At 64.5% G+C, this 57,671-nt stretch carries 50 protein-coding genes and 1 tRNA gene (2 of these 51 cut by a window edge); 30 read left to right on the top strand and 21 right to left on the bottom strand.

The genetic code is table 11. The features are described 5' to 3' along the window. The 12 genes in view from C7455_RS06550 to C7455_RS06495 are tightly spaced (at most 39 nt apart) and all read left to right on the top strand, a layout consistent with a single transcriptional unit that may run on beyond the window. On the top strand, nt 1-156 hold the final stretch of the coding sequence (locus tag C7455_RS06550) for a TonB-dependent receptor plug domain-containing protein (protein WP_170119012.1). Its footprint begins 1,671 nt before the window's first position; only the last 156 of its 1,827 coding nucleotides appear in the window; the start codon falls outside the window, past its left edge; it ends in the stop codon at nt 154-156. A 1-nt stretch (nt 157) separates the two neighbouring features. After that, the gene (locus C7455_RS06545; RefSeq protein ID WP_109666680.1) at nt 158-991 is read left to right on the top strand and encodes an ABC transporter substrate-binding protein; all 834 of its coding nucleotides are present in this window, start codon (nt 158-160) and stop codon (nt 989-991) included. Then, nucleotides 988-1,971 (top strand): FecCD family ABC transporter permease, encoded by a 984-nt coding sequence (locus C7455_RS06540; protein ID WP_109666678.1) that lies wholly within the window; start codon nt 988-990, stop codon nt 1,969-1,971. Before C7455_RS06545 ends, C7455_RS06540 begins: the two co-directional genes overlap by 4 nt. Then, nucleotides 1,971-2,726, top strand: coding sequence for an ABC transporter ATP-binding protein (locus C7455_RS06535; RefSeq protein WP_425450626.1), 756 nt, complete (start codon nt 1,971-1,973; stop codon nt 2,724-2,726). The genes C7455_RS06540 and C7455_RS06535 overlap by 1 nt, the downstream gene beginning before the upstream one ends. After that, nucleotides 2,723-3,349, top strand: a complete 627-nt coding sequence (locus tag C7455_RS06530; RefSeq protein ID WP_109666675.1) for a MotA/TolQ/ExbB proton channel family protein — start codon at nt 2,723-2,725, stop codon at nt 3,347-3,349. The genes C7455_RS06535 and C7455_RS06530 overlap by 4 nt, the downstream gene beginning before the upstream one ends. Next, complete coding sequence (locus tag C7455_RS06525) at nt 3,346-3,735, top strand: ExbD/TolR family protein (RefSeq protein WP_109666674.1); 390 nt, start codon at nt 3,346-3,348, stop codon at nt 3,733-3,735. The genes C7455_RS06530 and C7455_RS06525 overlap by 4 nt, the downstream gene beginning before the upstream one ends. Continuing rightward, entirely contained in the window at nt 3,732-4,118 is a 387-nt protein-coding gene (locus tag C7455_RS06520) for an ExbD/TolR family protein (protein WP_245904243.1), read from the top strand. The genes C7455_RS06525 and C7455_RS06520 overlap by 4 nt, the downstream gene beginning before the upstream one ends. Continuing rightward, complete coding sequence (locus C7455_RS06515; RefSeq protein ID WP_109666672.1) at nt 4,115-5,116, top strand: energy transducer TonB family protein; 1,002 nt, start codon at nt 4,115-4,117, stop codon at nt 5,114-5,116. Before C7455_RS06520 ends, C7455_RS06515 begins: the two co-directional genes overlap by 4 nt. Nucleotides 5,117-5,155: 39 nt before the next feature. After that, complete coding sequence (locus C7455_RS06510) at nt 5,156-5,824, top strand: ABC transporter ATP-binding protein (RefSeq protein WP_109666671.1); 669 nt, start codon at nt 5,156-5,158, stop codon at nt 5,822-5,824. Nucleotide 5,825: 1 nt separating this feature from the next. Beyond that, entirely contained in the window at nt 5,826-8,231 is a 2,406-nt protein-coding gene (locus tag C7455_RS06505; RefSeq protein ID WP_109666669.1) for an FtsX-like permease family protein, read from the top strand. After that, nucleotides 8,221-9,282, top strand: coding sequence for a lipocalin-like domain-containing protein (locus C7455_RS06500; protein ID WP_109666668.1), 1,062 nt, complete (start codon nt 8,221-8,223; stop codon nt 9,280-9,282). The genes C7455_RS06505 and C7455_RS06500 overlap by 11 nt, the downstream gene beginning before the upstream one ends. After that, nucleotides 9,275-9,811, top strand: coding sequence for a PNPOx family protein (locus tag C7455_RS06495; protein ID WP_109666666.1), 537 nt, complete (start codon nt 9,275-9,277; stop codon nt 9,809-9,811). The genes C7455_RS06500 and C7455_RS06495 overlap by 8 nt, the downstream gene beginning before the upstream one ends. 77 nt (nt 9,812-9,888) lie before the next feature. Here C7455_RS06495 and C7455_RS06490 read toward each other — a convergent pair whose 3' ends face one another. Then, entirely contained in the window at nt 9,889-11,361 is a 1,473-nt protein-coding gene (locus tag C7455_RS06490; protein WP_109666664.1) for an alpha/beta hydrolase, read from the bottom strand. A gap of 124 nt (nt 11,362-11,485) precedes the next feature. Here C7455_RS06490 and serB point away from each other — a divergent pair, with 124 nt between their 5' ends. After that, nucleotides 11,486-12,361 (top strand): phosphoserine phosphatase SerB, encoded by an 876-nt coding sequence (gene serB, locus C7455_RS06485; RefSeq protein WP_109666663.1) that lies wholly within the window; start codon nt 11,486-11,488, stop codon nt 12,359-12,361. Between the two features lie 61 nt (nt 12,362-12,422). Here the strand turns inward: serB and gltB are convergent, their stop codons facing one another. From gltB to C7455_RS06470, 3 genes are read right to left on the bottom strand one after another with little or no spacing between them, the layout of a single operon-like run. Continuing rightward, nucleotides 12,423-16,961: a glutamate synthase large subunit gene (gltB, locus tag C7455_RS06480; RefSeq protein WP_109666661.1), complete on the bottom strand. Its 4,539-nt coding sequence runs from the start codon at nt 16,959-16,961 to the stop codon at nt 12,423-12,425. Next, entirely contained in the window at nt 16,948-17,733 is a 786-nt protein-coding gene (locus tag C7455_RS06475) for a hypothetical protein (RefSeq protein ID WP_109666660.1), read from the bottom strand. Before C7455_RS06475 ends, gltB begins: the two co-directional genes overlap by 14 nt. 29 nt (nt 17,734-17,762) lie before the next feature. Further along, nucleotides 17,763-19,196, bottom strand: a complete 1,434-nt coding sequence (locus tag C7455_RS06470; protein ID WP_109666658.1) for an NAD(P)-dependent oxidoreductase — start codon at nt 19,194-19,196, stop codon at nt 17,763-17,765. A 211-nt stretch (nt 19,197-19,407) separates the two neighbouring features. Here C7455_RS06470 and C7455_RS06465 point away from each other — a divergent pair, with 211 nt between their 5' ends. Beyond that, nucleotides 19,408-20,211, top strand: coding sequence for an undecaprenyl-diphosphate phosphatase (locus C7455_RS06465; protein WP_109666657.1), 804 nt, complete (start codon nt 19,408-19,410; stop codon nt 20,209-20,211). Here the strand turns inward: C7455_RS06465 and C7455_RS06460 are convergent. Next, nucleotides 20,202-21,191, bottom strand: coding sequence for a complex I NDUFA9 subunit family protein (locus tag C7455_RS06460; RefSeq protein ID WP_109666655.1), 990 nt, complete (start codon nt 21,189-21,191; stop codon nt 20,202-20,204). The genes C7455_RS06465 and C7455_RS06460 overlap by 10 nt on opposite strands. Before the next feature lie 147 nt (nt 21,192-21,338). Between C7455_RS06460 and C7455_RS06455 the strand changes: the two genes are divergently transcribed. The 9 genes from C7455_RS06455 (at nt 21,339) to C7455_RS06415 (ending at nt 30,866) form a co-directional block, all read left to right on the top strand. Beyond that, nucleotides 21,339-23,153, top strand: a complete 1,815-nt coding sequence (locus tag C7455_RS06455; RefSeq protein ID WP_109666654.1) for an autotransporter assembly complex protein TamA — start codon at nt 21,339-21,341, stop codon at nt 23,151-23,153. Beyond that, complete coding sequence (locus C7455_RS06450) at nt 23,153-26,794, top strand: translocation/assembly module TamB domain-containing protein (RefSeq protein WP_109666652.1); 3,642 nt, start codon at nt 23,153-23,155, stop codon at nt 26,792-26,794. Before C7455_RS06455 ends, C7455_RS06450 begins: the two co-directional genes overlap by 1 nt. Before the next feature lie 72 nt (nt 26,795-26,866). Beyond that, nucleotides 26,867-26,953, top strand: a tRNA-Leu gene (locus tag C7455_RS06445). Between the two features lie 78 nt (nt 26,954-27,031). After that, entirely contained in the window at nt 27,032-27,643 is a 612-nt protein-coding gene (locus C7455_RS06440) for a ribonuclease D (protein WP_109666651.1), read from the top strand. Between the two features lie 13 nt (nt 27,644-27,656). Next, on the top strand, nt 27,657-28,253 hold the full coding sequence (lptC, locus tag C7455_RS06435; RefSeq protein ID WP_109666649.1) for an LPS export ABC transporter periplasmic protein LptC: 597 nt from the start codon (nt 27,657-27,659) through the stop codon (nt 28,251-28,253). 15 nt (nt 28,254-28,268) lie between these two features. After that, on the top strand, nt 28,269-28,760 hold the full coding sequence (locus C7455_RS06430) for an LptA/OstA family protein (RefSeq protein WP_109666648.1): 492 nt from the start codon (nt 28,269-28,271) through the stop codon (nt 28,758-28,760). Beyond that, nucleotides 28,757-29,524 (top strand): LPS export ABC transporter ATP-binding protein, encoded by a 768-nt coding sequence (gene lptB / locus C7455_RS06425; RefSeq protein ID WP_109666646.1) that lies wholly within the window; start codon nt 28,757-28,759, stop codon nt 29,522-29,524. Before C7455_RS06430 ends, lptB begins: the two co-directional genes overlap by 4 nt. 224 nt (nt 29,525-29,748) lie before the next feature. Further along, nucleotides 29,749-30,324 carry a ribosome hibernation-promoting factor, HPF/YfiA family gene (gene hpf, locus C7455_RS06420; protein ID WP_109666645.1) on the top strand — a complete coding sequence of 192 codons (576 nt, stop codon included), beginning with the start codon at nt 29,749-29,751 and terminating at the stop codon, nt 30,322-30,324. 77 nt (nt 30,325-30,401) lie between these two features. Further along, nucleotides 30,402-30,866: a PTS sugar transporter subunit IIA gene (locus C7455_RS06415; protein ID WP_109666643.1), complete on the top strand. Its 465-nt coding sequence runs from the start codon at nt 30,402-30,404 to the stop codon at nt 30,864-30,866. Nucleotides 30,867-30,870: 4 nt separating this feature from the next. On the opposite strand, the gene C7455_RS06410 is transcribed toward C7455_RS06415, so the two are convergent. From C7455_RS06410 to cysQ, 8 genes are all read right to left on the bottom strand, one after another. After that, complete coding sequence (locus C7455_RS06410; RefSeq protein WP_109666642.1) at nt 30,871-32,307, bottom strand: nodulation protein NodH; 1,437 nt, start codon at nt 32,305-32,307, stop codon at nt 30,871-30,873. A gap of 3 nt (nt 32,308-32,310) precedes the next feature. Then, nucleotides 32,311-34,011 carry a DUF5927 domain-containing protein gene (locus tag C7455_RS06405; protein WP_109666640.1) on the bottom strand — a complete coding sequence of 567 codons (1,701 nt, stop codon included), beginning with the start codon at nt 34,009-34,011 and terminating at the stop codon, nt 32,311-32,313. After that, entirely contained in the window at nt 34,008-35,018 is a 1,011-nt protein-coding gene (locus C7455_RS06400) for a glycosyltransferase family 2 protein (RefSeq protein WP_109666638.1), read from the bottom strand. Before C7455_RS06400 ends, C7455_RS06405 begins: the two co-directional genes overlap by 4 nt. Continuing rightward, nucleotides 35,015-36,259 (bottom strand): glycosyltransferase, encoded by a 1,245-nt coding sequence (locus C7455_RS06395; protein ID WP_109666637.1) that lies wholly within the window; start codon nt 36,257-36,259, stop codon nt 35,015-35,017. The genes C7455_RS06400 and C7455_RS06395 overlap by 4 nt, the downstream gene beginning before the upstream one ends. A gap of 16 nt (nt 36,260-36,275) precedes the next feature. Then, nucleotides 36,276-37,169: a UTP--glucose-1-phosphate uridylyltransferase GalU gene (gene galU / locus C7455_RS06390; RefSeq protein ID WP_109666635.1), complete on the bottom strand. Its 894-nt coding sequence runs from the start codon at nt 37,167-37,169 to the stop codon at nt 36,276-36,278. A 121-nt stretch (nt 37,170-37,290) separates the two neighbouring features. Then, the gene (locus tag C7455_RS06385; RefSeq protein WP_211315452.1) at nt 37,291-38,484 is read right to left on the bottom strand and encodes a glycosyltransferase family 2 protein; all 1,194 of its coding nucleotides are present in this window, start codon (nt 38,482-38,484) and stop codon (nt 37,291-37,293) included. A 5-nt stretch (nt 38,485-38,489) separates the two neighbouring features. After that, the gene (locus tag C7455_RS06380) at nt 38,490-39,290 is read right to left on the bottom strand and encodes a 3-deoxy-manno-octulosonate cytidylyltransferase (protein ID WP_109666631.1); all 801 of its coding nucleotides are present in this window, start codon (nt 39,288-39,290) and stop codon (nt 38,490-38,492) included. Further along, nucleotides 39,287-40,069: a 3'(2'),5'-bisphosphate nucleotidase CysQ gene (gene cysQ, locus C7455_RS06375; protein WP_425450632.1), complete on the bottom strand. Its 783-nt coding sequence runs from the start codon at nt 40,067-40,069 to the stop codon at nt 39,287-39,289. The genes C7455_RS06380 and cysQ overlap by 4 nt, the downstream gene beginning before the upstream one ends. Before the next feature lie 161 nt (nt 40,070-40,230). Between cysQ and C7455_RS06370 the strand changes: the two genes are divergently transcribed. Then, nucleotides 40,231-41,004, top strand: coding sequence for an ABC transporter permease (locus C7455_RS06370; protein WP_342767622.1), 774 nt, complete (start codon nt 40,231-40,233; stop codon nt 41,002-41,004). 1 nt (nt 41,005) lies between these two features. On the opposite strand, the gene C7455_RS06365 is transcribed toward C7455_RS06370, so the two are convergent. Then, on the bottom strand, nt 41,006-41,611 hold the full coding sequence (locus tag C7455_RS06365; protein ID WP_109666628.1) for an alpha-ketoglutarate-dependent dioxygenase AlkB family protein: 606 nt from the start codon (nt 41,609-41,611) through the stop codon (nt 41,006-41,008). 185 nt (nt 41,612-41,796) lie between these two features. Between C7455_RS06365 and dnaK the strand changes: the two genes are divergently transcribed. Next, entirely contained in the window at nt 41,797-43,707 is a 1,911-nt protein-coding gene (gene dnaK, locus C7455_RS06360; protein WP_109666626.1) for a molecular chaperone DnaK, read from the top strand. A gap of 74 nt (nt 43,708-43,781) precedes the next feature. After that, entirely contained in the window at nt 43,782-44,942 is a 1,161-nt protein-coding gene (gene dnaJ / locus C7455_RS06355; protein ID WP_109666624.1) for a molecular chaperone DnaJ, read from the top strand. 19 nt (nt 44,943-44,961) lie between these two features. On the opposite strand, the gene C7455_RS06350 is transcribed toward dnaJ, so the two are convergent. Continuing rightward, on the bottom strand, nt 44,962-47,226 hold the full coding sequence (locus C7455_RS06350) for an NADP-dependent malic enzyme (RefSeq protein WP_109666623.1): 2,265 nt from the start codon (nt 47,224-47,226) through the stop codon (nt 44,962-44,964). Between the two features lie 129 nt (nt 47,227-47,355). On the opposite strand from C7455_RS06350, the gene mutS reads away from it, so the two are divergent. Beyond that, nucleotides 47,356-49,992 (top strand): DNA mismatch repair protein MutS, encoded by a 2,637-nt coding sequence (gene mutS, locus C7455_RS06345; protein WP_109666621.1) that lies wholly within the window; start codon nt 47,356-47,358, stop codon nt 49,990-49,992. Here the strand turns inward: mutS and C7455_RS06340 are convergent. Together C7455_RS06340 and hrcA are read right to left on the bottom strand one after the other, a co-directional pair. Then, nucleotides 49,989-50,462, bottom strand: a complete 474-nt coding sequence (locus C7455_RS06340) for a nucleotide exchange factor GrpE (RefSeq protein ID WP_425450631.1) — start codon at nt 50,460-50,462, stop codon at nt 49,989-49,991. The genes mutS and C7455_RS06340 overlap by 4 nt on opposite strands. Before the next feature lie 114 nt (nt 50,463-50,576). Continuing rightward, complete coding sequence (hrcA, locus tag C7455_RS06335; protein WP_109666842.1) at nt 50,577-51,659, bottom strand: heat-inducible transcriptional repressor HrcA; 1,083 nt, start codon at nt 51,657-51,659, stop codon at nt 50,577-50,579. Between the two features lie 77 nt (nt 51,660-51,736). Here hrcA and rph point away from each other — a divergent pair, with 77 nt between their 5' ends. The 3 genes from rph to hemW are packed head-to-tail and all read left to right on the top strand — an operon-like array spanning nt 51,737 to nt 54,211. After that, nucleotides 51,737-52,450, top strand: a complete 714-nt coding sequence (gene rph, locus C7455_RS06330) for a ribonuclease PH (protein ID WP_109666618.1) — start codon at nt 51,737-51,739, stop codon at nt 52,448-52,450. After that, nucleotides 52,450-53,058, top strand: a complete 609-nt coding sequence (rdgB, locus tag C7455_RS06325; RefSeq protein WP_109666616.1) for an RdgB/HAM1 family non-canonical purine NTP pyrophosphatase — start codon at nt 52,450-52,452, stop codon at nt 53,056-53,058. The genes rph and rdgB overlap by 1 nt, the downstream gene beginning before the upstream one ends. Then, nucleotides 53,051-54,211: a radical SAM family heme chaperone HemW gene (gene hemW, locus C7455_RS06320; RefSeq protein WP_109666614.1), complete on the top strand. Its 1,161-nt coding sequence runs from the start codon at nt 53,051-53,053 to the stop codon at nt 54,209-54,211. The genes rdgB and hemW overlap by 8 nt, the downstream gene beginning before the upstream one ends. On the opposite strand, the gene C7455_RS06315 is transcribed toward hemW, so the two are convergent. The 4 genes in view from C7455_RS06315 to mnmG are tightly spaced (each overlapping or abutting the next) and all read right to left on the bottom strand, a layout consistent with a single transcriptional unit that may run on beyond the window. Next, nucleotides 54,208-55,128 (bottom strand): ParB/RepB/Spo0J family partition protein, encoded by a 921-nt coding sequence (locus C7455_RS06315; RefSeq protein ID WP_109666612.1) that lies wholly within the window; start codon nt 55,126-55,128, stop codon nt 54,208-54,210. The two genes, hemW and C7455_RS06315, sit on opposite strands and share 4 nt — an antisense overlap. Continuing rightward, nucleotides 55,128-55,928, bottom strand: a complete 801-nt coding sequence (locus C7455_RS06310; RefSeq protein ID WP_109666610.1) for a ParA family protein — start codon at nt 55,926-55,928, stop codon at nt 55,128-55,130. Before C7455_RS06310 ends, C7455_RS06315 begins: the two co-directional genes overlap by 1 nt. Beyond that, nucleotides 55,921-56,547, bottom strand: coding sequence for a 16S rRNA (guanine(527)-N(7))-methyltransferase RsmG (gene rsmG, locus C7455_RS06305; protein ID WP_109666609.1), 627 nt, complete (start codon nt 56,545-56,547; stop codon nt 55,921-55,923). Before rsmG ends, C7455_RS06310 begins: the two co-directional genes overlap by 8 nt. Next, on the bottom strand, nt 56,544-57,671 hold the 3' portion of the coding sequence (gene mnmG, locus C7455_RS06300) for a tRNA uridine-5-carboxymethylaminomethyl(34) synthesis enzyme MnmG (protein WP_109666840.1). The gene runs 738 nt beyond the window's last position; the window shows 1,128 of its 1,866 coding nt (coding positions 739-1,866); its start codon lies beyond the right edge, outside the window; its stop codon occupies nt 56,544-56,546. The genes rsmG and mnmG overlap by 4 nt, the downstream gene beginning before the upstream one ends.

The raw sequence follows: 57,671 nt of genomic DNA, 5'->3' as shown, positions 1-57,671 counted from the left end.
TATACTATCGCGAACGCAACCTTCACCTACGCCCTGAGCGACGATGTCGATGCCTATCTGCGGATCGACAACATTCTCGACGAACAATACCAGTTGACGCGTGGCTACGGCACCTCCGACCGGGCCTTCTACCTCGGCCTTCGGGCCCGGTTCTGAGATGATCCCCCTGCGCGCCCTCGCCCTCGCCCTGACCGTCACGGCGGGGCCCGTGGGCGCGCAGTCCACCGAGGCACCTGCCCGCGTGGTGTCCATGAACCTCTGCACCGACCAGTTCGCTCTGATGCTCGCCGCACCCGGGCAGCTGGTCTCGGTCAGCTATGTCTCGGCAGATCCCGTCACCTCGCCCATGGCCGACGCGGCCGCCGCCTATCCGCTCAACTATGGCAGCGCCGAACAGATCTACCTGATGCGGCCCGATCTGGTGCTGGCCCATCCCTGGTCCGACCCCACCGCTATCGCCATGCTGCGCCGCCTCGGCGTCAGCGTGGTTCAGGTGCCGGGGGTCGAAAGCCTGGCCGATATTCCCGAGCGGCTGGCGCAGGTCGGCGCGCTTTTTGGCCGCGAAGAACAGGCACAGACCCTGATCCGCCAGTTCGAGACGGATCTTGCAGCCCTTGGCACCCTGCCGCTCGGTCCGCGCGCCGCCTTTTACGGGGCCAATGGCTATTCCATGGGCGAAGGCGGCATGGCGCATGAGATCCTGACCCGCGCCGGGTTCCGCAACATCGCCGCAGAGGTCGCGCGCAGCGACACCGGCCAGATCGCGCTGGAACTTCTGGTGATGGCCGCGCCCGATCTGATCCTGCGCACCGCCCGCTACCCGGGCGCCTCGCGGTCAGAGGAGATCTTGCACCACCCAGCCCTGCAGGCGCTGATCGCCGCTGGCAACGGGCTGGAGATGGGGCCGGATTGGGCCTGCGGCACGCCCCGTGTCCTTGAGGCGCTGCGCGATCTTGTCGAGGCCCGTCAGATGATGGAGGGCGCACCATGACCCGCGCCCTGTTCCCCGGACTGGGCTTGCTGACCACTGCACTGTTTGCCCTCTCGCTGCTGACCGGCCCTGCGGGCTTTGGCTTCAGCGAAAGTGTGTCAGCCCTCATCACCGGGCAAGGCGAGGCCGTGACGCTGGTGATGCGCGAGATCCGCCTGCCCCGCGCGATCCTTGCCGTCATGATCGGCGCGAGCCTCGGCCTGTCGGGCGCGGCGCTGCAGGGCTATTTGCGCAATCCTTTGGCCGAACCGGGTCTGATCGGCGTCTCAGGCTCTGCGGCTTTGGGCGCCGTCATCGCCATCCAGACCGGATTTGCCGCGGCCTTTGCCCTTGCCCTGCCCTTGACGGCGCTTGCCGGTGCGGTGATCGCGGTCCTGCTGATCCTCGCACTTGCCGGGCCGCGTGGCGGGTCGCTGACACTGATCCTCGCTGGTATCGCGATTTCGGCGCTGGCCGGTGCGCTGACCTCGCTGGTACTGAACCTCTCGCCCAATCCCTTCGCCACGGCGGAGATCGTGTTCTGGATGATGGGATCTCTGGCGGATCGGTCGTTTTCCCATGTCTGGCTTGCCGTACCCTTCATGGCGGTCGGCTGGGCGCTGTTGCTGCCGCTGGGCCGGGGCCTCGATGCGCTGACACTGGGCGAGGATGCCGCCGCCGCCATGGGCATCAGGCTTGACCGGATGCGCCTGCAACTGGTTCTGGGCGTCGCGGCCTGCGTTGGCGCGGCAACAGCGGTCGCGGGTGCCATCGGCTTTGTCGGGCTGGTCGTGCCGCATCTGTTGCGCCCGCTCGTCGGCGCCCGGCCTTCGGTCCTTTTGCCCGCCTCAGCGCTTGGGGGGGCGGCAATGGTGCTTTTGGCCGACATCGCCGTGCGGCTGGTGCTGCCCGAGCGCGACCTTAAGCTCGGCGTCCTCATGGCGATCATCGGCGCGCCGCTGTTCTTGCACCTGATCTACAAGACGCGGAGGGCGCTGTGATGCATCTGGCGCTGGACCGTCTGACTGTGATGCGCGGCGACTGCCCCGTGGTCGACGGCGCCAGCCTGGCCATCGCGCCTGGGGAACTGGTCGGCCTGATCGGGCCGAATGGTGCGGGCAAGACCACGCTGATGCGCGGCGCGCTTGGTCTTCTGCCACATACGGGCATGTCTTCGCTGACGGATATGGCCCCGCAGACTCGCGCCCGCCACGTCGCGTGGCTGCCGCAAGCGCGCGAGATCGCCTGGCCTGTGAGTGTCGAGACGCTGGTGACACTGGGCCGGACGCCCCATCTGGCGGCGGGCCAGCGCCCGAGCGAAACCGACCGCGCCGCCGTCGCGGAGGCGTTGCGGATCATGGACCTGTCGGGCTTTGAGGCGCGCCCCGCGACCAAGTTGTCGGGCGGCGAACAGGCCCGCGTCCTGATCGCCCGCGCGCTGGCGCAGGACACACCGCTGATCCTCGCGGATGAGCCCATCGCGGGCCTCGACCCCGGCCACCAGATCGCCACGATGCAGGCCTTTGCCCAGCTGGCCGCCGGGGGCAAGGCGATCATGGTCTCGCTCCATGATCTTGGCCTTGCCGCGCGCCATTGCACCCGGCTGATCCTGATGCACCGGGGCCGCATCCATGCCGACGGACCGCCCGAGAAAGTGCTGACCAAGGCCAATCTCGCCGATGTCTTCGGCATTTCAGCCCATTTGACGCGCGGACCCGACGGCGTCATCTTTCAGCCGCTCGAGGTGCTGACATGACCGACATGCCCGATCTTCTGACGCGCGGCGGCCCGGTGATCTGGGCCATCGCCGCGCTGTCGGTTCTGACGCTCGCCCTGATCTTGTGGAAGCTCTACCGCTTGTCCACGCTCGGGGCCTGGTCCGGTGGGCATGTCGCGACAGAAGCGATCACGTTGTGGCAACAGGGCGACGCAGTGGGCGCCCTGTCGCTGCTGACCGCGCGCCGGTCCGTCCGCGCAAGGCTGGCCCATGCCGCGATGTCGGCGCACCGCGATGTCTTCCTGTCCGACGAGGCCGCGCGCGAGGAAACCGCCCGCATCGCACGCACCATGCTGGCCGAGTTGCGCGCCGGCTTGCGCCCGCTCGACCTGATCGTAACCATCGCGCCTTTGCTGGGGCTGCTGGGCACCGTTCTTGGCATGATCGCCGCGTTTCAGGCCCTGCAGGAGGCCGGTGGCCAGACCGATCCCGCCACGCTGGCCGGCGGCATCTGGGAGGCGCTCTTGACCACCGCCGCAGGGATGGCCGTGGCGATCCCTGCCGCCGCGGCGCTCACATGGTTCGACAGCATCGCCGACCGAGTGCAGGCCGACATGGAGGGGGACGCCACCCGCATCTTCACCCGCGGGGGCGCACGATGACGGGGTTTTGTTTCGCGCCCGCGCGGCCGCGCCGTCGCCCGAGCCTGACGCCGATGATCGATGTGGTGTTCCTGCTGCTGGTGTTCTTTATGCTGGCCGCCCGGTTCGGGCAGGAAGGCGCGCTTGAGTTGCGCATCGCGGCCAGTGGCGGCGCGGAGTGGCAAGGCCCGCCGCGCCTTGTCCGGATCGAGCCGGAGGGGTTCAGGCTGAACGGCCAGATCACCGATCTGGACGGATTGATCGAGACCCTGAGCCGCCTGACAGACACGGGTTCGGACCTCATCCTCGTGCAACCGGCAGAAGGCGTTGACCTGCAGCGCCTGATGGATGGGATGGGCCTTTTGGAGCGGGCGGGCTTCACCACGCTTGCCTTGGTGAGCCCGTGACCTTCGGTGGCCCCTCACGGCCCCGTGGCGGGCAGGATCGGGCCATCGTGCCGATGATCAATGTGGTGTTCTTGTTGCTGATCTTCTTTCTGATGACGGCCAGCCTGACCCCACCGCCGCCGCAAGACCTTACGCCGCCAACAGCCGACATGCCACAGACCGACCCGGAGGCGGGGACGCTTTACATCATGGCCGATGGCACACTGATCTTTGGCGCGACCACGGGCGAGGACGCGCTCGCGGCGCTGGCCGAAGCAGACAGGGACGGACCGCTGCCGGTTCTGGCCGACGCCGCATTTTCCGCCGCCGATCTTGCGCGGCTCTTGCCCCGTCTGGCGGCGCAGGGCGTGTCCGATATTCGCCTGATCACGGTCCGCCCATGAGACGGGCCGCCGAAATCGCTGCCTTTCTGGGCCTGTCGGCGGCGGTGCATGCCGGGGTGATGTCGGGGCTTGGCACCAGCAGCGGAGGGCCCGACGGACAAGGTGCGCAGGGTGCCGACCGGATCAGCCTGCAAGCTGCACCGGAAAGCCTTGCCGCATTGGCCACCCGCTGGACGACGCCGCCCGACCCGATGACATCGGCCGCGTCCATGGCCCAGCCGGTGGTCTCGGAAAATGCCGTCGAATTGCCCATGGACAGCACACCGCAACGCCTGCCGGCAATGCCACCACTGCCACAGCAGACACCTGCGGAAACTCCCCCGGTCGAGCGGACCCCGGCGCCAGCCCCCCCGCGTCCCGCGATGCCCGTCGTGCCGATCGCCCCGGCGATGCCGATACCCGAGACCCCGCCCGCCGCACCCGACCACGTCGATCTCGCGCCACCGCGCAACGGCTCGCCGCCGCTGACCACGCCCGAAACCCCATCAAACCCCGCACCAGACACAGCCGCACCCGCCCCGCCCGGCAGCACGGAACTGGCCACCGCCACCTCTCCACGGCCGCCCGTCCGCCCGTTCGCCCCGCCACCGGCACAGGTCGCGCCCACAGCCAGCCCGCCATCGACGCCACAACCTGCCCGCGTTGCCGCAGGCGCCGGCAACGGGGCCGCACAAGGAGCATCACCTGCGCCGACACAGGCCCCCGCCACGCTCAGCGCCGCCGACCGCCAAAGCTTGATGGCGCAATGGGGCGGGCAGATCATGGCGCGGATCGAACGCGCCCGCCCGCGTGTCCGGGCGTCGGGTCAGGTGGTGCTGGCCCTTCAGGTCTCACGCAGCGGGCAATTGGCGGGTCTGTCGGTCGCCAGATCCTCGGGCGACCCGGCGCTGGACGAAGCCGCGATGACGGCCGTCCGGCGCGCCGGGTCCTTTCCCGCCGCCCCCGCGGGCCTGACCGAGACGAGCTACGGCTTTTCCCTGCCGATCCGGTTTCGCTAGGCCCTTTCACTGACGCGCGCGACCGCTAGGTAGGGGGTCATGGGACTGCTGTTGCACATCGAGGAACTGACCAAGGCCTATGGGCCTGTGTCCGTGCTGAACGGCGTGTCGCTTACGCTGGACGCGGGCCAGAGCCTTGCGCTCACCGGCGAAAGCGGATCGGGCAAAAGCACGCTTCTGCATCTGGTGGCGGCCTTGGATCAGCCTGATGCAGGCTCGATCAGGCTGGATGGGGTCGAAATCGCCACGCTGGACGATAGCGGTCGCGCCGCCTTGCGCCGGGATCGGATCGGGCTGGTGTTCCAGCAGTTCAACCTGATCCCGTCGCTGACCGTGGCCCAGAACATCGCCTTTCAGGCCCGCCTGTCCGGGCGACACGACCCCGCGCGATGCGCCATGCTGGCCGACCGTTTGGGCATCAGCGCCCTGACCGCGCGCTATCCCGAGGATCTTTCGGGCGGCCAGCAGCAACGCGTCGCCATCGCCCGCGCGGTGGCAAATGGTCCTGCGCTGATCCTTGCGGATGAACCGACGGGCAATCTGGACGAGGCCACCGGCGATGCCGTGCTTGACCTGCTGCTCGATCTGGTGCGCGACACCGGCGCGGCCCTGATGATGGTCACCCACTCGACCCGGCTGGCTGCCCGTCTCGACCGCCGCCTGCACCTGTCGCGTGGCCTGCTGTCCGCCGCACCTCTGGTCGCATGACATGATCCAGACCGCCGTTTCGACCCTGTTGTCCCACTGGCGACGTCACCCCGGCCAACTCGCAACCCTGATTGCCGGGCTGGCGCTGGCCACAGCGCTCTGGTCGGGCGTGCAGGCGATCAATGCCGAGGCGCGCACCTCCTACGCGCAGGCCGCCGCGACCTTGGGTCAAGACAGTCTTGACCGGCTCGTCTCTGCCTCCGGGCGGCCGGTGCCCTTGGCCGAATTCGTGGCCCTGCGCCGCGCCGGCTACCTTGTCTCCCCGGTCATCTCGGGCGAGCTGCGCGAGGGTGAGGCTCGCCTGCGCCTCCTTGGCATCGACCCGCTCACGGCCCCGCCCGAAGCCGGTGCCCCGGCGCTGCAGGGCGAGGCGCTGGACCTGCCCACCTTTTTCACCGCCCCCGGCCTGCTGTTGATGGAGGAAGAAACATCCTTGGGATCGTTGCCCCCGGGCCTGCCCGAGATCGTTCTGCGCGAGGGTATTCCGCCCGGCGCCGCGCTCACCGACATCGGAACCGCGGCGCGGCTGATGGACCAGCACGATCCGAGCTACCTTCTGGTGGCCCGGGTTCAGCCCGCGGGCCTGCCGCCCCTTGAGCAGGCAACAGACCTGCGACTGGAACGGCCAGGCGCCACCACCGATATCGCAAGCCTGACCGACAGCTTTCATCTCAACCTCACCGCCTTTGGCCTTTTGTCCTTTGCCGTGGGCCTGTTCATCGTCCATGCCGCCATCGGTCTGGCCTTTGAACAGCGCCGCGCGACGATCCGGACCTTGCGCGCGCTGGGTCTGCCCCTGCGAAGCCTGCTGGTCGCCATCAGTCTCGAACTGGCCGTTTTGACCCTGTTTGCCGGGGTCTTGGGCCTTGTGCTTGGATATGGGATCGCCGCAGCGCTCATGCCCGGTGTCGCGGGCACCCTGCGCGGGCTCTACGGCGCGACCATCCCCGGAACGCTGAGCTTCGATCCGGTCTGGGCGGCCTCGGCGCTGGGAATGACGCTGGCCGGCGCCGCGCTTGCGGGGGCGCAGGCCCTGCGCCGCACCGCGAGCATGCCGATCCTTGCACCAGCCAACCCGCGGGCTTGGGCATTGGCCTCGGCCCGGTCGATGCGGGTGCAGGCGCTGGTCGCCACGGCCTGTTTCGCCACCGCACTTGCCCTTGGCGTCTGGGGCGGGTCGCTTCTGACAGGCTTTGCCGCGTTGGCGGGTTTGTTGCTGGGGGCGGCCATGATCTTGCCCGCATCGCTGGGCCTTGTGCTGCACCTGACCGGGCGTGGGGCACGGGGCGCGCTGGCGCAATGGCTCTTCGCTGACACGCGGCAGCAATTGCCGGGCCTGTCCCTTGCTCTGATGGCGCTTTTGTTGGCGCTGGCGGCCAATATCGGGGTATCGACCATGGTGGGGTCGTTCCGAGGAACATTCATCGGTTGGCTTGACCAGCGGCTTGCGCCCGAACTCTACGTCACCGCCGCAAGTCTTGACGAGGCTGCGCGCCTGCGCGCCTTCCTTATCCCCCGCGCCCAAGCGATCCTGCCCATCGTCAGCGCCGAAGTGCCCCTTTCCGGTCGCCCCGGCGAGGTGTTCGGCCATATCGATCATGCCACTTACCGCGATCACTGGCCGCTGTTGCAGGCCGTGCCCGACGCCTGGGACATAATGGCCAGCGGCCAAGCCGTGCTGATAAACGAACAGCTTGCCCGCTTTGCCGACCTGTCACTGGGCGATCCGCTCGAAATCACGCCGGATCTGACCCTCACCATCGCCGGGGTCTATTCCGATTACGGCAACCCGGCGGCACAAGCGATTGTGACCCTGAGCCGCTTTGCAGAGACGTTTCCAGACGTGCCCCAGACACGGTTTGCCCTGCGCATCGCACCCGAGGATGCCCCGATGTTGGCCACAGCCCTGCGCGAAGATTTCGGCCTGCCCACCGACGCCGTCATCAATCAGACCCAGATCAAGCGGTTTTCGATGGAGGTCTTCGAGCAGACCTTCCTCATCACCGGCGCCTTGAACGTGCTGACGCTGGGCGTCGCAGGTTTCGCGCTATTGACCAGCCTGTTGACGCTGGCCGACATGCGCCTGCCGCAACTGGCCCCGGTCTGGGCACTGGGCCTGACACGCGCGCGTCTTGCGTGGTTCGAACTGGCACGCAGCCTGATCCTTGCCGCGCTGACCTTTGCGCTGGCCCTGCCGGTTGGCCTGTGTCTGGCTTGGGTTCTGCTGGCGGTCGTGAATGTGGAAGCCTTTGGCTGGCGGCTTCCGATGACGCTGTTCCCCGCCGATTGGCTGCGCCTCTTCGCGCTGGCGTTGCTGGCTGCCGCCCTCGCCGCGGCCGTGCCGGCCCTGCGGCTGGCGCGCATGCCGCCTACGACCCTGCTCAAGGTGTTCGCGCATGAACGCTAGGACCCTCACCCTTGGCCTGTGCCTGCTGGCATCGCCGATCTGGGCACAAGGTTTCGCGGGCCTCGGCACGGCCGCCGACGGTTTCGCCCTGCCGCAAAGCCCGGCGCTGTTCAACTTTCCCGAGGATCATGGCCCGCACCCGGCCTATCGCATCGAGTGGTGGTATCTGACCGCGACGCTGACCGGCGAGGATGGCGCGGAGTATGGCGTGCAATGGACCCTGTTCCGCTCCGCTCTTGCCCCGCGAGAGGCCGAAGGCTGGGATGCGTCGCAACTTTGGATGGGCCATGCGGGTTTGACCTCGTCCGAGGCGCATTTCAGCGCAGAACGGCTTGCGCGCGGCGGCATCGGGCAGGCCGGCGCCAGACCTGCGCCCTTCAGCGCGTGGATAGACGACTGGGCGATGACAGCGATCGACCCGGAGGCCGCCGATGCGCTGGATGCGCTGACCCTGACCGCACGCGGGACGGATTTCGCCTATGACCTCGATCTGACCGCCACCGGACCCCTGATCTTTCATGGCGATGGCGGCTATTCGGTGAAATCCGCCGAGGGGCAGGCCAGCTATTACTATTCGCAACCCTTCTACAGCGTCACCGGCACGCTGACCCTGCCCGATGGCCCCGTCGCCGTCACGGGAAACGCCTGGCTGGACCGCGAATGGTCGTCGCAACCACTATCGGAACGCCAGGAGGGGTGGGATTGGGTCTCGCTCCAGTTCGACAGCGGCGCGCGGCTGATGGGGTTCACGCTGCGCCAGACCGATGGCACGGCCTATACGGCGGCGACATGGATCGAGGCGGATGGCAGCACTCAAGCCTATCTTGACGGTGCGCTCACCATGACGCCGCTGGCCGTTACCGATGTTGCTGGCCGTGAGGTTCCGACCGAATGGCGGATCGAGTTGCCCGACCGTGGGCTCGACATCACCACCCTGCCGCTCAACCCACAGGCTTGGATGGATGTCTCCGTCTCCTATTGGGAAGGGCCGATCCGTATGACCGGCACCCATCCCGGGCGCGGCTACCTGGAGATGACCGGATATGACTGAAGAGACCCTGACTGGCCTTCTCGATACGATCTGGCAGCACCTTGCCCGAGGCACAGCCGACCGCCACCATCCCGCGCGCCACCCCACGCTGGCCTCCATTGGCACGGATGGGCCCGAGCTGCGCACGCTCGTGCTGCGCCGCGCGGAGCGGTCCGGAGCGCTGCTTGAGGTGCACACCGACGCGGCCAGCCCCAAGGCTGTTCAGATCGTCGCCGACCCCCGCGTGGCGCTGCATGTCTGGCTGCCCAAACCGCGCCTGCAAATACGGGCACGGGCGATGGCCCTGCTCGAACCGGGCGATCCCGCCGTCTTTGCCAATCTCCCGCCCGAGGCTCAGGCGAATTACGGCGGTCCGGTCCCGGGGACGCCGCTGCCCGGTCCAGCAAAGCGCGCCGCCGGCGACCCCGCCCGCTTCACGCGCATCCTCTGCCATCTGACCGAGGTCGACGCGCTCCTCCTCTCCGACCCGCACCGTCGCGCCCGCTACCGTGCCGACGGGAACTGGCAGGGACAGTGGATCGTGCCCTGACCCCTTCTCTGTTTCAAAAATATCCCGGGGAGGCGCGGCCGGAACGGCCGTGACGGGGCAGAGCCCCTCTTCACGCCTCAGACGCCGGGATCAAACATCGGGAATGTCACGCCCAACGCCCAGCCCAGGATCACGCCCATCCCGACCCCCATGGCCACGGCCGAGCCTGTCCGTTTGCCGACGAACCGGCCCATCATACCATAGCTCAGGTAGAACAGACCTATCACCGGCAGAATGATGATGAGGAAGAACAAGCGCTCGAAATCCAGCGCCACCGCGATGCCGAGCGAGATCAGGAACATCCCCCGCGCCACGATCCGCCGCCAGAGCGCGGCGCGCGCAGCCTCCAGCAGCACGGCATCGGCCAGCATCGCCAGAACCGCCCCGGGCAAGATCGCCAGCATCACCACGGCACGTCCGGGATGAGGAAAGAAACTGCCAACGTAGCGGTCCATGACACCGCCGAACACGACGATGCCATAGACAGCAAGGCCAAGACCCAAAAGCAGCCCCCGGCGCGCGGGCAGCCCGCCCGCCCAGGCCGCCCCCGCAAGAACCAGAGCGCCATAAAGCGCCAAATGCAGGGCAAGGTAATCGGCAACCAGAACCGGCAGGAAACGCGTCTCGAACAGGCTGAGCAGACCCGGTGTGAGAACCGCCGGCAGAACCGCCATGGCCCAGAACTGCATACGCCCGGGGTGCCAGGGCGCGCGGCCCTCCGGCAGCAGCCGCGCGAGCGGCCAGACCAGCAGCACCACGCCAGAGAGCGTCAGCAAGATCCACGGCCCGAGCGACACCAGCCCCGCCTGCGGCACAAGCCCAAAGCTCGCCGCGATCCAGTCGATGCCCGCCGCGATCCCCGATGGCGCGTAAAGAACGCCTACATGCTCGACCAAGGGCACCGCCTCGGCCCGCCGCGCGAATCCGTCGCCGGGGGTGCCGACCGTCTCGCCTTCGCCGACGCCCAGCTCGGCCATCACCCGCTGCGCCTCGGTGCGGAGCGCGCCTTCCCATGCGCCGTTCAACATCAGCAAGTTGCGGGGTTCCTCGGACGTCACCGCCTGGCTGAAGATGGAGATACCCACGATCGCCGCGACCCTGTCATCGGCCAGCCCCTGACGCACGACCACGTCCGACGCCATGGAATGACCCACCAGCGCCACGCGCGGCTCTGCCCCCGGCAGGGCGGTCGCGTAATCGGTGACGCGGGCGGTTTCCTCCATCAGCAGGCGCGTGGTGCCGTCGATGCTGGTCACATCCCCCGACATCGGCACGGGGTTGCGGCCATGCCCCTCGAAATCGAAGCTGACGGTGATGAAACCAGCCCGCGCAAGGCTTAGCTGCCATGCCGCCATCAACTGGCGCGATCCGGCAAAGCCATGGGCGATCACGGCCACCGGCCCCTGCGCGTCGGGCAGGCGCATGACCGTCACGGGCGTGTCGCCGACCCGGTCGTGCGATATCGCCAACCCGCTGCGCGGCGCCTCCAGCCCCCATAGCCCCAGCGCGATGCACAGCACCGCGATCCCCGCCACAATCGCCTGTCTCATCAGCCCATCCGTTACCCGTATCGTCAAAGACATAGCCGAAGCCCGGCCACAGCCAACAGCCAAAGCCACTGGCCAGACGCGGCACTTCATGGTCTATGCCCCAAAAACCGGACCGAGGGCGCCGATGTATACCCTGACGCTTGTCACCAACCCTGCGATGATCTTGGAACCCGCGCTGGTGCGTGCGCTGCGCGACGCGCTTGGCGGGGGTGACGCCCTTTGGCTCGATCCCAATTGCGCGGCCGAGTTCCCTGTGCGCAAGGCACCGAAGAACCTCGAAGACCTCCGCTACAGCCTAACCGCCGAGGGGGTCGATCTTGTTTGCCAGCCCAGCGCGGGGCGACGCAAGAAGCTGCTGCTGGCCGATATGGATTCGACCATGATCCAGCAGGAATGCATCGACGAACTGGCCGCGGCCGCGGGTATCGGTGAACGGGTAGCGGCGATCACCGCGCGCGCCATGAATGGCGAACTTGATTTCGAGGCAGCGTTGAAAGAACGCGTCGCCCTGCTGAAAGGTTTGCCCGAGACCGTGATCGGTGACGTCTTGCAAACCCGCATCACGATGATGCCGGGCGGCGCGACGCTGGTGGCCACGATGAAGGCGCATGGCGCATATGCGGCGCTGGTCTCGGGCGGCTTCACTGCCTTTACGGCAGACGTGGCTGAAAAGCTTGGGTTCGATGAGAATCGCGCCAACATTCTTCATATCGAGAATGGCGCGCTGACCGGCACGGTCGCCGAACCGATCCTCGGGCGTGAGGCCAAGGTGGCGGCGCTGGAGGATCTGACCGCGAAACTGTCAATCACCGCGGCCGATGTGCTGGCCATCGGCGACGGGGCCAATGATCTGGGCATGCTGACCCGCGCGGGGTTGGGTGTGGCGGTCCATGCCAAGCCCGTCGTGCAGGCACAGGCGGCGCACGCGATCAACCACGGCGATCTGACGGCGCTTTTGTATATTCAGGGCTACGCCAAGGCGGATTTCGTGGCCGCCTGAGCCCCGGAAATGGCAAAGGGCCACCGCAGTGCTGCGATGGCCCCGCCGACAAGATGATATCTCACTCTGCTGGGACGGCGCGCGCTTCGACCGTCAGCGGATGGGCCAGCTTGTCCAGCATCTCCTTCGGGCAGACCTGAATGAAGTTGCCCCGCTCGACTTCCCAATGCTGGAGGATGCTGGCGGCGCGGCGTGAGCCGGTTTCGCGCAGATGTGCCTCGATCAGGCCCTTCAGCTGGTTTTCCCAGTGCGCCACCGTGACCGGACAGGTGACCAGCGTCTCGAGGTTCATGTTGACCTGCGCGACGCCATCCGGATCGTAGAGATAGGCCATACCCCCGGTCATGCCGGCCCCGAAATTTGCGCCGATACGACCCAGGATCACTGCGACCCCGCCCGTCATGTATTCGCAGCCGTTCGACCCGCAGCCCTCGACCACGACCGATGCGCCCGAGTTGCGCACGGCGAACCGCTCGCCGGCCCGCCCGCAGGCGAACAGGTATCCGTCGGTCGCGCCATAAAGGACCGTGTTGCCGATGATGACGTTCTCATGCGCCACCAGCGGGCTGTCCTGCATCGGCTTGACCACGATGGTGCCGCCTGACAAGCCCTTGCCGACATAGTCGTTGCTGTCGCCCGTCACCTCGAGCTTTAGCCCGGGTGCCGCAAAGGCACCCAGCGATTGCCCGGCCGAGCCCTGCAGCTTGACCGTCAGGTGATCGCGCTGCAGCGCGTTGCGCATGCCAAACGCCTGTACGATGTGGCTCGACGTGCGGGTGCCGATGGTGCGCAGCGTGTTCTGCACCGCATAGGACAGTTGCATCTTCTCACCATCCTGTAGGAAGCGGCTGGCATCGGCCACGATCTGCGCGTCCAGCGTGTCGGGCACGACATTGCGCGGCTTGTTGCGGTCATACTTGATGCGGTCCGCGCCATCTACGGTGATCAGCATCGGGTTGAGGTCGAGGTCATCGAGGTGCGCCGCCCCACGGCTGACCTGCGTCAACAGATCGGCCCGCCCGATGATCTCATCCATCGACCGCGCCCCGATGGAGGCGAGGATATCCCGCACCTCCTGCGCGTAGAAGGTGATCAGGTTCACCACCTTGTCGGCATTGCCGGTGAACTTGGCGCGCAGGGCCTCGTCCTGGGTGCAGACGCCGACGGGGCAGGTGTTGGACTGGCACTGGCGCACCATGATGCAGCCCATGGCGATCAGCGCCGCGGTGCCGATCCCGTACTCCTCGGCCCCCATCATCGCGGCCATGACGATGTCGCGCCCGGTGCGCAGGCCGCCATCCGTGCGCAGCGTGATCCGGTCGCGCAGGTTGTTCATCGCCAGAACCTGATGCGCCTCGGTCAGACCCATTTCCCATGGCAGACCCGCATATTTGATCGAGGTCGCGGGGCTGGCGCCTGTGCCGCCGTTATGGCCCGAGATCAAGATGATGTCGGCCTTGGCCTTGGCCACGCCCGCCGCGATGGTGCCTACGCCGGAGGAGGCGACCAGCTTGACCGTCACCTTGGCGCGCGGGTTGATCTGCTTGAGGTCGTAGATCAGCTGCGCCAGATCCTCGATCGAATAGATATCGTGGTGCGGCGGGGGCGAAATCAGCGAGACGCCCTTGGTCGAATGACGCAGGCGCGCGATCAGTTCGGTCACCTTCATGCCGGGCAGCTGACCACCCTCGCCGGGCTTGGCGCCCTGAGCCACCTTGATCTCAAGCTCTTCGCAATGGTTGAGGTATTCGGCGGTGACGCCGAAGCGGCCCGATGCGACCTGCTTGATCTTGGCGCTGGGATTGTCGCCATTGGGTTCCGGCACGAAATGCGCCGGATCCTCGCCGCCCTCGCCGCTGTCCGACTTCGCGCCGATCCGGTTCATCGCCACGTTCAGCGTCTTGTGCGCCTCGGGGCTGAGCGCGCCCAGCGACATGCCCGGTGTCACGAAGCGCTTGCGGATCGAGGTGATCGATTCCACCTCTTCGATCGGCACCGGGTTGCCTAGCGGCTTGATGTCCAGCAGGTCGCGCAGATGGATCGGCGGGTTGCTCCGCATCTTCTCAGAGTACTGCTTCCACAGCGAATAGGACGCGCGGTTGCAGGCCTCTTGCAGCATATGCATAGAGGTTGCTTCCCAAGCGTGCTTTTCGCCAGAGCGACGCGCCTTATAGAAACCGCCGATTGGCAAAACACTCTCGCCGCGCAGAAAGCCCTTGGCGTGGACTTCTTCGACCTTCTTTTGCAGACCGCTGACGCCGATGCCGGAAATCCGGCTCAGCATGCCGGGGAAATATTCGGCCACCATGGCGCGGGACAGGCCGACCGCCTCGAAGTTCAGGCCGCCGCGGTAGGAGGAGATGACGGAAATCCCCATCTTGGACATGATCTTGAGCAAGCCCTGATCGATGGCGGTCCGGTAGCGTGCCATCGCCTCGGTTAGCGTGCCGTCGATCAACCCGCGCGCGATGCGGTCGGCGATGCTGTCTTGCGCCAGATAGGCGTTCACCGTGGTGGCGCCACAGCCCACCAGAACCGCGAAGTAATGGGGGTCGATGCACTCGGCCGACCGCACGTTGAGCGAGCAGAAAGTGCGCAAGCCTTGCCGCGTCAGCCAGGAATGGACGGCGCTGGTCGCAAGGATCATCGGCATCGCCACGCGCGTCTCGGACTGGCCCTGATCGGTCAGGATGATGTGGCCCGCCCCCGAGCGCACCGCATCCTCCGCCTCGTGGCGGATACGTTCCAACCCTTCGCGCAGCGCATCGGGTTTGCCGCCGGCCGGGAAGGTGCAGTCGATGACGACGTGTTCGGCGTTGAAGTGCTTGACCATCGCCTCGAACTGGGCGTTGGCGACGAAGGGGCTTTCCAGAACGAGGATCTCGGTCTGGCTGCTGTCCTCGTCCAGCACGTTCTTGAGGTTGCCGAACCGGGTCTTGAGGCTCATCACGCGGTATTCGCGCAAGCTGTCGATCGGCGGGTTCGTCACCTGGCTGAAGTTCTGGCGGAAGTAATGCGACAGCGGGCGGTAGATGCTCGACAGCACCGCGGCGGGCGTGTCGTCGCCCATCGAGGCCAGCTGTTCCTTGCCATCCTCGGCCATGGGCGCAAGGATCTGTTCCAGCTCTTCGATGGAGTAGCCCGCCGCGACCTGCCGACGCCGCAGGTCGGCACCGTCGAACAGGGTCCTTTCGCTGGCACCTTCGGTCTCGGCGGCCAGATCGACGATCTTGCCCACCCAGTCGCCAAAGGGGCGGGACGCGGCCAGCTTGTCCTTCATTTCGGTGTCATGGAAAAGACGCCCCTCGGCCATGTCGACCGCGATCATCTGGCCGGGGCCAAGCGCGCCCTTTTCCACCACCGTCGCCTCGTTCACCGGCACCATCCCGGCTTCGGAGCCCGCGATCAGCAAGCCTTCGCCGGTCACGACATAGCGCATCGGGCGCAACCCGTTCCGGTCAAGCCCGGCGCAGACCCAGCGGCCATCGGTCATGGCGAGGGCGGCTGGGCCATCCCAAGGTTCCATCACGGAATTGCAGTAGGAATACATGTCCTGCCACGCCTTCGGCAGTTCGGTCGCGGTGTTCGACCACGCCTCGGGCACCAGCATGGTCTTGGCCATAGGCGCGGAGCGGCCTGCGCGCACCAGAACCTCGAACACGGCATCAAGGGCGCCACTATCGCTCGCACCTTGCGGGATGATCGGCTTGATATCCTCGGCCATGTCCCCGAAATAGGTCGACGCCATGCGGATCTCGTGACTGCGCATCCAGTTCACGTTGCCCTTCAACGTGTTGATCTCGCCGTTATGGGCCAGCATGCGGAAAGGCTGCGCCAGCCACCACTGCGGGAAGGTGTTGGTGGAGTAGCGCTGGTGGTAGATGGCGAATGCGCTTTCGAACCGCGCATCCATCAGGTCGGGATAGAAATTGGCCACGTCCTGCGCCAGCATCATCCCCTTGTAGATGATCGACCGGCACGAAAAGCTGCAAAGATACAGTTCCTTGATGCCGGCGGCGGCGGCGGCTTTCTCGATCCGGCGGCGGATGACGTAAAGCTCGCGCTCGAATGTTTCCTCGTCCACGCCCTTGGCATTGGAAATGATGATCTGTTCGATCTCGGGCCGTGTCGCGTTTGCCTTTTCGCCCAGCACGGTGACGTTCACCGGCACATGACGCCAGCCGTAGATGTAGTAGCCCATGCGCAGAACCTCGGATTCCACGATGGTCCGGCAGGTTTCCTGCGCGCCGAAATTGGTGCGCGGCAAGAAGACCTGCCCCACGGCCATCAACTCGTCCATCCGCGGCTCATGCCCGGTGCGGCGCACCTGATCGTAGAAGAACGTGGCGGGGATCTGCACATGGATGCCCGCGCCGTCACCGGTGCGGCCATCAGCGTCGACCGCGCCCCGGTGCCAGACGGCTTTCAGTGCGTTGATGCCGTTTTCCACGACCTTGCGCGAGGGCGTTCCGTCGATCGACACCACAAGCCCCACCCCGCAGGAGGAATGTTCATCCTCTTCGCGGAACAGGCTGTTGTCATTCATCCACTGGCGCTTGGCTTCCTCGGCGGCGGCCCAGGTGGCGTCATAGGTCGTCATGGTCAGTCCCTCCGTTCGGGCCGGGTGCCGCCTCACGCGCGAGTACCCGGAAAATCTGGTCGGAAATCGACGGTGCCGCGCGGGGCAAGCCGCTGAACATCTCGCCGCAGTCGTAGATAGGTTGCATCGTCAGAAAGCCCGGTTCGCCGGGTTCGGCGAATTCCATCGGGCTGTTGTTGTATTCGAAACTCTCGCCATTGGCTTCGGTGACGGTCTCCACACCCCCGAAGAACAGCCGCCAGCCTTCGTGTACGAACTGGTTGCCCTGCACGCGGCGTATCCCGCCGTCGACCGGGTATTGATAGGAAAACTCGGTCACGGCCAGCGTGCGGCCATCGACCACCACCTCATCGCCAGTCAGTCGGTCAAAGCCGGTATAGTCGCGCTGGAAACTGCCGAAGTTCGACTCTGTCCGCAGGCTGAACACCATCGTGTCGCTGCCCGTCGTCAACAACTCCGTCAGGCTGGCGGGATCTTCCTCGGGCTCGATCAGGATGGAAGTGCCGCCGCCGCGCAGGTTCCAGCTTTGCAGCCAACGAAACTCGCTGTCGGAAAAGCTGACGTAGAACGGGCTGTCCTCGTCGAGTGAGGCGCGCCAATGCGTGCCCGGCGGATCAGCCTCGCAGGTCCAGTGATGGCTGACCATGCAGCCGCGCGACTGCACGGTCAGATAGGCCGTGCAACCGGGCGGCACCTGGAACAACTCGGGCTGATCCTGCGCCGAAGCGGGCAGCACGGGCGCAAGGGTCAGAACCGCGAAAACCGCGGTCAAGGCCCCACCCGTGATGCCCGGTACCTGTCTCACTCTGCCGCCACCGCGCCGGTGACCGCCAGTTTCTCGAGGATCGCCTCAGCCGCCTCGCGCCCGTCGCGGATCGCCCAGACGACAAGGCTGGCACCGCGCACGATATCGCCCACCGCGTAGACATTGGGGATCTGCGTCTCATGCGTGCGGAAATTGGCCTTGATCGTGCCCCAGCGCGTCACTTCCAGCTCGGGCGCGCCCCAAAGTGTCGGCAGATCCTCTGGCTCGAAACCCAGCGCCTTGATGACCAGATCGGCCCCTTCGACGTAATCGGCCCCCTCGATGATCTCGGGGCTTTGGCGGCCAGTCGCGTCGGGCTGGCCCAGCCGCATCTTCTGCACCATCACGCCGTCGACAGCGTCGCCGGTGAAGCCCTTGGGCGTCGAGAGCCACACAAATTCCACGCCCTCTTCCTCGGCATTGGCGACCTCGCGCTGGCTGCCCGGCATGTTGGCCTTGTCGCGGCGATAGAGGCATTTGACGCTGATCGCATCTTGCCGGATCGCCGTGCGCACGCAATCCATCGCGGTGTCGCCACCGCCGATGACAACGACGCGCTTGCCGTGGGCGTTCAGCTCACCGCTGTCGAATTCCGGCACCTCGTCGCCAAAGCTCTTGCGGTTCGACGCCGTCAGATAATCGATCGCGCGCACGATGCCATCGGCCCCCACGCCCGGCGCGTTCAGGTCGCGCGACTTGTAGACGCCGGTGGCGATGATGACGAAATCATGCTTGCCGTAGATCGCGTCAAAGCTGACGTCCTCGCCCACGGTGCAGTTGAGCACGAATTCCACCCCGCCCGCCTCGAGCTGGGCGTTGCGGCGCATCACCACATCCTTTTCCAGCTTGAAGCCGGGGATGCCATAGGTCATCAGCCCGCCCGCGCGGTCGTAGCGGTCATAGACCGTGACCTGCAGACCGGCACGGCGCAGCATGTCGGCGGCAGCCAGACCGCCCGGACCTGCACCGATGATGCCGACCGATTCGGGGCGTTCCACCGCAGGCGCGATGGGCTTGACCCAGCCCTGTTCCCACGCGGTGTCGGTCAGGTATTTCTCGACCGACCCGATGGTGACCGTGCCGTGGCCCGATTGTTCGATCACGCAATTGCCTTCGCAGAGCCGGTCTTGCGGACAGATCCGACCGCAGATCTCGGGGAAGGTGTTGGTCGCCTGGCTCAACTCATAGGCTTCCTGCAACCGCCCTTCGGCGGTCAGCTTCAGCCAGTCGGGGATATTGTTGTGCAGCGGGCAATGCGTCTGGCAATAGGGCACGCCGCACTGGCTGCAGCGCCCGGCCTGCTCGGCCGCCTTTTCGCGGGCATATTCGCCGTAGATCTCATCGAAATCCTCGCGACGCAGGTCGGGCGGACGCTTTTCGGGCATCTGCTTGCTGACGGTCACGAATTTCAACATGGGTTGCTTGGCCACGAAACATCTCCCATCCTAGCTGCGCCCCTATACAAAGATGCCGCGGGGATAAAAAGACAACAATACTGACCTATTTGTCGATTTCTGGCCTGGGTATGCACACCGGAGACGGCCCTCGACACGAAAATAGGTAACAAATCATACCTATAGAGTTTTTTGTGATGAAATACCAGACTGTTAACTATTGGCTGAACCTGACCGGGCGTCTGTGATGGCGCTCTGGAATTTGCTGCTTCTGGCACTGATCCAGGGCGTGACCGAGTTCCTGCCGGTTTCCAGCTCTGGCCATCTCGTGCTTTTGCCGAATCTCACCGGCCTGCAGGACCAAGGGCAGGTCATCGACGTGGCCGTCCATGTCGGCACGCTTGGCGCAGTAATCCTTTACTTCTGGTCCGACGTCCGGGTGGCGCTGGGCGGCATCCCCCGGATGCTGACCGGGCGGATCGACACGGTCGGCGCGAGACTGGCCTTCTTGCTGCTAGCCGCGACCGTGCCCGTGATCGTCGCGGGCCTGATCGTGCATCTGACCGGGCTGGCCGATGTGATGCGTTCGATTGCCGTGATCGGCTGGGCCATGCTGGTGTTCGGTGTGGTGCTCTATTGGGCCGACCAGCGCGGACAGCAGGTCAAACCGGCCGAAGCCTGGACACTCCGCGACGCGATCACCCTTGGCCTGTGGCAGGCGGTCGCGCTGATCCCGGGCACGTCGCGGTCGGGCATCACCATCACGGGCGCCCGCCTGCTGGGATTTGACCGGACCAGCGCGGCGCGGCTGTCGATGCTGATGTCGATCCCGACCATCATCGCCTCGGGAATCTTGCTGGGCGGCGAGGTGATGATGACCGCCGATGCGCAAGCCGCCCGAGACGGTGCCATCGCGGCCGCCTTCGCCTTTGTCTCGGCGCTGGCCGCGCTGGCGGTGATGATGCGCTTGCTGAGATCGGTCAGCTTCACGCCCTATGTGATCTACCGCGTCGCGCTGGGCATGGTGCTGCTGTGGGTCGCCTATTCCTGATCGCGCAGGTGCTTGGCGCTTTCCTTGATCTCGGAATACTGACCGCCGGGCCGGTAGGGCCAAAGGTAGTCCTCCAGCACCGGGTCCATCGCCACAGGCTCGATCCCCAGATCGGCAAAGCCCATGCGACCGTCGCCGACGACATTGTCGCGCCGCAGGTTGCGCACCTGATCGCGGGTCAGAACGCCATTGCGCGCCAGACCCAGCGTCACGGTCTGCAAAAGGTCGAACCCGCCGCCCATGATCGTTGCCGCCCAGAAGGGCACGTTCACGATCAGCTTGCGCCGTCGGATGATGCGCAACATGCGCTCCATCAACTCTCGGAAGGTCTCCACATCCGGCCCACCCAGCTCATAGATGCCCGGCTTGGCCTGACCCAGAACGCCCATCACCGCCGCTTTGGCAACATCATCGACATAGACCGGCTGGAACCGGGTCGAGCCGCCAACCACGGGCAAGACCGGTCCCAGCCGCGTCATCGCAGCAAAGCGGTTGAAGAACTGGTCCTCGGCCCCGAAGATGATCGAAGGGCGCAATATCACCGCGTTCGGCACCGCCGACAAAACCGCCGCCTCGCCCTTGGCCTTGGTCTTGGCGTATTCGCTTTTGCTGGCGCGGTCGGCCCCGATGGCCGAAACATGAACCATGCGCGTCACGCCTTCCTCGGCGGCGATGCGGGCGATGCGGGCAGCACCGTGCTGCTGGACCGTGTTGAACCGGTTCTTGCCCTGCTCGGCCAGAATGCCCACGCAGTTTACCACGGCATCGGCCCCGTGTATCGCCGCGCGCACGCTGTCATCGTCGCGGATATTGGCAAGGATAGGCTCGACCTGCCCGACGACGCCAAAGGGGCGCACGAACAATGCCTCGTTCGGGCGGCGGACAGCTACGCGGACGCGCCAGCCCTCCTTGGCCATGCGGCGCGCGATATAGCGGCCGACAAAGCCCGAGCCGCCGAAAATGGTGACAAGCTTCGACATGGATGATGTCCTCCGGTCGCGGTTGCATGCGTGATAGAAGCGGGGCCGCGGCGCGACAAGGCGCAAATCGTCCCGTTTTTCCGCCGGTCTTGCCCGATCACGGCAAACGCGCTGGCCAGAGGGCTGCGTCAGGGCTAGGTCTGGAGCATGCCTGCAGTGTCACGCAAGAGCTTTGCCCTGATCCGCGCCACCATCGCGGCCGCTGCCGTGGCCATGGCCCCGTTGGCCGTGTCAGGCCAAGAGGTGACGCTGCGCGCGCCATCGGCCTCGGAGGATCTGATCGACCGGCTCAGGGCGAATGCTCTGCTGCTGCGCACCCCCGAGGAGGGGACCGTTCGGACCGGACAGGATATCACCGCCGCCGCGCGCGCAGATTACGGGCGACTGATCGGCATTCTCTATGAACAGGGGTTCTTTGCGCCTGTCATCACCATCCGGCTCGACGGACGCGATGCGGCGGGCATCTCTCCCTTTGACGCGCCCGCGCAGGTGACGCGCGTCGAGATCGACATCGAAACCGGCCCTCCCTTCTTGCTTGGCCGCGCAGAGATCGGGCCGCTTGCCGCCAATACCGACCTGCCCGACGGGTTCCGCCCCGGCGAGACCGCGACCACACCGCTTTTGCGCGCCACCACGCGTGCTGCGCTCGAAGGCTGGCAGAACCAGGGTCATGCCACCGCCGATGTCGCCAGCCAGCAGATCACCGCCCAGAACCGCGCCGCAATCCTCGATGTGGCGATCCGCGTCGATCCGGGGCCGGTCATCACCTTCGGGTCGCTGATCCCCGAGGGTCAGCAACGCATGCGGGTCGAGCGCATCCTCGAGATAGCGGGCCTCCCCACCGGGGAGGTCTATTCGCCCGCCGCGCTGGAGCGCGCCGAAGAACGGCTGCGCGACACCAGCGTGTTTTCCGCTGTCGCCCTGCGCCTGCGCGACCCCGAAGCGGGCGATGTGGCCGATGTCACCGCGACGCTGGCCGAGGCGCCGCTGCGCAGACTGGGCTTTGGGGCGGAGCTTGCCAGCGACGAGGGGCTGCTGCTCAGCGCCTACTGGCTGCACCGCAACCTTCTGGGTGGCGGAGAGCGGCTGCGCTTTGATCTGGAGATCGCGGGCATTCAGGAGTTTGAAGGCGACGGGGTCGATGCCGAGTTCCGGGCGCGCTTCGAGCGTCCGGCGACCTTTACGCCCGATACCTCGCTCGCTGTCGAGGGGGCGTTGGTGTTCCTGCAGGAACCGACCTTCACGATACAAGGCATCGGCGTCGAGGCCTCGCTGACCCATCGCCTGTCACGCACGGTGACGGTCGCGGGCGGCGTCGGCCTCACCTATTCCGAGATCGAGGATGGTCTTGGCGCGCGCGACATCACCCGCTTTACCCTCCCGCTGCGCGCTACCTACGAGAACCGCGATGATCCGATCGACGCGCGCGGCGGGGCCTATGCCGACCTGACGCTGACTCCGTTTCAGGTCATCGGCGGCGGCGGTGGGGCGCGGTTCACACTGGACGGGCGCGGGTACTGGGGCCTTGGGGCCGAGGAACGGACACGGCTGGCCGCCCGGGTGCAGCTGGGCAGCCTGTTCGGCGGCGATCTGATCGACATCGCGCCTGATGACCTGTTCTATTCGGGCGGATCGGGCACCGTGCGCGGTCAGGCCTACCGATCACTTGGGGCGCTGCAAGGCGGGGTGCCCAGCGGCGGGCGCGGCTTTGTCGGCCTTTCGGGAGAAGTGCGGCACGACATCGGCGACACGAACTTCGGCATCGTAGGCTTTGCCGACGCGGGCTATGTCAGCGAAGGCGCATGGGGCGACGGGGCGGCCGACTGGCACGCGGGTGTGGGCCTTGGCCTGCGCTATGCCACGCCCTTCGGCCCCATCCGAATCGATCTGGCGACTCCGGCCAGCGGCAACAATGCCGGGACAGAGGCCTATCTCTACATCGGTATCGGACAGGCCTTCTGATGCGCGCGCTGGCTCTTTGTCTGACCCTTCTGGCCTTCATCCTGCCCGCAACGGTGCTGGCGCAGGAGGAAGACGACCGCACCCGGATCGTCCGCTTTCTCGAGGACCAGCTTTCGGACGGGGCACGCACGGTCACGATCAGCGGCTTTCGCGGCGCGCTCAGTTCCACCGCGCAGATGGACCTGATGACCATCGCCGACGACGATGGGGTCTGGCTGACGCTGGAAAACGTCCAGCTGACTTGGTCGCGGGCAGCACTGCTCAGAGGGGCGCTGCAGATCGACCAGCTGACCGCCGAGCATCTGGAGATCGCGCGCCGCCCGACCATCACAAGATCGGGCCCGGATCTGTCCAGCGCCGAGGCGACGCCGTTTTCCCTGCCAGAATTGCCGGTGTCCATCGCGATCGAGCGCACCGCCATCGCGCGCGTCTCGCTGGGCGAGGATATCCTCGGCCTCGCTGTCGCGTTCTCGATCGAGGGCAACGCGCGGCTGGCAGGGGGCGAGGGATCAGCCAACCTTAATCTTGAACGGATTGACGGGCCGCGCGGACTGTTCGACCTGCAGGCATCCTATGGCAACACAACACGGCAGCTCGATCTGGCCCTGCTCGTGGAGGAAGAGGCCGGCGGCATCGCCACGACCCTTCTGGGCCTGCCGGGCGCGCCCCCTGTGCGGCTTTCTGTCGACGGCGCGGGGCCGATTGACGAGTTCACCGCCGATATCGCGTTGGAAAGCGACGGCGAGCCGCGTCTGACCGGACAGGTCGTGACGTCGCTGGCGGCTGACACGGGCGAACGTCGCGTGCAGGCCGATCTGGGTGGCGACATCACCCCGCTGCTCATGCCGGACTACCGCAGGTTCTTTGGACCGGACGTGGCACTGGAAACCGACCTGCGGCTTTTGCCGGATGGATCGGTCGAGCTTGATACCCTTTCACTTGGCTCAGCGGCCTTGACGCTGGACGGTACGTTGTCGCTGGCACCCGGCGGGCATCCGCGTGCGTTCGAACTGGTCGGTCGCATCGCCGACCCGGAGGACGAGGGCCCGGTGCGCCTGCCGGTGTCCGGCGGTGACGTCACCGTCGGAGCAGTCGACCTGAACCTGAGCTATGACTCCGCCGACCGCGACAGCTACACCGCCAAGGTCGGTGTCACGTCGCTGAACCTAGGACCGGCGCGGGTCGCGAGCCTGAGCCTCGATGCCAGCGGACAGATCGGCGAGACCCCTCAGGGGCTGTCCGTCAGCTCTCCCGTCACCATCGAAATCGGGGGGCTGAGCCACGATGATCCGGCCCTTGCGACCGCCTTGGGCGACAGCGCGCGCTTGACGGCGCAAATCTCGTGGCTGCAAGGCGCGCCACTGATCCTGAGCGATCTGGAAACGCAGGCCGGCAACCTGTTCCTGTCCGGCATGGCCGCGCTGTTGCTGGCCGACCAGCAGCTGACCCTGACCACCGACCTGAGGGCGGAGGCGGGCGACCTGTCACGCTTTGCCGCACTGACAGGCCAGCCGTTGGCCGGATCGTTGAGCGGGGCGCTGTCGGGCGAGGCTGAGATCCTGTCAGGCGCCTTCGACATGGTTCTGACCGGCACCGGAACCGATCTGGTCCTTGCCGATGGCGTCCCGCCCGAGCTTTTGGCGGGCGATACGACGCTGACCGTCTCGGCGCTGCGCGACGCAACCGGCACGACCCTGCGCGAGCTGCGGCTTTCGGGGCAAGAGGTGTCCCTGACTGCGAACGGACGGTTGAGTTCGACGGGCGCGACCCTGTCAGCCGAGGCGCGGTTGGCCGAGGTGGGTCTGTTCACCGATGCCCTGAGCGGACCGGCGAATGTGACGATTGACATCACCCAAGGTGTCGAGGACGACGCCACCTTGCAGATCGCCGCGAACCTGCGCAGCGATGCCGGCATCAACGCCGACCTGACGGGCGGAGCAGACCCTGTATCAGGCGATTTCGACCTGACCCTCAGCGGTACCGCGACCGACCTGCCGCTGCCTGCCGCCTTGCCGCCGCAGCTTTCGGCCGGGGAAATCCGGCTCTTTGTGTCCGCGCGGCGCGACGATGGCGTTCTGATCCTGCGCGACCTGCGGTTGGCGGGCCCTGAATTGACCCTGACAGGCAGCGGGCAACTGAGCGATGCGGGCGCCGTCGCGTCGGCCGAAGTGCGGCTGAACAACATCGGCCTGTTCACCGACGCCCTGAGCGGGGCCGTGACCAGCACACTCAATGTGACACGCGGGCCGGACAGCGCGGCGCCCTACCGGATCGTGGCCAATGTAGGCAGTGCCGCGGGCATCACGGCGACGCTGTCGGGCAGCGCAGAGCCTGTGGCGGGCACGGTCGACCTGACGGCCAACGGGCAATTGCCGCTCGCGCTGGCGAACCGGGCACTGGCACCCAGAGGGATAAGCGGATCCTTGGCCTTTGACCTGACGCTCCGGGGCGCTCCAAGCCTTGCGAATCTGTCCGGAAGCTTCCGGACCGGCGGCGCGCGCGTCACGCTCCCGATCGTGCAGACATCCATTGACGGACTGTCGGCGTCGGGTCAGATTTCGGGCGGGCGTCTCAGCTTTGACGCGAACGGAACGCTCGGCACCGGCGGCACCATCGGCGCCAACGGATCGGTGACGCTGACCACGCCGGGCCTTCCGGCACAGATCACTGTCACTGGGCAGAGCCTGCGGCTTATCGATCCGACGCTCTATTCCGCCTCCATCAACCGGGCCGACGTGACGGTCAGCGGGTCGCTGGCGGGGTCGCTTCAGGTGGGCGGCACCATCGCGCTTGGCGAAACGGAACTGCGTATCCCCGAAAGCGGGCTGGGCGGGTCTGCCCCGATTCCGCCGATCACACATCTGGGCGAAACCGCTGCCGAACGTCGCACGCGGGTCGCTGCGGGCCTCGGTCCTTCCGAAACCGGTAGCGGTGGATCGCAAAGGATCGGTCTGGACCTGACCATTACCGCACCCGGCCGGATCTTCCTGCGCGGTCGCGGTCTGGATGCCGAACTGGGCGGGACGCTCGGCCTGGCTGGGACCACGGCAAATGTGATCCCTTCGGGCCGCTTCGATCTGATCCGGGGGCGGCTTGCGATCCTTGGAAACCGGCTGGACCTGACGGATGGGTCTGCAACCCTGCAAGGCAACTTTGACCCGTACATCCGCCTGTTGGCCACGTCGCGCAACGGAGGCTATACCATCGGCGTGAACATGATCGGCCGGATCAGCGCGCCCGAGATCAGCTTTACGTCCACCCCGGCCCTGCCAGAGGACGAGGTTCTGGCCCAGCTTCTGTTCGGGCGCTCGGTCTCGGCCCTGTCACCGGTGCAATTGTTGCAGATGGCCGATGCCGCCGCTTCGCTGGCGGGCGGTTCCAGCCAGTCCGGCATCTTCGCCACCCTGCGCGAGGGCCTGGGCCTCGACGATCTGGACCTTCAGACCGACGCCGAGGGCAACGCCGCCTTGCGCGCCGGGCGCTACCTGTCGGACAATGTCTATACGGACGTCGTCATTGACCAGGACGGCAACACGGGTGCCTCGCTCAACATCGACCTGACGCCCGACATCACCGCGCGTGGAACGTTTTCGACCGATGGAACCTCGAGGCTGGGTGTCTTTTTCGAGCGCGATTACTAAGCGCCGATTTTCCCGGGTTTGGCCCGTTGACAGCCCCGCGATGCGGATATATCAGCCCCGCTCACGACACCTGCCCAGGTGGCGGAATTGGTAGACGCGCTGGCTTCAGGTGCCAGTGATCGAAAGGTCGTGGAGGTTCGAGTCCTCTCCTGGGCACCAAATCCCTTCGACGCTCTGGCGCCTTCGGGCAGGTTGGGGCATAGCTGGCTCCGACTGGATGCTGAAAGGGACGGGCGCGTGACCAATCACCTCTACAAGAACGATCTGCCCGACGGACTGTATCTGGGCCCCATTGTCGCAATTGATTGCGAGACCATGGGGCTGATCCCCCAGCGCGACAGGCTGTGCGTTGTCCAACTGTCTTCGGGCGACGGCGACGCCCATCTGGTGCAGATCGACAAGGGCCAGACAGATGCACCCAATCTGGCGCGCCTCTTGCGTGACCCGGAGGTTCTGAAACTGTTCCATTTCGGGCGTTTCGACATCGCGGTGATGTATCACGCCTTCGGCGCGCTGGCCTCACCCGTCTATTGCACCAAGATCGCATCCAGACTTGTACGCACCTATACCGACCGCCACGGGCTGAAGTATCTTCTGCAGGAATTGCTCGACATCGACATTTCCAAACAGCAGCAAAGCTCGGACTGGGGCGCGGTTTCGCTGAGCGAAGCACAGAAATCCTATGCCGCGTCGGACGTGCTGTATCTGCACCGGCTCAAGGCGAAACTCGACGTGATGCTCGAGCGCGAAGGGCGGACCGACCTTGCGCAAGCGTGTTTCGATTTCCTGCCCGCCCGCGCGCAGCTTGACCTTGCCGGATGGCCCGAGATCGACATCTTCGCCCATTGAGGTCGAGGGTCCGATGGCACGCGGCAACCGATATTCCACGACGGTCGCCTGGGCAAAGGTGGCCCTGCCATTGATCGCGCTGGCGCTGTTGTCGACGCTGTTCCTGTTTTCGCGGACGCCCGACCCCGAGGATGCCCTGCCCTTTGCGCAGGTGGATGTCGACCAGCTTGTGCGCGAACAACGCCTGTCGCGGCCACGCTTTGCCGGAACGCTGGACGACGGGCGCGAGGTAACGTTGGTGGCCGAAACTGCCGCCGCGGCCGTACAGGACCCCAACACCATATTGATGACGGCCGTCGAAAGTCGCCTCAGCCTGTCCGACGGCGCAGCGCTGCTGTTGTCGGCAGACCGGGGCGATCTGGAATTGGCCAGACAGGTCGTCGTCCTTGACGGCTCTGTCACCGTGGTGGTGACCACAGGCTACCAGATGTCCACCGACCGGCTGACCGTGGGTCTGGACAGCATGGACCTGGCCGCGCCGGAGGCCATCGTCTTGACCGGGCCTGGCCTGACGCTTGAGGCAGGCGCGATGACTCTCACCGGCCTCGACGGTGAGAGTTTCCTCAGTTTCACCGGCGGCGTTCGGCTGCTATACCAGCCGCAGGATTGACCCAAGACCATGACCATGTCCGCATTTTTCAGAACGTTCTTTTTGGCCTTCATCCTCGGAATTTCGGGGCCTGCGCTGGCGCAGGTGGCAGTCGGCTTCGGGGGTGTCGCCCATGACGCCAACCAACCGGTGGAGGTGACGGCCGATAGCCTGACCGTGAACCAATCCAACGGAAACGCCGTGTTCGAGGGCAATGTGATCGTCATGCAGGGCGATCTTCGCATGACCGCAGGCCGGATCGAGATCGTCTATACAACCGACACGGGTGCACGGCGGGTGCAAGATGTCATCGCCACGGGCGGGGTTCTGGTCACACGCGGGGCTGATGCAGCGGAGGGGGCCGAAGCGCGCTATGCGGTTCAGACCGCGCTATTGACCCTGTCGGGCGATGTGCTGGTCACGCAAGGGCCGACGGCGATTGCCGGCGACCGGATGTTGATCGACATGACGACCGGCACGGGCACAGTCGACGGGCGCGTGCGCACCGTTCTGGGTGGCGATCAATGACCGAACGGCCCAGCTTCGGCTTCAGCGTCACAGATGGCAGTCAGGGCCTTGTCGTCGACCGCCTGCGCAAGAGCTACCGCAAGCGCCCGGTGATCCGCGACGTCTCGCTGCGTCTGGCGCGGGGCGAAGTCGTGGCCCTGCTGGGGCCGAACGGATCGGGCAAGACCACATCCTTCTACTGCATCGCGGGGCTGATCACGCCCGATGGCGGCAGCGTCACCATCGACGGACAGGACGTGACGCAATTTCCCATGTATCGCCGCGCGCGGGCGGGCATCGGCTACCTGCCACAAGAAATGTCGATCTTTCGCGGACTGTCGGTCGAGGACAACATCCTTGCGATTCTCGAAGTGGTGGAACGCGACCGCGCGCGCAGGCTTGAGCGGCTGGAGGAACTGCTGTCGGAGTTTTCCATCGGTCACCTGCGCCGCGCGCCCGCGCTGTCGCTGTCGGGGGGCGAACGGCGCCGGGCGGAGATTGCGCGCTGCCTTGCCTTGAACCCGCGCTATGTGCTGCTCGACGAACCCTTTGCCGGGGTGGACCCGATCGCCGTGGGCGACATCCGCCACCTTGTGCAGGATCTCAAAACCCGTGGCATCGGCGTTCTGATCACCGATCACAACGTGCGCGAAACGCTGGAGATCGTCGACCGCGCCTACATCTTGCATGAGGGCACGATCATCAAATCCGGCGTGCCCGACGAGGTGGTACGCGACGAAACCGTGCGGCGCGTCTATTTGGGCCAGAGCTTCCGGATCTCGTGAGGCCGCCCCACCGCTTTGCGTTGACAACAGACCACGCACCATCGCCTAATGGTGGTGATGTTCGCGTTTGCTTCATCCCTGATCTTCACGTCCGCACCCCGGACAAAGGGCCGCGAAAACGGCCCCCGGATCGCCCTTAGCGAGAAACAACCGAACATCTTTTCGCGCGGGACGGGCAGCCCATGCCGGGCCTGCACCCCGCGTGTCCGAAGTGCGGAGGATCCATGCGCTATCAAATCAGTGGTAAACAGATCGACATCGGCGAGGCGCTGCAAACCCATGTGCGCGACACGCTGGGTGCGGCTGTCGGAAAGTACTCCGACCGGCCGACCGATGCGACCGTGATCTTTTCCAAATCCGGGTCCGAATTCCTGTGCGAGGCCACGGTGCACCTGTCCACCGGCCTGACCGCTTCGGCCAAAGGGCACGCGCATGAGATCTATGCCGCCTTCAACGCGTCATGCGAGAAGATGGAAAAGCAGCTGCGCCGCTACAAACGGCGGCTCAAGGACCATCACCGCGACCGTCCGCAGCCCGTTGAAACCCTAGACGCGCCGATGTATGTCCTCGCCGCATCCGGGCACGAGGAAGAGGAACAAGAGCCCACGGATCTGCAGCCGATCATCGTGGCCGAGATGGAGACCAAGATCCCATCTCTGAGCGTGGGTGAGGCAGTAATGCAAATGGAATTGTCCGGCTCACCCTTTCTGGTGTTCCGAAACGAAAAGCACAGCGGGGTCAATATCGTCTACCGGCGCGACGACGGGAACGTCGGTTGGGTCGATCCCCGGATGCAGTAGACACATTGCGCGATGCGGGCCAGTGAATGGCCCGCCGCGCTCAACCGATCCGACATCAGGGTCACGAAAGGGATGGGATGAACCTGTCTTCGTTGCTGAAGCCGCGGGCCGTCAAGGTGCTGAGCGATGTGACCAGCAAGAAGCGTCTGATGCAGGCCATCGCCGATCAGGCGCATGGCCTGATCGGCCTACCCGAGGGCATGATCTTCGACGCGCTGCAGGAACGCGAGAGCCTCGGGCCCACGGGTGTTGGGCATGGCGTCGCGCTGCCGCATGCGCGGCTGTCGGACCTGACCGAGGTGCACGGTGCCTTTTTGCGGCTGGAACGCCCGATCGATTTTGATGCCGCGGATCGGCAGCCGGTCGATCTGGTCTTTGCGTTGTTTGCCCCCGCCGACAGCGGCGTCGACCATCTCAAGGCGCTGGCGCTGGTGTCGCGCACCCTGCGCGATGCCGCCCTATGCGCCAAGCTGCGGGCAAATTCCGACCCCGCAACGCTGCACACACTGCTGACCGACCACGAATCAAGCCAGGCAGCCTGACCGGCTACCGCTTGTTCCAGCGCGGAAAACCGAGCGTCAGGTAATCGCGGCGGTAGGCGTCGATTGCCGCCTTTTCGATCTTGCCGTCATAGATGCGGTCCAGCGGAACAGGCGTCGGGATAACCTCGTCGCGCAGCGCCGGAACATCGCTCACGCCCACAGCGCGCGCCAGATCGGGCAGGGCTGTCGCCATCTCCTCCTCGTCGATCAGGGCATGGGGCGTCAGAACCTGTGCCATGCCCTGCAAGATCGCCGATTGCGTTGCCCATGCGGTATCGACACGCACGCTGGTCTGCCCATCAAGATTGGGCTTGAGGAACTCCAGATAGGCGAGGAAGGCCGCCTTCTGCTCGGCCTCGGTCCAATCGGGGCCGGGGGTCTTGGCGGGGATCGGCAGCTTGTAGCGTTGCCGCATGACCTTGCGCGGGTCCTCGTAAGCGGGACGGTCATCGGGCAAGATGAAGCGGCAAAAGCTGTTGTAGGCGCGTTTCACCGGGTGGCGCAGCACAGTGAAACTGCGGTAGCCGGGATGGTCCTTCATCCACTGCCTCAACTCCTTTTGCGACATGCGCCTGAGCAGCGCGTCGCGCCCAACGCCGCCGATATCCCCCATCCAGTCCAGCACCGCCTGTTCGGGCGATCCCTTGAGCGGGATGAACAACAAGCCAGCCGAGGGATGGGCGACAAGGTTCGGCACCGAGGCCCCGCGGGGCACTTCTGCGTCGGCACTGGCCGTCAATCCGAACCGGTCGACGTCGCGCAGGGCTGCGATCATCTCGTCGTAGTTCTCCACCTTGTCGGCCAATTCGCCCGGGTTCTGGCGCTTGAGCTTTTTCGAAGCTCCCTCAACCCGCCCGATGGAGCCAAGAAACATCGCCAGCCCGTTCAGCACCTCGGGGTCGTTGATATCTTCATAGCGCACATGAAAGGCCGTCTGCCCGGTCACCTGCAGCCCGCGCCGCAACCGATCTTGAAAACCGGCTAGCCGGTCCATCAGCTCGGCAAACTCGGCGGCGTCAAAGACGACTTTGGCCGATTTGCGGTTCTTGGCATCGGTCAGTCGCCATTGCCCGGTCGCAGTGGCGATCTTGCGGCTGACATAGCTGTCGAGCGGATTGCGGGTAAGGATCACCTTGGCGATGCGGGGATCGGGCAAGATGCCGTCGACCACCCGATCATCATGGTCATGGAACAGACGGAACCCCGGCAAACCCTCGGTCTTCTCGATCATCGCGCGGAGCAGACCCAAGGGATCTGCCTCGCGCCGGTCCATGTCGTATCCGAAAAGCTCGAACTTGTTGTGATGGCCGAGGAAGGTGGGGTTGTAGACTTCGCCATGGCAGGTGAGGTCGGGCAGGGCATTCAGGCTGTCCTCGAGATAGTTCGAACCTGTCCGCATCTCGGCGAACAAGACGAAGGCATCGAAGCGGCGGTCAGCCATGTATCAGGTCACCAAATAGGGTCTGTTTCTATCGGACGGCGGGCGATGCGTCAGACCTTCTTGCGGGAAATCGCCGACCGTCATCGGGTTCAGACCCTGGTTCTTAAGCGACTGCAAGAAAGCGGCAAAGCCCGTCAGGTCGACCATGCGCGGCGCCTCGGTCAGGCGCAAGGCATTTGCCCCTTCCATGGCGTCAAGAATGCCCTGGAGGTTCTCCATCGGTTCCTCGATGAATTCCGCCAGCGTCCAGATGCGGATGTCTGCACGGCTTTTGACATGGCGCAGCGTGTTGATGAAATCGATCTCGCGGCGCTGCATCAGGGCGGCTTCTTCGCGGAGATCTGCGAAATTGCGGTTCGACTGGAACAACCTCACGGCCCAGGCCCCCGAGATGACGGAGATCTGAGCATTGGAATCCGACGCCATAAAGGAACCCGGCCGCTGGTTGTCGCGCGGGCCGAACATGAAGACCTGCCGTTCCCCCCGCGTGTTCCAGATCAGGTTGGTCAGGAAACGCTCGGGATTGTAGTCGCGCAGCTTGGCAGACGCGGAAAGACAACCGGCATAAACCGTGGCATCGCCCGAGAACCGGACCATGCCGGGATCGAAGATGTTGCCATGCACCGGCGACCCCAGCCGCCGCGACAGCCATGTCTCGAAATCGTCGAACAGATCGTTGAAGCCATGGAACAGCGAATAGGGCGCGGCCGTCTTGCCGTTTTCCCAATCAGGGTTGGGAAAGCGGCTGTGCATGTAGAGACCCGGCCGCCCGCGCGTCCGCCGTTCCAGTGCCTTGGAGAACACCCGGTCGATCTTGCCGGGCGCAGGTTCGGCCATGCGCGTCGTGGCCCCGTCCTCGGTCAGGAAGGTTTTGTAGAGGCGGTTGGCCTTTGGCCAGATCTTGCGTGCGACAAAGCAGTCGGACCGGCGCAGCAAGTGCAGGTGATCGTCGTAGAAGACATGCGGCTTGCCCTGAAAATCGAACTTGGACAGGGTCAAGGACCGGCTTTCGATCGAGCGCGAGTAGTTGCGCACGAGGGTCTGGTAGTAGCTTTCGTCAGGAATCCAGACCAGCTTGAAATAAGTCTCGATCTCTTTCCGGCGGGGATCTTGCAAGATGGCCGTCAATGTTTGGCGCGTCAGGCACCACCACTGGCTGCCCAGATGCGGCACAACCCCATCGGGGATACGCCGCTTGAGCCCTAGCCTGCGCTGAAGTTCGACGTATTTATCGAACAAGAAGCGCTGCCGCTTCCATGAAAACGGGAAACGCAGGTTGAACCGTTCGTCGTTTAGGCCGCCCACGGTCCAGTCCACGTCCCGGATTGTGACGCTTTCGATGAAATCGGTCATCGGGCGGGCGGCCAGATAGGCCTGCAATTCATCGACCGGCCTAAGCGGCAAGCACGACCCCGACGCAAGATAGACATGGCGCACACCCGGAAAGTCGCGCAGCAACATCTCGGCTGCGCCCTGCGACGCGCCGACCAGCGACCATGTTCCCCATTCGCAGCGCACACGAGGGGAAAACCGGACATTGGGCAGGTCGGACAATTCCTTTCGAAACGCCTCGAACCGGTCGCGCTTGACCTGCCTGTCAACGTGGATGACCACCGGGCAATCGCGTTCGGCCCAGTGGCGCGCGACCTGCGCCGCGCGGTGCAGCGCGGTGTGGCACAGCATGACGAAGCCCAACGTGCTCATGCCCAGTTCCCCTTGGACATGAGACCTAGGATCTCGAGCTGGCGCCAATTGATGTAGCGTTCGGACCATTTCGTCCAGAAATCGGGGTTGGCGTTCAGGCCCGCGTGATACGCCTTGTACTCCGCCGAGGCGGCATAATGCTGATTGCGCTCAAGCTCTTCGGCGGCCTTCACCGTGAAGGTGTCGAGGAATTTGGCATGCAGCAAAACGCCCGAGGTTTTTTCGCCACCCCATTCGTCATAGACGAGGTTGAGCCCGCGCGGCAGCAGCATGTGGGTCGAACTAGCGAAGGCATAGCTGCGATGCCATTTGACCAGCGGCACTTTGTTCAGCGCCGGCGCCTTGGCGGGTTGGTCCTGAAAAAAGGCCCGTGCGCGTGGTCCACCCTGAATCCAGAGATTTCCGTAGTCCCAGTTCCGCTCGATCACGTAGTTGCCCGGATCGAACCAGCACGCGATCTCGAACGGGTCCTGCCCGTCGGCATAAGGTTGCGCGGTGATCGGACCCTTTGGATACATGTCGAGGATCATCGCCCCGAAGCTCTTGATCGAGGACGCATCCAGCCAGTCGGTCAGCGCGGGGATGGGCCGAGTGTCGCTGAACGGGTAAACGAGGAATTCATCCGGGTCGACGACAAGGCACCAGTGCTTGTGGCCATAAAGCCTGAGCAGGCGGTTGATCCAGTCCATGCCAAAGCGCGACCGCTTGTAGCTGTCGGGAGTGGTCCAGACCGAGCAGTCGGGCTGTTCGGCCAGAAACTCGCGCGTGCCATCCGTGCTGTCATTGTCGACGAACAGGAAATGCGAGATGCCCCTTTCGCGGTAATAGGTCAGGAAGTACTTGAGCCTGACCTTTTCATTGCGAAGGGTGCAAAAACACAGCACATCTTGCGGGCCGATGGCGTCGGTACGGTCGGCCACGGAACGCAACGACCGGCTCTTTCGCCAGGCGCGAACGAGGTATTTCTTGCGCTCCAAGCGCAATGCATACCGCTTCATCGCCTTCATGAACGACCCTTCCCCACGTCCCCGGCCAAGGCACGGGTCACCATTTCAAAATGCGCCGGCCAAAGCGTCACCTTCGGTGGCGGCAAGTCTGGCAATGCACTCATACCCAAGACGTGTTTCTTTATCGTTTCCGACCATGAATACGCGTCTGTGACGTTAAGGTAAACGGCGCTGTCCCCCAAAGTTTTACGGAGCACCTTTAGGTCGCTGCAGATCGGCAACGCCCCCATCAGCGCCGCTTCGAGTGGAGGGTAGCCGTACCCTTCAGCCAGAGAGGGAAACAGCAAAGCGACAGCGCGCGAAAGATGGGCCTGAACTTCGGCCTCGGGCAATGGACCGTGCAGGTGGATCGACCGACCAAGCAGGGGGTGACGGGCAAGCCTGTCCATCAGCGGCCCGACTTTCCAACCAGTCGGACCAATGATGTGCAGATCGGGCATCTGGTCGGGCGCAAGCTCGGCAGCCAGTCGTTCCCAGACGTCAATCATCAGGGCGTGATTCTTGCGCGGCTCGATCGTGCCCAGCATCACGAAATGGCGCGGGTCGCGCGGACCGGTCGCCCGCGGCGGCACATCCACGCCCAGCGCAGCGACAACGGTGGGCGGGCGGCGCGGGGCGTTTTGCCAATGCGCTGCCAGATCCGCCTCGGTTGCGTCAGAATTGCAGATCACCAGATCGGCGGTCTGGCGCACCTGTTCGATCCGTCCGGAAAAACGAGCGGGCATTCCGTCGGCGACCAGATCGGGATGGGTTGTCGGGATCAGGTCGTGGATCAAAACAGCGACCCGCGCCTGCGGAGCGCGGGCGAAGGCCGTCAGCGTTGCCTGCGACAGATTGGAATGCCCGAGGTTGAGGTAGGTAAACCGCCCGGGCGCAGCGCGGGCCAGCAGGCGCGGCAAGCAAAAGGGAAGCGCCCGATCGACCGCGACCGCGCGCAAGGCGGCTTCGACCCGGTGGCGGGGCGCGCGGCCCTTGCCGATGAGCCGTGAGAGCGGATCGCCCCGTTCGCGCATGTCACCGCCGGCCAGAATGGCGGCAAGCCGGGCAGCGCCCCGCCGATCCAGCAACAGGTAGCCCCGGGTGGAGCGCAGAATATACCGGCTTTCGGAGGGGGCCGTTTCGATCAGATGCACAAGCCAGGCATGTTCCACCCGATCGACACCAGTCAGAATATCGCGCCCCGCCCGGCTGACCAGTCTCGTGACATCAAGCCAGAGCGTGGTCCGGCCGGGATCCGCCAAGACGGAACCCCTCGGCCTATTGGGCCGCGCTGCGCGACGCCATCAGGTCACCGAGATAGGCGCTGAATTCCTCGCGCAGGTCTTCCCGCGCCATGCCGAAGGCGACGGTGGCCTGCAGGAACCCTGCCTTGGAGCCACAATCGAACCGCTGGCCACGGAACCGGAAGCCATAAACGTTATCGGACGCGGTGATTTCTTCGGCAATAGCATCGGTCAACTGCACCTCGCCGCCCGCGCCAGTCTTGATCTTATTGAGATTGTTCATGATCTCAGGGGTGAGGATGTAACGGCCGATCACGGCAAGGTTCGAGGGCGCCGTTCCCAGCGCAGGCTTTTCCACCATCCCCTTGACCGAGACGACTGATCCCATGTCGTCCTTGATGTCCAGTACACCGTAGGCGTTGGTCTTGTCGGCGGGCACCTCCATCGCGGCGACCATGTTGCCGCCGGTCTCGGCATAGGCTTCGACCATCTGCTGCAGGCAGGGCTTTTCTGCGGCGATCACGTCATCGGGCAGGATCACGGCAAAGGGCTCGTTCGACAACAACCGCCGTGCGCACCACACCGCGTGACCAAGACCCAGCGGCTTTTGCTGCCGGATATAGGCGATGGCGCCAGAATCCATAGTTGTGGTCTTGAGCGCCTCAAGCAGGTCGGTCTTGCCCTTCTTGCGCAGCGCATTTTCCAGTTCAGGTGCGGCGTCGAAATAATCCTCGAGCGCGGATTTTCCCCGGCTGGTGACAAAGATGAACTCCTTGATGCCGGCCGCCCGCGCCTCGTCGATGGCGTACTGAATCAGCGGTCGATCCACCAGCGTCATGATTTCCTTGGGAATCGATTTGGTCGCGGGCAGAAATCTGGTTCCCAGACCCGCCACGGGGAAAATCGCCTTTGTCACGCGTCTTTTCATCACTGAACCTTGCCGCCTTGTCCCCGCGCTCGTCAGGCGAACGCGCGCTCCTACCGCACTATCGATAGATCCTTAACGGATTACGACGGCGGATGCACGAGCCACCGACAGGTTTCCCCGCTCATGCTGCAAAAAAACCTGCCCATTCGGCCGCAACACGCGACCGGTAGCACCAGAATTGAACCCGCGCACCCGCGCGGTCTGAAGGCCCGAACAGCCCACCACGCTGCTCCCACCAGCCGCCTTCGGTAAATTCCACACGATGCTTGCGCGGCGTCGGCTCCAGCAAAATCAAGGCCGAGGGTCGTCCGGCAGCGACATCCACAGCGGCTTGGTCGCGCAACATTCTTGCGCGGTGGAGCCAGCCGTCGCGGCGGATCATCTCTGGCGGCAGCTCGATGTTGAGCGGCACGAAGGCATGAGGCTCGGCCAAAGGACAGGTCGGCACGTCGCTGCGCCGGTCCCGTCCCTCGGCGATCCCCGCAGCAAGGCTTTCCATCAGGGAACGCATTTCGGCCGGGCCGATGCGCCGCGCCCGCGCCATCCGCAACAACCGCGCGCGCTGGTCTGCGATCAGCAGGTCCAACGCGGTTTCCTGTGCATCAGGGGCGTGTTTGCGCAAGAAAAGCGCGCTGGACGCACCGATGTCATGCAGGCTGAGCGGCACCCGGTCCGCCCGGCGGCGGGCGCTGGCCGCAAACCCGTGGTGAACACGCGCAGCGGGCAGGTAGCGCGTTTGAGCACCAGCCGCTGCAAGGCGCAGGGCCAGATCGGTTTCGTCGAGATAGAACTTGAATCCGGTGTCGAACCCGCCCGTTAGAGTCAGACATGTGCGGCGGACGGCCATGTTCGTGCCGTGCAGCTTCAGGACTTCGCCATGGACGGGCGACGCCTGCGCCTCAAGCCACCTGTCCCGGCCCTGTCGATCCACTACCATCCGGCCCCATTGCAACGAAATGCCGTTGCGCCCAAGGACCGGGCCGGTCACGGCGCCCACCTCAGGCCGGTCGAACCCCCGCAGCAATGCCTCGGCCCAGTCCGGTTCCGGCACCGCGTCATCGTCGATGAAGGCCACGACATCCCCCGCGGCGACGGCAATGCCCGCGTTTCGGGCAGCCGAGATGTTTTCGACCTCCTGCGGCACCAAAGTCAGCCTGTCCGACATGGGCAAGGTGCACGAAACAGCCAAGCCGTCGGCATCGGCGACCACGATCACCTCAAAGCGGGTGGAGCGCAGTTGCGACAGCGCGGTCAGGCAGCGGGCCAGCGCGCGGGGCCGGCCGGCGCTGACCACAACGACGCTGAGCCGCGCCACTGGCATCAGGGCAGGGCCATCTCGGCCAGCATAGCCTCGATCCGGGGCACATCCTCGGGATTGTTCAATTCCCAGAACTTTCGACCCTGTGCGGCGACTTCGACACAAAGCAGCGGTTGACCCGCCTCGAGAAAGCGCAGCTGTTCCAGACCTTCCAGCATTTCCAACGGACCGACCTTCCATGTGGGATAGGCGCGGAGCGCATCGGGCCGGTAGGCATAGACGCCGACATGGTGAAACACCGGAGTGGGCGCCTCGGCGGCATAGGTCTCGGAGGTGAAGGGAATCACTTCCTTCGAAAAATACAGACCCCGCATGGTGTGATCGACTACGGCGGTGGTGCCCCCGACCCGGCCCGCTGCGCGATCGGTCTTGAGGGCCGCCAGCGTCTCGCCATCGCAGCGCAGGATCGGTGTGGCAATCGCCGCGTCCGGATGGGCGCGCAGACCCGCGATAAGGGCGGTGAGGAACCATGGCGGCGTCAGGGGGGCATCACCCTGCAGGTTCACCACCATCTCGACCTCATCGCCCAGCTGCTCCAAGGCTTCGGCGCAGCGTTCGGTGCCGTTGCGCGCCTCTGAGGAGGTCATCAGCACGCTTGCCCCAAAGGCCCGGGCCGCGTCGGCGATCCGGTCATCATCCGTGGCGACATGGATGGCGTCGAACTCCGCGACCTCGCAGGCTGCGCGCCAACTGCGTTCGATCAGGGTCTGTGCCTCGCCCGTCGCGCCACGCAGCAGGGCCAGCGGCTTGCCCGGATACCGGCTGGAAGCATAGCGCGCCGGGATGATGCAAACGACACTCATGCCGGTTTCAGGTCCACACCCGGCGCGTGCGCGATGAAAAAGCCGTTGGCGAAGCCGGGCTTGCCATAGGTGAAAGGCTGATGATCCTCGAACCCGATCACATGGCCACCCGCGCCGCGTAACACGGCATCGCCGGCCGCCGTATCCCATTCCATCGTGCGACCCAAACGGGGGTAAAGATCGGCCTCGCCGGTGGCCACAAGGCAGAACTTGAGCGAGGAGCCCGCGCTTTTCATGTCTGCGGTGGCGTATTTCGAGATGTAGGCATCGGTGGCCGCATCGCGGTGAGACTTGGACGCGACCACATACAGCGCGGCATTGTCGGGTTTTCCGACCCTGATGGGCGTAACCGACCCTATCACGTCTGGACCGAAGGGCCCGGTTTCCTCGACGCTTTGGCCTGTCGCATCAGTGTAGAACAGCCGCCCCTGTGCCGGCGCATAGACGACGCCGCGCACCGGGACGCCGTTCTCGACCCAGGCAATGTTGACGGTGAAATCACCGCGCCGCTGGATGAATTCCTTGGTGCCATCGAGCGGATCGACGATCAGAAAACTGCTCACAGCCTGCCCGTGGCTGTCGGCCTGTTCCTCAGTCACAAGAGGCAAATCGGGAAAGGCGGCACGCAACCGGGTCGAGATCAGCGCATCCGCCGCCTCATCGGCCTCGGTCACGGGGCTGGCGTCGGATTTGGATTTCACCTCGAAATCATCGGCGTCGTAGACCTGCATGATCCGCTCGCCCGCCTCGATCGCGGCCGCGCGAAATACGCGCATCATCTGATCGTAATCCAAATCCGCCTCCATTTGGCCGTGATTGTGTGCCATAACCTGCTGCGTTATCCTCTGAGCCAACCTCAGGGGCAAGAGCGGCGCAACGGCAGACCCGGCACATGTTTCAGGCAAGACGCACGCAATCAACTTTCAGCCTTGCGCTGAACATGCTGGAACTCACCTTCCACGCGGCCTCGCGCAAGGTGCGTCAGACCCATCGCAACGCCGTGCTCGCCATCGCGCTGAGCGTTGTGCAATCCATGCTCTTCATCGCGGCCTTCTACGTGATGTTCACGGTGCTGGGGCAGCGCGGAGCCGCCGTGCGCGGCGATTTCATGCTCTACCTGCTGACCGGCATCTTTGCCTACCTCACCCACATCAAGGGTGTGCAGTCGATCATGGGCACGGAGAATTCCACTTCCGCGATCATGCAGCACGCGCCGATGAACACGATGGTGGCGATCTTGTCCTCGGCGCTGAGCGCGCTTTACACGCAGACGGTCAGCCTTCTGGTGCTGCTGCTGATCCTCCACACCATGTTCACGCCCCTTACCTTTGCCTACTGGCCGGGTGCGCTGATGATGTTCCTGCTGGCTTGGGCATCGGGATGCGTTATCGGACTGGTGCTGATGGCGGCCAAACCCTGGATGCCGGAATTCGTGAACATCCTGCAACTGGTCTATGTGCGGGCCAACATGATCGCGTCAGGCAAGATGTTCGTGGCAAACATGATGCCCACGGCGATCATTGGCTTTTTCGACTGGAACCCTTTGTTCCACATCATCGACCAAGCGCGGGGATTCACCTTTGTGAACTATTTCCCACATCACTCGAACTGGGAATATCCGCTGTACGCGACGCTCGTGCTGATGGTGATCGGCTTCATGGGCGAGGCGTATACCCGCAAGCAAGCATCGGCCAGCTGGGGCGCAGGGCGCTAGTCTAGTCCACCACCCGCAGGGTCAGGTTGATGCGCCCGCCGCGCGGAAACAGCGTGGAACTGCCGGGGCGCACCCGATCTATGCCGTGATAGGCCAACCGGGCGGGGCCGCCCAGAACCGCCACATCGCCAGACCGCAGCCAGATGGACTGCGTCTTGCCACCGCGCACCACACCCCCGACCCGAAAAAGCGCATCATCGCCAAGCGAAATCGAGACCACCGGCATCGTCAGATCCGCTTCGTCACGGTCCTGATGCAGGCCCATGCGGGCAGCCTCGTCATACCAGTTCACAAGGCAGCACTGCGGCGCCCGGGCCACGCCCGCAAGGCCCTCCCACACCGCCAGCACCGAGGCCGGGATGGTCGGCCATGCGACGCCTGAGGGATGGCGGCTCTCGTAGCGATAGCCCCGCCGATCAGAGATCCAGCCGTAATCGCCCGCCGCCGTCATCCTGACCGACATCTTCCGACCACACGGGGTTTCCGGCGCATAAAGCGGCGCCGACGCGACCACCGCGCGGATGTCTGCGGCCATGGCGATCTGCGCCTCGGGGGAGAGCCAACCCGGCCAGACCGTCACACCGCCCACATCTATGGCACCGGTCATGGCAATTCCCCTTGATTTCTCGCCCTGTCCAGCGCTTGCAGGGGCAAATCCACCTCCCTATATACCGTCCGAACCGGTCGGGCGTGCAGCCCCGGCCAAATCAAACACCATCACGAAGGCGGCACCGGGGGCCTGAACGGACCCGCCACCGCCTGTTCGCTTGAAGCAAAAGGGACCTGACCGATATGGCCAAAGTGATTGGGATCGACCTCGGCACCACCAACTCCTGCGTTGCCATCATGGATGGCAGCCAGCCGCGTGTCATCGAAAACTCCGAAGGGGCGCGCACCACGCCCTCCATCGTCGGCTATACCGAGGATGAGCGTCTGGTGGGCCAAGCCGCTAAACGGCAGGCCGTGACCAACCCCGAAAACACCATTTTCGCTGTAAAACGCCTGATCGGCCGTCGTCTCGGCGACGCCGAGGTGGAGAAGGACAAGAACCTTGTCCCCTACAAGATCGTCAACGGCGGCAACGGCGACGCCTGGGTCGAAGTGCGCGGTGAGAAATTCTCGCCCAGCCAGGTTTCGGCGCAAATCCTGACAAAGATGAAGGAAACCGCCGAAAGCTATCTCGGCGAAGAGGTGACGCAGGCCGTCATCACTGTCCCCGCCTATTTCAACGACGCCCAGCGCCAGGCGACCAAAGACGCCGGCAAGATCGCGGGCCTTGAAGTACTGCGCATCATCAACGAGCCGACGGCGGCGGCGCTGGCCTATGGTCTCGACAAGAAGGAAAACCGGACGATCGCGGTCTATGACCTTGGCGGCGGCACCTTCGACATCACCATTCTGGAAATCGACGATGGCCTGTTCGAGGTGAAATCGACCAACGGGGATACGTTCCTTGGTGGCGAAGATTTCGACATGCGGATCGTCAATTACCTGGCCGACGAGTTCAAAAAAGAGCATGGCGTCGATCTGACCAAGGACAAGATGGCGCTTCGGCGCCTCAAGGAAGCTGCCGAAAAGGCCAAGATCGAACTGTCCTCTTCGTCCCAGACCGAAATAAACCAGCCCTTCATCTCGATGGGTTCGAACGGTCAGCCGCTGCACATGGTCATGAAGCTGACCCGCGCAAAGCTGGAAAGCCTGGTCGGCGACCTGATCGTGAAATCGATGAAACCTTGCGCGGCTGCGTTGAAAGATGCTGGCCTGTCCAAGGGTGATATCGACGAGGTCGTTCTGGTCGGCGGCATGACCCGCATGCCCAAGGTTGTCGAGGAAGTGACCAAGTTCTTCGGCAAGGAACCCCACAAAGGTGTGAACCCCGACGAGGTTGTGGCGCTGGGTGCAGCGATCCAGGCAGGCGTGTTGCAAGGCGACGTCAAGGACGTGGTCCTGCTCGACGTGACACCGCTGTCGCTTGGCATTGAGACGCTCGGCGGTGTCTTTACCCGCCTGATCGACCGCAACACCACGATCCCGACGAAAAAGGCGCAGATCTTCTCGACCGCCGACGACAACCAGAATGCCGTGACGATCCGTGTGTTTCAGGGCGAACGTGAGATGGCCGCCGACAACAAGATGCTGGGCCAGTTCAACCTTGAAAACATCCCGCCCGCGCCACGCGGTGTGCCGCAGATCGAGGTGACCTTCGACATCGACGCCAACGGCATCGTGTCGGTCGGCGCCAAGGACAAGGGCACCGGCAAGGAGCAGAAGATCACGATCCAGGCGTCCGGCGGTCTGACCGACGAGGATATCGAGCGCATGGTCAAGGAGGCTGAGGAAAACGCCGACGCCGACAAGAAGCGCCGCGAGCTTGTCGAAACTCGCAACCAGGCCGAAAGCCTGATCCATTCGACCGAAAAGTCGATGGACGAGCATGGCGACAAGGTCGATCCCGCCACCATCGAGGCCATCGAACTGGCCATCAAGGCGCTAAAGGAACAGCTTGAGACCGAGGATACCGGCAAGATCAAGAGCGGCATCCAGAACGTGACCGAAGCGGCGATGCGTCTGGGTGAAGCGATCTACAAGGCCTCGGCCGACGATGGTGACGGCGACGATGACCGCGATGCGGCGCGCCCGGTGGATGATGACATCGTCGACGCCGATTTCGAAGACCTCGACGACGACCGCAAGCGCGGCTGATCGCGTGATGTGACCCGCAAGCGACCGGCCGGGGGCAACCTTGGCCGGTCCGCGCGTTCCAGGGAAGGGACAGCATGGCAAAGCGCGACTACTACGAGGTTCTCGGGGTCTCGAAAGGCGCATCCGCCGATGAGATCAAGAAGGGCTATCGCACCAAGGCGAAAGAACTTCACCCCGACCGCAACGCCGACAAACCCGATGCCGAGGCCCAGTTCAAGGAAGTGAACGAGGCCTATGACGTGCTGAAGGACGCCGACAAGAAAGCCGCCTATGACCGGTTCGGCCATGCGGCATTCGACGGTGGCATGGCAGGCGGCGCGCGGGCGGGCGGCTATGGCGGCGGCAGGCCCGGACAAGGTGATTTCGCATCCGCATTTTCCGATGTGTTCGAAGACCTTTTCGGCGATTTCATGGGCGGCCAGCGCGGTGGTGCGCGCAGCCGCGCCAGCCGGGGCTCGGACCTGCGCTACAACCTCAAGATCACGCTTGAGGAGGCGTTTGCGGGCCTGAACAAGCAAATCACGGTGCCGTCCTCGGTGGCCTGTGGGTCGTGCAACGGTTCAGGCTCCGAAGGCGGCGCGGAACCCACCACCTGCCCAACCTGCTCGGGCATGGGCAAGGTGCGCGCGCAACAGGGCTTTTTCACGGTTGAACGGACCTGCCCCACCTGTTCGGGCACAGGCCAGATCGTCAAGAACCCCTGCCGCACCTGCGGTGGCGCAGGCCGCCAGCAAAGGGATCGGGCGTTGAGCGTGAACATCCCGGCCGGTGTCGAATCCGGGACACGCATCCGCCTGTCGGGCGAGGGCGAGGCGGGCCTGCGCGGCGGGCCTGCGGGTGACCTTTATATCTTCATCGAGGTTGCCGACCACACGCTGTTCCAGCGCGACGGGATAGACCTTTTCTGCCGCGTGCCAGTGTCGATGACCAAGGCAGCGCTGGGCGGCGAGATCGAGGTGCCCACGATCGACGGTGGTCGTAGCCGCGTAAAGGTCCCCGAAGGCTCGCAATCGGGCCGTCAGATGCGCCTGCGCAGCAAAGGCATGCCGCAGCTGCGCGGCCCCGGCATCGGCGACATGTACATCGAGCTGGCGGTGGAAACCCCGGTCAGCCTGACCTCGGAACAAAAGGAATTGCTCCGCAAGTTCGAGGAGTTGAGCGCCAAGTCGACCAACCCCAACGCCAGCGGATTTTTCGACAAGGTCAAGAATTTCTGGGACGGGCTGGCCAACTGAGGCCAGCCCTCTCCGACGTTCAGTGACGGCCCATCTCGCAGGCGGCCATGACCGCCATGTTCAAGATGTCATTGGCGGTCGAGACCGTGGAACAGATCTGGATCGGGCTTTTTAGCCCGGTCAGGATCGGCCCGATCACCGTGGCGCCCGCCAGTTCCTGCATCAGCTTGACCGAGATCGACGCCGAATGACGCGCGGGCACGACGAGCACGTTCGCCGGGCCTGACAGGCGGGTGAAGGGATATTGCGCCATCACATCAGGGTTCAGCGCCACATCCACGGTCATCTCGCCATCATATTCGAAATCGACGCCGATCTCGTCCAGAACACGCGGCGCCTGGTGCATCTTTTCGGCCCGTTCGCTGACCGGGTAGCCGTAGGTCGAAAAGCTGACGAAGGCCACGCGCGGCTCCAGCCCCAGATCGCGGGCCACCTGCGCGCCGCGTTGGGCGATCAGGGCCAGGTCCTCCTTCTCGGGCCATTCGTGGACCAGCGTGTCCCCGATCAGCACGATCCGACCCTTGTGCAGCAGGGCGGTGATGCCCACGGCCCCGTCCTGCGCCCGCGCATCGAAGACCTTTCCGATCAGATCCAGCACATAGGCGGATTTGCGCGTCGCCCCGGTGACAAGCGCGTCACCATGGCCATGGGCCAGCATCAGCGCCGCGAACACATGCCGGTCGCGGGCGGCCAGCCGGTGAATGTCGGCGCGGTCATGCCCTTTGCGCTGCAAGCGTTGATAGAGGAATGACTTGTAGCCTTCGAGATACGGGGTGTTGGCGGCATTCACCACCTCAAGCTCCCGCACGGCATCACCCAGCCCGGCACTTTGCAGCTTTTCCTTCACATCCGCCTCACGCCCGACAACCGAGGCCTTGCCAAGACCCTGACGCTGATAGGCGACCGCCGCGCGCAGCACGCGCAGGTCGTCGCCCTCGGCAAAGATCATCCGGGCCTGTGCCTGCTTGGCGCGGGCATAGATGCCCTGAAGGATCGAACTGGTCGGGTCCAACCGGGCGCGCAGACCCTTGGCATAGGCCTCCAGATCCGCGATCGGCCGCCGGGCCACACCCGTGTGCATGCCCGCGCGTGCCACGGCGGGCGGGATCATGTAGATCAGGCGCGGATCGAAGGGCGTCGGGATGATGTAGTCGCGCCCGAAGGACAGCTTGCGCCCATAGGCGATTCCGACCTCATCGGGCACATCCTCACGCGCCAGCGCCGCCAACGCCTCGGCGCAGGCGATCTTCATCTCGTCATTGATGGCGCGCGCATGGATATCCAGCGCACCGCGGAAGAGATAGGGAAAGCCCAGAACGTTGTTGACCTGATTGGGATAGTCCGACCGGCCGGTGGCCACTATCGCATCGGGCCGGACCTCATGCGCTTCTTCGGGGGTGATTTCGGGATCAGGGTTGGCCATGGCGAAGATGACCGGGTTCGGCGCCATGCCCGCCACCATATCGCGCGTCACCGCCCCCTTGGCGGAGACACCAAGAAACACATCCGCGCCCTTCATCGCCTCGGCCAGCGTGCGCAGGTCAGTCTTGACCGCATGGGCCGATTTCCACTGGTTCATCCCCTCGGTGCGGCCCTGATAGACCACCCCCTTGGTGTCGCAGATGATGCAGTTCTCATGGCGCGCGCCCATGGTCTTGAGCAACTCGACACAAGCGATGCCGGCCGCCCCTGCGCCGTTCAGCACGATCCTGCAATCCTCGATCTTCTTCCCGGTCAGGTGCAGCGCGTTCAAGAGCCCGGCCGCACAGATCACCGCAGTGCCGTGCTGGTCATCATGGAAAACGGGAATGTCGCATTCTTCCTTGAGACGCTGCTCGATGATGAAACATTCTGGCGCCTTGATATCCTCAAGGTTGATGCCGCCAAAGGTCGGCGACATCAGCTTGACCGCCTTGCAGAACTCATCGGGATCCTCGGTATCGAGCTCGATGTCGATGGAATTGACGTCGGCGAACCGCTTGAAGAGCACCGCCTTGCCTTCCATGACGGGCTTGGAGGCCAACGCGCCCAGATTGCCCAGACCCAGAACCGCCGTCCCGTTGGTGATGACGGCGACAAGGTTTCCCTTGGTCGTGTAATCATAAGCAGCCTCGGGGCGTTCGGCGATCACCTCGCAGGGGACGGCCACGCCGGGGGAATAGGCAAGGCTCAGATCGCGCTGCGTCGCCATCGGGGTCGAGGCCACAATGTCGATCTTGCCCGGATACGGTTCCAGGTGATAGGCCAGCGCCTCTTCACGGGTGATCTTGGTCCTGTCGGTCATTCTGTGGTGCCCTCCCTAAGCCCGAAATCCGGTTTATCCATTGCGGGTGGCAGCGGCAACTCGGGTCTTTTGGCGCTTCTCACCCGGCGCGGCCTTGCGTAGGGTTTGCCGCGTCGCAAGGGGGTTGGGATGACGGCTCAGGTTACGCCGATGATGGCGCAGTATCTTGAGATCAAGGGGCGGCATGCCGATGCGCTCCTGTTCTACCGGATGGGCGATTTCTACGAGATGTTCTTTGACGACGCGGTCGCTGCAGCGGCCGCGCTCGACATCGCGCTGACCAAACGCGGGCAGCATGCGGGCGATGATATTCCGATGTGCGGCGTGCCCGCCCACAGCGCTGAAAGCTACCTGCTGACCCTGATCCGCAAGGGGTTTCGCGTGGCGATCTGCGAACAGCTGGAAGACCCGGCCGAGGCCAAGAAGCGCGGCGCGAAATCTGTCGTACGGCGCGATGTGGTGCGCCTTGTTACCCCCGGCACCCTGACCGAGGACACGCTGCTCGAGGCGCGGCGCCACAACTATCTTGCCGCCTATGCCGAAATCCGGGGCGAGGGTGCGCTGGCGTGGTGCGATATCTCGACCGGGGATTTCCAGGTCATGCCCTGCCCGCCCGTGCGGCTTGGCCCGGAACTGGCGCGGCTTATGCCGTCCGAGGTGCTGGTATCGGATGGGATGGCGCCCGAGCGGACCCAGATCATCGAGGAGATCGGCGCCGCCGTCACGCCGCTTGCGCCCAGCAGTTTCGACAGTCGGGCAGAGGGGCGCATCGGCGATGTGTTCAAGGTCTCGTCGCTTGACGCCTTTGGCGCCTTCACCCGACCCGAGATTGCGGCGATGGGCGCGCTGATCGACTATTTGAGCCTGACACAGAAAGGAAGTCTGCCGCTGTTGCACCCGCCACGGCGGCAGAACGCCGGGCAGGTGTTGCAACTGGATGCCGCGACGCGCCGCAATCTGGAACTGACCCACGCGCTGTCCGGCGGACGTGCGAACACGGTTCTGTCCGTGCTGGACCGGACCCTGACCGCGGGCGGCGCGCGTCTGCTGGAACGTCGGCTGTCGGGGCCGTCGACCGATTTGGGCGTGATCCGAGACCGGCACGACGCTGTGGCTTTTTTCGTGTCTGAGATGCTTGTTCGAGACGATATCGAGGCACATCTGCGGCGCATTCCCGACCTTTACCGCGCCTTGTCGCGGCTGGCGCTCGACCGTGGCGGGCCGCGCGATCTTGCCGCGATCCGCGACGGGCTACACGGGGCACAGGCGGTCGCCCGGACCCTTGCGGACCTTGCCCTGCCGCCCATCTTGTCGGATGCGCGCGAGTGCCTGACCGGCCACGACGCGCTGCGCGACGTGCTGGACCGGGCGCTGGTCGCAGAGCCGCCGCCGCAGTTGCGCGATGGCGGGTCGATTGCACCGGGCTACAGCGCCGAAATGGACGAGGTGCGCCATCTGCGCGATCAAGGGCGCAGCGTGATCGGGCCGATGCAGGCCGAATTTGTCGAGGTGACTGGCGTCTCCTCGCTCAAGATCAAGCACAACAATGTTCTGGGCTATTTCATCGAAACAACGGCGACCCACGCCCAGAAAATGCTGTCACCGCCGCTGTCCGAACGGTTCATCCACCGTCAGACCACGGCCAATGCGGTGCGTTTCACCACGCTGGAGCTGTCGGAACTGGAAACGAAGATCCTGAACGCTGGCAACCGCGTGCAGGAGATCGAGCGCGCCCTCTTCCAATCCCTGCGCGATGCGGTGCTGGCGCAGCAAGACGTGATCGGCGTCACCGCCCGTGCATTGGCCGAGCTTGACCTGAGTGCTGCGCTGGCCCGCCGCGCGGTCGAAGGCAACTGGACCCGGCCTGTGATGCGCGACGACCGCGCCTTCACCATCCAGGCCGGCCGACACCCCGTTGTCGAGGCGGCACTGGCCCGTGACGGTTCGCCCTTCGTGGCGAATGATTGCGCGCTGAACCCCAAGGGCGACGGCGCCGCGGTCACGCTGCTGACAGGCCCGAACATGGCGGGCAAATCCACCTTTCTGCGGCAGAACGCGTTGATCGCCATTCTGGCCCAGATGGGCAGCTTCGTGCCTGCCGACGGCGCCGAGATCGGGGTGATCAGCCAGGTTTTCAGCCGCGTCGGTGCAGCCGATGATCTTGCGCGCGGGCGGTCGACCTTCATGGTCGAAATGGTGGAAACCGCCACGATCCTCAATCAGGCCGATGACCGCGCGCTGGTGATCCTGGACGAGATCGGGCGCGGTACGGCCACTTATGATGGCCTGTCCATCGCCTGGGCCACGCTGGAACACCTGCACGACGTGAACCGATGCCGCGCGCTGTTTGCCACCCATTACCATGAGATGACGAGCCTTGCCGCGCGGCTGGACGGGCTGACCAATGCGACCGTCGCGGTCACGGAGTGGCAGGGCGACGTGATCTTCCTGCACGAGGTCCGCGAGGGCGCGGCCGACCGGTCCTACGGCGTGCAGGTCGCCAAGCTGGCCGGTCTGCCCGACCGGGTCATCGCGCGCGCGAAAACAGTGCTGAAGGCGTTGGAAAAGGGCGAGCGCGAAGGCGGCGAGCGCAAGGCCGTGATCGACGATCTGCCCCTCTTCGCGTCCGCGCCGGCGCTGCCCGTGAAACAGACCGCATCATCGGCGGTGGAAGATCGGTTGAAGACCATCCACCCCGACGATCTGACGGCACGGGATGCGCTGCAGTTGCTCTATGAGTTGAAGGATCTCGCGGAACGTCGTTAGCCGGGGTTCGACGACACGCCCACCTGCGCCGGGCGCACCAGCCGATCGTGCAAGATGAATCCCTCGGTCATCACCTGCAAGATATCGCCCGCCTTGGTGCCGGGCACCGGGGCCTCGAACATCGCCTCGTGGTTTTGCGGGTCGAATTGATCACCGATCTCGGGTGCGATGACGGTCACGCCATGCTTGGCCAGAACCTTGATCAACTCGCGCATGGTCAGTTCGACGCCTTCCAGCAAAGCAGCATCGGCCTCGCCCGCAGCATCCGTCGCGCTGTTCAGCGCGCGGCGCAGGTTGTCATAGACCGGCAACAGATCCCGCACGATGCGAGAGCCGCCGTACCTCTCGGCCTCGCGCCGGTCACGGTCTGCCCTTTTGCGCACGTTTTCCGATTCCGCCAGCGTCCGGAGCAGCCGGTCCCTAAGATCATCGCGCTCGGCCCTTACCGCATCCAGCTCATCCAGCGGCATATCGGCGGTCAGGTCGACCGCGGCGGTGGCGGCCTCCTCCGGCTGTTCCTGGTTTGCGATATGATCATGTTTCGCGTCAGACATGCGTGCCTCTTCATCCTTCAGTTCAGCGCCTCACCCGCGGTCGGCGATCAGTTTGCCGACCAGCTGCGCCGTGTAATCCACGATCGGGACGATTCGCCCGTAATTCAGACGGGTCGGGCCGATGACACCCACCGCGCCCACGATCTTCCGGTCAGCGTTCATATAGGGAGAGACCACCAGAGCGGAACCCGAAAGTGAGAAAAGCTTGTTCTCGGACCCGATGAAAATGCGCACTCCATCGCCGGTTTCCGCAAGCTCCAGAAACTCGGCGATGTCGCGCTTGCGTTCGAGGTCGTCAAAGAGCAGGCGGATACGTTCCAGCTCCTCCGCCTCGGCGGCCTCTGACAGCAGGTTCGACCGTCCGCGCACGATGAGCCTGCCCTGTTCCTTGTCCTCGGCATCCCAGACGGCCAGACCCGCTTCGATCAGATGGTTGGCGATCTGATCGATCTGGGCGCGGCGCTGATCCACCTCATGCTGCATCTCGTTGCGCAGCGCACCTAACGTCCGGTCGGCGAGATGCGCGTTGAGGTAATTCGCCGCCTCGCGCATCGCACTGGGCGTATGGCCGGGCGGCGGCTGGAACACGCGGTTTTCGACATGACCGTCCGAAAACACCAGAACGACGAGGGCCCGATCGGGCGACAGCGACACGAATTCAATATGCTTGACCGGCGCCTCCCGCTTGGGGGTCAAAACGACGCTCGCCCCATGAGTGGCCTGCGACAGCGCCGCGCCGATCCGGTCGAGGGCCGCGCCCACATCGCCGTTATTGGACCCGAGCGTGTCATCGAGGCTTTGCTTGTCGGTCGCCGCAAGCTCGCCCACCTCAAGAAAACCGTCGACGAACATCCGCAACCCCAACTGCGTCGGAACGCGCCCAGCCGAGATATGAGGGCTGCCCAACAAGCCCAGATATTCGAGATCCTGCATCACGTTGCGGATCGTGGCCGCCGAGACCTGTTCCGACAGGCTGCGCGTCAAGGTGCGCGAGCCCACCGGTGCGCCGGTTTCAAGATAACCTTCGACCACGCGACGGAACACTTCACGCGACCGGTCGTTCAGGTCACCGATTACGGTCTGGTTTGATGTCTTTCGGTCGGTCGTCGTCATGGTCCTGTGGTCCATTCGGGCTTGCGTCCGGGGGGGCGCGCGGACTATCCCGCGGAATGTAGATCAGGGAGATATCTATGCGTCCTTCCGGCCGAAACCTAGACGAAATGCGCGAAATTTCCATCGAGACCGGGGTCACGCGCCATGCCGAGGGGTCGTGCCTGATCCGCTGCGGCGGCACGCATGTGCTGTGCACAGCCTCGCTCGAGGAACGGGTGCCGCCCTTTCTCAAGAACACGGGCCTTGGCTGGGTGACAGCCGAATACGGCATGCTGCCGCGCGCGACACACACCCGCATGCGCCGCGAGGCCGCCAGCGGCAAACAATCTGGCCGGACGCAAGAGATCCAGCGCCTGATCGGCCGGGCGCTGCGCGCCGGTGTCGACCGGTCCGCATTGGGTGAACGCCAGATCACCATCGACTGCGACGTCATCCAGGCCGACGGCGGCACGCGCTGCGCCTCGATCACGGGCGGATGGGTCGCGCTGCAACTGGCGGTCAACAAGCTGATCAAGGCAGGCGATATCACCACCAACCCGATCACAGACCATATCGCGGCGGTGTCTTGCGGCATCTATGCGGGACAGTCCGTGCTCGACCTCGATTATCTCGAAGACAGCGAGGCAGGCACCGATTCGAACTTTGTCATGACCGGTGGAGGTGCGCTGGTCGAGGTGCAGGCCAGCGCCGAAGGCTCGGCTTTCTCGCGCGCACAGTTCGACGAGATGTATGTCTTGGCGGCACATGGTATCGCGGCGCTCGTCGCGGCGCAAAAAGCGGCTGTCAGCTGATGCGGCGTTTCGCGGGTGACCATCTTCTGATCGCGACGCACAATCGCGGCAAGATGGAAGAGATGGAGGCGCTGCTTGCGCCCTATGGTATCCGCGTGACCTCGGCCGCAGATCACGGACTGCCGGAACCCGAGGAGACCGGCACGACCTTCGTCGAAAACGCCCGGATCAAGGCTCATGCCGCGGCGCAAACGACCGGCTTGCCTGCCCTGTCCGACGACAGCGGGATCGAGATCGACGCTTTGGATGGTGCTCCCGGTGTCTACACCGCCGATTGGGCAGAAACACCGCAGGGCCGCGACTTCGTTATGGCCATGCGCAAGACCCATGACCTGCTGGAGGCCAAAGGCGCCCCCTTCCCCCGCACCGCGCGGTTTTGTTGCACGCTCGTTCTTGCCTGGCCGGACGGCCACGACGAGGTTTTCCCCGGCGTGATGGATGGGCAGATCGTCTGGCCGATGCGCGGCGATCAGGGGCACGGCTACGACCCGATCTTTCAGCCCACAGGGCACGATGTGACCTTCGGCGAGATGGATCGCTGGGAGAAGAACAAGATCAGCCACCGCGCCAAGGCAGTGGAGAAGCTGCGGCAGGTTCTTGGTGGCTGAGGATTGGGAGGCCGGGGGCTTTGGTCTGTATGTCCACTGGCCCTTCTGTCAGGCGAAATGCCCCTATTGCGACTTCAACAGCCATGTCGCCGCCGAGATTGACCAATCCCGGTGGCTTTCTTGCTATCTGTCTGAAATACAAAGGGTTTCCTCTGAGCTTCCCGGCCGGCGGCTCACCAGCATCTATTTCGGCGGCGGCACCCCCTCACTGATGGCGCCGGAAACCGTGGATGCGATCCTGGCGGCTGTGCGCGCGGCTTGGCCCGTGGCCAATGACCTCGAGATCACGCTCGAGGCCAATCCGACCTCGGTTGAGGCTGCCCGATTTCGCGCCTTCCGCGATGCTGGCGTGAACCGGGTCTCGATGGGGTTGCAGGCGCTGAACGACACGGACCTGAAGCGTCTGGGCAGACTCCATTCCGCCGCCGAGGGTCGGCGCGCCTATGATCTTGCGCGCAGCACCTTTCCCCGGGTCAGCTTTGACTTGATCTATGCTCGCCAGTTCCAGACCTTACCCGAATGGCGCGCCGAATTGACCGAGGCGCTGGCACTCGCGGCCGATCACCTGTCGCTCTACCAACTCACGATCGAACCTGGCACCGCCTTTGGCGACCGGCACGCGATTGGCCGCCTTGCCGGACTGGTGGAGGATGACATGGCTGCCGAGATGTATGACCTGACGCAAGACATGTGTGAAGCCGCAGGCCTACCCGCTTATGAAGTGTCGAACCACGCCGCCGACATGGCGCAGTCGCGGCACAACCTCATTTATTGGCGCGGTGGTGATTACGCCGGAATCGGGCCAGGCGCGCATGGGCGCATCACCCTGAGCGGCCAACGCCACGCCACGGAGACGGAACTGGCACCGCTGGGTTGGCTCAAACGGGTCGAAGAGACAGGCAGTGGCGAAACGCTCCGCGAGCCGGTCAGCCACCGAGAACAGGCGGAAGAATACGCGATGATGTCGCTGCGCCTGTCCGAGGGTCTTGATACGGCGCGCTACCGGCGGCTGAACGGGCGAAATTTCGACCCTGACGTGCTGAACAGGCTCGAAACTCTGGGCATGATCGAGCAACCTTCCGATCGCCTTCGAACAACGCGCGACGGGCGTCGTGTATTGAATGCAGTCTTGCGGGAACTTTTGGCAGACTAGCCCTGCACCCTACTCAAGACGCGAATCAGATCATCCAGCGCGCCAAGGTCTCTGTACCGGATCGAAACGCGCCCCTCCCCCGTTATCGGATCATGTTCAATGCTAACGGGCATTCCAAGGTTAGCGCTCAGATCCCCCTCGAGTGCCAGCGTATCGGCGTCCTTCGCTGCGCTCGCGCTTCTTGATCCGCCGTTCTTTTCAGATTTACCGGTCACCGAGCCCGGTTTCGCGTGCTTTTCCACATCGCGGACCGACCAGCCGTTCGCGACGGCCTTTCGCGCGAGGTCGACCGGCTTTTCGGCTGTGAGCAAAGCACGCGCGTGGCCTGCGCTCAGCCGGCCATCCCGCAGCATGTCCTGAATCTCGTCAGGCAAGGCCAAAAGACGCATGAGGTTCGCGATATGGCTGCGGCTTTTGCCCATCGCCCGCGCCAGATGTTCCTGCGTATGGCCAAAGCGGTCGATCAACTGACGATAACCCAAAGCTTCTTCCAGCGCGTTCAGATCGGCGCGCTGAATGTTCTCGATGATGGCGACTTCGAGCACCTCGGTGTCGTCAAAATCGCGCACGATCACCGGAAGATCATGCAATTGCGCCAGTTGCGCAGCGCGCCAGCGGCGTTCCCCGGCCACGATCTGAAAGCCATCCGCGTTGACCGGATCCGGCCGCACGATAAGCGGTTGAATGACACCCTTTTCCCGGATCGAAGCGGCCAATTCCTGCAGCGCGCCCTCGGCAAAGCTGCGCCGCGGCTGATCCGGATTCGGCCGGACCTGATCGATCGGCACGCGCCGCGCCTCACGGCTGGCGCGACCGGACACCGTCGTCTCTGCCCCGCCGCCTGATGGCGTTTCGATGTCAGCCATCAGTGCGGACAAACCGCGCCCCAATCCGGTGCGTTCACGTCGATTGACCATCAGGCTGGTTCCTTGCGTTTGGCGTGGCGGGCCAGAATTTCCTTTGCGAGGTCCATATAGGCCAGACTGCCCTTTGAAAGCGGGTCGTAGATCAACGCCGGAAGGGCGTAAGATGGCGCCTCGCTCAATCGAACATTGCGCGGGATTCGGGTGTGTAACACCAGATCGCCCAAGGTGGCGCGGGCATCGGCCTCAACCTGCTGACTCAAATTGTTGCGCTGATCATACATGGTCAACACCACCCCTTCGATTCTCAGACCGGGATTGGCGGTCTCACGCACATCTCGGACCGTCAACATCAGTTGCGACAGACCCTCGAGCGCAAAGAATTCTGCCTGCAATGGCACCAGAACCGCATGACAGGCGACCAGAGCGTTGACCGTCAAGAGACTCAATGACGGCGGGCAATCGATCAAGATATAGTCATACCCCCGCGCGGTGTCCGTCGACAGCGCATCCCTGAGCAGAAAAACACGGTTTTCCTGCGTGCCCAAGGCCACATCGGTGGAACTGAGGTCTGTGGTTGCCGGCGCGACATCCAGCCGTTCAACGCCAGTCTTATGCACCACACGCGCAAGCGGCGCATCCTCATGCAACAGATCATAGGTGGTCTGATCTCGGTCCCGCACGGAGACACCAAGCCCCGTGGACGCGTTGCCTTGCGGGTCAATATCCACAATCAGCACCGTTTCGCCCAACTCCGCGAGCGCAGCACCCAGATTGATCGCCGTCGTGGTTTTGCCCACCCCACCCTTTTGGTTGGTGATAGCGATGATTCGCGGTGTCTTGAGGTCAGACATCGGTCAGGTCCTCGATCCGGAAAAGAACGGCCTCGGCGTCGGTTACGCTGGGGATCACGGTAACATCCATCTGCCAGCCTTGCCGGGCTGTTTCAAGCTCCTCAGCATGGCGGGCGCCCTTTTGGAACAAGGCGACGCCAGTGTCCGAGAGATGACGATGCGCATATCCACACAGGGTGACAAGCGGCGCAAGAGCGCGTGCCGAAATGACATCGGCCGATTGAGGTGGCAAGTCCTCGATCCTGCGGCTGAAAACACCGACAGAAAGGCCCATCTGCCGTGCGGTTTCCCTGAGAAAAGCGGCCTTCCTCAGATCAGCTTCTACAAGGTCAATCTTTAGTCCCGGATGGGATTCGGCGGCGATGGCAGCGCAAACAAGTCCGGGGAAGCCTCCGCCGCTGCCCAGGTCCAGCCATGTCTTCGCGTCTTGCGGGGCATGGTCAATGACCTGCGCCGAATCCAGCATGTGACGTGCCCAAAGCTGAGGAAGGGTTGCAGGTGAGACCAAATTGATGGTTTTCTGCCACTTTATCAAAAGACCTGCATAGAGCTCCAACCGGGTGAATGTTTCACGTGAAACACGGGCCGAAAGGATGGCTTTTGCCTCATCTTCCGTCATGCGCGACGACGGTCTTCGTGGCGGATACGCGTCAGGATCAAAGCCAAGGCTGCCGGGGTCATGCCATCGATGCGGCCTGCCTGGCCAAGCGTTCCGGGGCGGATGCGATCCAGCTTTCCGCGCAACTCGTTGGAAAGTCCCCCGATTTCCGCGTAGGCTAGCGTTCTGGGGATTATCAGATCTTCGTCTCGCCGCAAGGCATCGGCATCACGTTGCTGCCGGTCGACATAGGTCTTGTACGTCGCCTCGATGGCAAGCTGTGTCCGCACTTCGTCGGGTAAAGCGGCGAACTCCGGGATCAACTGATCAACATGCTCTACGCCGACATCGGGGAAGGCCAATATCTCCATTCCGCTGCGCCTTTGGCCGTCTTGGTTGATGACGATGCCGGTAACGGCGATGTCACGGGGCGTAAATCTTTTCGTCGACAACAACACGCGACCGCGGTCCAAGGCTTCCATCTTTTGGAAAAAAAGCACGCGGCGATCTTCGGCGATCACACCCAAGGTATCTGCCTTCGGTGTCAGGCGCTGATCGGCATTGTCCGCGCGCAGCGACAACCGGTACTCGGCGCGGGAGGTAAACATGCGGTAAGGCTCGGTGACGCCGCGCGTTACGAGGTCGTCGATCAGCACGCCGATATACGCCTCTGCGCGCCCCAAGATCACAGGGGCGTGGCCAAGAACGCGCCGCGCCGCGTTTAGACCCGCCATCAAACCTTGGGCCGCCGCTTCTTCGTAGCCTGTGGTTCCATTGATCTGACCCGCGAGGAAAAGGCCCGGTAAATCGGGCAGTTCCAGTTCTGCGGTCAGGCGCTGCGGATCGACATAATCATACTCGATGGCATAACCCGGCTGGAGGATCTCCGCCTGCTCCAAGCCCACGATGGACCGAACATAGGCCTCCTGCACATCTTCCGGCAGCGACGTCGATATTCCGTTGGGATACACGACATCGCTGTCCAGCCCTTCCGGCTCGAGAAAGATCTGATGGGAGGATTTGTCAGCGAAGCGCACGACCTTGTCCTCGATCGAGGGGCAATAGCGCGGGCCAACCCCTTCGATATGGCCACCGTACATGGCAGAGCGCGATAGGTTTCCGCTAATAATCTCATGCGTCCGGGC

It is taken from the genome of Roseicyclus mahoneyensis, from assembly GCF_003148775.1.
Classification (GTDB): Bacteria; Pseudomonadota; Alphaproteobacteria; order Rhodobacterales; family Rhodobacteraceae; genus Roseicyclus; species Roseicyclus mahoneyensis.
The sequence above is the reverse complement of the archived record's forward strand: the minus strand, read 5'-3'. Positions and strand labels throughout refer to the sequence as shown.

What these genes read in the sequence shown, in the direction of transcription:
- C7455_RS06310 (WP_109666610.1), bottom strand. Translation starts at nt 55,928, where the DNA reads ATGTCTGACCTCAAGACACCGCGAATCATCGCTATCACCAACCAAAAG.
- gltB (WP_109666661.1), bottom strand. Translation starts at nt 16,961, where the DNA reads ATGACGACCTATGACGCCACCTGGGCCGCCGCCGAGGAAGCCAAGCGC.
- rdgB (WP_109666616.1), top strand. Translation starts at nt 52,450, where the DNA reads ATGCGGCGTTTCGCGGGTGACCATCTTCTGATCGCGACGCACAATCGC.
- rph (WP_109666618.1), top strand. Translation starts at nt 51,737, where the DNA reads ATGCGTCCTTCCGGCCGAAACCTAGACGAAATGCGCGAAATTTCCATC.
- C7455_RS06490 (WP_109666664.1), bottom strand. Translation starts at nt 11,361, where the DNA reads ATGAGACAGGCGATTGTGGCGGGGATCGCGGTGCTGTGCATCGCGCTG.
- C7455_RS06430 (WP_109666648.1), top strand. Translation starts at nt 28,269, where the DNA reads ATGTCCGCATTTTTCAGAACGTTCTTTTTGGCCTTCATCCTCGGAATT.
- C7455_RS06415 (WP_109666643.1), top strand. Translation starts at nt 30,402, where the DNA reads ATGAACCTGTCTTCGTTGCTGAAGCCGCGGGCCGTCAAGGTGCTGAGC.
- mutS (WP_109666621.1), top strand. Translation starts at nt 47,356, where the DNA reads ATGACGGCTCAGGTTACGCCGATGATGGCGCAGTATCTTGAGATCAAG.
- C7455_RS06540 (WP_109666678.1), top strand. Translation starts at nt 988, where the DNA reads ATGACCCGCGCCCTGTTCCCCGGACTGGGCTTGCTGACCACTGCACTG.
- C7455_RS06530 (WP_109666675.1), top strand. Translation starts at nt 2,723, where the DNA reads ATGACCGACATGCCCGATCTTCTGACGCGCGGCGGCCCGGTGATCTGG.
- C7455_RS06370 (WP_342767622.1), top strand. Translation starts at nt 40,231, where the DNA reads ATGCTGGAACTCACCTTCCACGCGGCCTCGCGCAAGGTGCGTCAGACC.
- C7455_RS06535 (WP_425450626.1), top strand. Translation starts at nt 1,971, where the DNA reads ATGCATCTGGCGCTGGACCGTCTGACTGTGATGCGCGGCGACTGCCCC.
- C7455_RS06455 (WP_109666654.1), top strand. Translation starts at nt 21,339, where the DNA reads ATGCCTGCAGTGTCACGCAAGAGCTTTGCCCTGATCCGCGCCACCATC.
- C7455_RS06510 (WP_109666671.1), top strand. Translation starts at nt 5,156, where the DNA reads ATGGGACTGCTGTTGCACATCGAGGAACTGACCAAGGCCTATGGGCCT.
- C7455_RS06505 (WP_109666669.1), top strand. Translation starts at nt 5,826, where the DNA reads ATGATCCAGACCGCCGTTTCGACCCTGTTGTCCCACTGGCGACGTCAC.
- serB (WP_109666663.1), top strand. Translation starts at nt 11,486, where the DNA reads ATGTATACCCTGACGCTTGTCACCAACCCTGCGATGATCTTGGAACCC.
- dnaK (WP_109666626.1), top strand. Translation starts at nt 41,797, where the DNA reads ATGGCCAAAGTGATTGGGATCGACCTCGGCACCACCAACTCCTGCGTT.
- cysQ (WP_425450632.1), bottom strand. Translation starts at nt 40,069, where the DNA reads ATGATGCGCGTATTTCGCGCGGCCGCGATCGAGGCGGGCGAGCGGATC.
- rsmG (WP_109666609.1), bottom strand. Translation starts at nt 56,547, where the DNA reads ATGACGGAAGATGAGGCAAAAGCCATCCTTTCGGCCCGTGTTTCACGT.
- C7455_RS06545 (WP_109666680.1), top strand. Translation starts at nt 158, where the DNA reads ATGATCCCCCTGCGCGCCCTCGCCCTCGCCCTGACCGTCACGGCGGGG.
- C7455_RS06340 (WP_425450631.1), bottom strand. Translation starts at nt 50,462, where the DNA reads ATGCCGCTGGATGAGCTGGATGCGGTAAGGGCCGAGCGCGATGATCTT.
- hrcA (WP_109666842.1), bottom strand. Translation starts at nt 51,659, where the DNA reads ATGACGACGACCGACCGAAAGACATCAAACCAGACCGTAATCGGTGAC.
- lptC (WP_109666649.1), top strand. Translation starts at nt 27,657, where the DNA reads ATGGCACGCGGCAACCGATATTCCACGACGGTCGCCTGGGCAAAGGTG.
- C7455_RS06515 (WP_109666672.1), top strand. Translation starts at nt 4,115, where the DNA reads ATGAGACGGGCCGCCGAAATCGCTGCCTTTCTGGGCCTGTCGGCGGCG.
- C7455_RS06380 (WP_109666631.1), bottom strand. Translation starts at nt 39,290, where the DNA reads ATGAGTGTCGTTTGCATCATCCCGGCGCGCTATGCTTCCAGCCGGTAT.
- C7455_RS06500 (WP_109666668.1), top strand. Translation starts at nt 8,221, where the DNA reads ATGAACGCTAGGACCCTCACCCTTGGCCTGTGCCTGCTGGCATCGCCG.
- hpf (WP_109666645.1), top strand. Translation starts at nt 29,749, where the DNA reads ATGCGCTATCAAATCAGTGGTAAACAGATCGACATCGGCGAGGCGCTG.
- lptB (WP_109666646.1), top strand. Translation starts at nt 28,757, where the DNA reads ATGACCGAACGGCCCAGCTTCGGCTTCAGCGTCACAGATGGCAGTCAG.
- C7455_RS06400 (WP_109666638.1), bottom strand. Translation starts at nt 35,018, where the DNA reads ATGAAGGCGATGAAGCGGTATGCATTGCGCTTGGAGCGCAAGAAATAC.
- C7455_RS06460 (WP_109666655.1), bottom strand. Translation starts at nt 21,191, where the DNA reads ATGTCGAAGCTTGTCACCATTTTCGGCGGCTCGGGCTTTGTCGGCCGC.
- dnaJ (WP_109666624.1), top strand. Translation starts at nt 43,782, where the DNA reads ATGGCAAAGCGCGACTACTACGAGGTTCTCGGGGTCTCGAAAGGCGCA.
- C7455_RS06315 (WP_109666612.1), bottom strand. Translation starts at nt 55,128, where the DNA reads ATGGTCAATCGACGTGAACGCACCGGATTGGGGCGCGGTTTGTCCGCA.
- C7455_RS06465 (WP_109666657.1), top strand. Translation starts at nt 19,408, where the DNA reads ATGGCGCTCTGGAATTTGCTGCTTCTGGCACTGATCCAGGGCGTGACC.
- C7455_RS06525 (WP_109666674.1), top strand. Translation starts at nt 3,346, where the DNA reads ATGACGGGGTTTTGTTTCGCGCCCGCGCGGCCGCGCCGTCGCCCGAGC.
- C7455_RS06405 (WP_109666640.1), bottom strand. Translation starts at nt 34,011, where the DNA reads ATGAGCACGTTGGGCTTCGTCATGCTGTGCCACACCGCGCTGCACCGC.
- C7455_RS06495 (WP_109666666.1), top strand. Translation starts at nt 9,275, where the DNA reads ATGACTGAAGAGACCCTGACTGGCCTTCTCGATACGATCTGGCAGCAC.
- C7455_RS06410 (WP_109666642.1), bottom strand. Translation starts at nt 32,307, where the DNA reads ATGGCTGACCGCCGCTTCGATGCCTTCGTCTTGTTCGCCGAGATGCGG.
- C7455_RS06350 (WP_109666623.1), bottom strand. Translation starts at nt 47,226, where the DNA reads ATGACCGACAGGACCAAGATCACCCGTGAAGAGGCGCTGGCCTATCAC.
- C7455_RS06365 (WP_109666628.1), bottom strand. Translation starts at nt 41,611, where the DNA reads ATGACCGGTGCCATAGATGTGGGCGGTGTGACGGTCTGGCCGGGTTGG.
- galU (WP_109666635.1), bottom strand. Translation starts at nt 37,169, where the DNA reads ATGAAAAGACGCGTGACAAAGGCGATTTTCCCCGTGGCGGGTCTGGGA.
- C7455_RS06450 (WP_109666652.1), top strand. Translation starts at nt 23,153, where the DNA reads ATGCGCGCGCTGGCTCTTTGTCTGACCCTTCTGGCCTTCATCCTGCCC.